Here is a 56,727-nt window from a genome sequence, read left to right on the forward strand (position 1 = left end):
CCCCGCGGCCGCGCCCGCCACGCCCTGAGGCGCACGTCATGAGTCAGGCGGTCCTCGACGCTCCCCTGCAGCCCCGCGACCGCGCCACGCGCGGGGTCGTCGCGTTCCTGCTCATCTCGCTCGCGCTGCATGGCGTGGGCTTCTGGTGGCTCGGGCACGTGGCGGACCGGCCTCGGCCCGAGGTCGTGCGCCCCGTGGAGCTGGTCATGGTGGAGGTGAACAAGCCTCCACCCCCGCCGCCCCCCGAGGAGAAGAAAGAGGAGCCCAAGCCGCCACCGCCCAAGGTGAAGCCGGTGAAGCCGCCGCCCGTGAAGGTGGCCGAGGCCCCCAAGCCCCCGCCCCCGTCGCAGGCTCCGCCGCCGCCCAACGACACGCCGCCGCCACCGCAGGCCAAGCCTCCGCCGTTGGTGGTGGGCATGACGATGTCGTCCACCACCAGCGCGGGCTCGTTCGCCGCGCCCGTGGGCAACACCGCCTACGGCAAGGTGGACGCGAAGGCGAAGAACCCCCAGGACGTGAAGGCGTACTCCGCCCCGAAGTACACGCCCATCTACCAGGTGGACTCCGAGCCCACGGTCGCCTCCGAGGTGAAGATTCCCTATCCGCCCGAGGCGCGCAGCGCGGGCATCGAGGGGACGGTGACGCTGTCCATCACCATCGACACCGAGGGCAAGGTCGTGGATGCGAAGATTGTCTCCGGCCCCGGCTACGGCCTCAACGAGGCGGCGCGCGACGCCGTCCGCCGCTTCCGCTTCAAGCCCGCCATCAAGAACGGCGAGGCCGTCTCCACCGAGATGAAGTACTCGTACACGTTCCTGCTGGACTGAGCGCGCCCCTCGCGACCGGGGCGCGGGGGCCTAGCGCTCGCGCGCCCGGCGCATGATGTCGCGCAGGGACTTCAGGTCCGCTTCCGGCATGTTCGCGATGACGGCGGGAGGCTCCGCCAGCCGCTCGAGCAGCCGCTCCCGCAGCGCCGCGCCCGCCTCCGTCAGCACCAGCATCTTCACGCGACGGTCGTGCTCGCTGCTGCGGCGCTCCACCAGCCCGCGGACCTCCATCCGGTCCACCAGCCCCGTCACGTTCGAGGCGTCACACGACAGGTAGCTCGCCAGGGTGCTCATGGCCAGCGGGCCTTCCCCCAACTGCCGCACCACGTGCGCTTGCACCGGCGAGAGGTCGAACTCCGCCGCCAGCGCCGGGAAGTTCCGCATGTGCGCGTGCATCACCTCGAAGAGCAGCGCCCACGCCTCATGCGCCAGTTCCTGCCCCGAAGCATCCACCGAAGGACCCACGCCCGAGCGGCGTCGCGCCTCCGCCGGCTTCCCCCCTCGCTCCATCTGTCCCTCACTCGTCCCGCTCATGATTTCCCTATGGTAATTCACTCGAATTACCTAAACAATTGACAACATCAACCTTTGATGGCAACTACATTCCGGAAATTCCACCATTGAACGGCCGGCTCCGCTAAATGGGGGACCGGACCACTCAGAGGGGACCTCGCAGGCGGTGCCGCCTGGAAGCGTCCTGCTGCGAGGGTCCGCCGGTTCGTGTCGTCTTCCGCCTGCTTTTCTGGTGCTCGCCAGGACGCTGGTGGCTAGAGGTTCCCCAGGATTTGTCCACCGTGACGAGTCCGGCCCGCGATCGAGCGGGCCTGTCGAGGAGGTAGGAGCGGTATGAGTTCCCTTCTGGCGCTGACCCTGTCGGCCACCCTGGCCGCGGCGCCCGTACTGACGCTGGACGAGGCCTTGGAATCGGCCCGCCAGCAGAACCTGGATTTGAAGATCGCGCAGGCCCGCCTGGACCAGGCGGAGACCGCGACGCGCAAGGCCTGGGCGGGGTATCTGCCCACGTTGACGGCCGGCGCGGCCCTCACGCGCAACTCGGACTCGGCACAGATTCCCCCGGGGCTCCTGGCCCCGGTGCCCATCACGCTCCAGCCGCTGTGGCTGCGCAGCGCCCGCGTGGAAGCGAAGCAGGCCGTCATCGCGCCGCAGCTCTTCGCGGTCATCTCGGCCTCGTACAAGGCGGTGAAGCTGGCGGAGCTGAACACGGAGACGGCGCGCCGCGAGATTCTCTTCGGCGTGGCGCAGGCGTACTACGGCGCGGCCGCGCAGCAGGAGGCCCTCAAGGCCCAGGAGCGGCTGCTGGAGCTGAACCAGGCGCGTGAGAAGGACACCCAGGCGCGCTTCGACGCCGGCACCGTGACGCGCGTGGCGCTGCTGCGCGCCCAGCTGGACCGCACCCGCGCCGAGCAGGACCTGGTGCGCGCGCGCAACGCGCTGGCCAGCCTGAAGCTGGCGCTGGGCACGCTCATCCAGCGCGAGCCGGACTTCGAACTCGCCGCCCCGCCCGAGCCGCAGGTCGCCGCCAAGCAGTCCTCCGACGCGCTGGTGAACGAGGCCCTCCAGAACCGCACCGAGGTCGCCGCCGCGGCCACGGGCGTCAGCCTCGCGCGCACCAACAAGACGGGCGTCATCCTCAGCTACCTGCCCAACCTGGGCCTGAGCGGCACCTACAACATCAGCAACGCGGCGGCCTTCACGGGCAAGAACGACTCGTGGGCCATCACCCTGGGCCTGAGCTGGACGCTGTTCGACGGCGGTCTGCGCGAGGCCAACCTCACCGAGGCCTCCGCCAAGGTCGTCGAGGCCACCCAGTCCCAGCGCCTGGCCGAGTCCCGCGTGCGCGAGGAAGTGCGCCGCTCGCAGCTCGACCTGGAGAACGCCCTGGCCAACCGCGCCAAGGCCGAGGAGTCGCTGTCCCTGGCGCGTGAGTCGTCTCGCCTGACGGACGTCAGCTTCAAGGCCGGCGTCGCCACGTACCTGGAGGTCGCGGACTCCAACACCGCGCTCACCGGCGCGGAGGTCGGCTTCGTGTCCGAGCGCCTCCAGGCCTCGCTGGCCGCGCTGCGCCTGCTCAAGGCCGTGGGCTCGTTCGAGTCCGGGACCACGCGCAAGGACGCCGCCACCCTCGACCAGCCGCAGGCGCCCGCCGCTCAGCCGCAGGCGCCCGCTGGGCAGCCCGCTCCGACGCCCGCGCCGCAGCCGTAGTCCCAGGCACGCCCGGCGCCGCCATCTGGGCGCCGGGTTCCCTGCCCGCCTGCAAGAGAGGAGCCCCGGGCTTGTAGCCGCCCCGGGGCGACCCCACCCTCGTGAGGAACTCCGCTTCCACGAGGAGGTCGTCATGGCGGATGCACAGTGGGGCAACTGCAAGGGCTGCCGGTTCTTCGCCAGCAAGAACGCGAGTCCGGAGGACCGTGAGGTCCACAACTGCAACCACCCGAAGCTGCGCCCCTTCGAGCTGGAGGTATCCGGGGCCAGTGGCTGCAACGTCTACGAGGCCCGAACCAGCCCCAAGGACGCCTACGAGGAGCCCGCTCCGTCCGTGCAGTAGGCCACGGGAGGATGGCGTGCTCCCTCACGCCCCAGAGGCCTCGCGCGCCAACGACAGCGGCGCGGCCTCTGGCTGAACCCCGTAGTAGATGCGCTCCATCAACCGGCGCTGGTGGACCAGCGGCTTGTCGAAGCGGTCCAGCCGCATGCCTTTGTGGCTGTAGGGCGTGTCCGCCACCATGGGGATGAAGCGCGCGTCATCGCGAACCTCCCACCAGGTGAGCCCCAGGGCGGCCTTGGCCGCGATCGGCAGGAATGGCCGCATCGCCCGGACGTCCGTGCGCAGGAACGAGAAGACGTGCAGGCGCGTGGTCATCGCCGTCTCCGGCACGAAGAAGATGTGCGCCTGCGTGACGAAGGGACGCGGCCGGCCCGCGGCGGTCACCCAGCGGATGGTGTACACGCTGCGCACCGGGTCGAACCGCGTCACCCAGTCATTGTGGAACGTGTCCCCCGGCGCCACGCCCAACAGCCGGATGATGGGCGCGGGCCGCTGCGGCGCGCGGTAGTGCACCTCGGTGCGGTCGTCGAAGTTGTGCGCCTCGAACTCCACCGCGTTCGTGTGCGGACCGTCCCAGCCCAGCCGCGTGTGCACGAACGGCGTGTGCTCGTCCTCGCTGAAGTTGTCGAGCGACACGTGCAGCGGCGCGCGGAACAGCGTGGAGAACGAGCCGCCGAACACGTAGTCCTCGGACTGCAGCTCCGGCAGCGCGGACAGCGGCGTGTCCTGCTGGGCCAGCCACAGATAGCCCCACCGCTCCACCACCTGGAAGCCGCGCGTGTCGCAGTGGCGCAGGTCCGGCTGGCTGGGATTGACGCCGTTGCCGTGCGAGTCGAAGCGCCAGCCGTGGTACGGGCACTCAAGCCGCCCGTCCTTCGTCACCCGCCCCCGCGACAACGGAGCGAAGCGGTGCGGACACGCGTCCAGCAGCGCCGCGGGGCGCCCGGCCGCATCGCGGAACAGCGCATAGGCCCGGCCCGCCAGCTCCACGCGAACGGGCTTGCGGCCCAGCGCGCTCGCCGGCAGCACGGGGTGGAAGTGGCGAACGACGTCGGGGGTAGGCTCCATGTCTCACGCAGTATAGCGGCGAGGCGCTCATACCCCGCCCTCTCGGATTCCTCCTGGAGCTTCGAGAAGTTGAGGCCGACATGAATTCTCTGGATTCCATGTCGGATGGCCGAACCGTCCGTCGGGGAGTCCACGCACCCTGGGCAGGTCGCGGGGGGAGCGCGCGCCGTGAATCCGCGTGGATGCGTGCGGGGGACAGGTCGCGCGGTGCATCCGGCCACGCATAGACTGCGCCCCCGTGGATGCCCCCACCCCCACCCAACGCCGACTCCGCCCGCGCGCGGTGTTGCTCCTGGTCCTCGCCCTGCTCGTGGGGCTCGGGGGGATGCTCCACGTCCGGGGGCTCATGCCCGCCGCGGTGCCCACCCTGTCGTCGCCGTTCAGCGTCCAGAGCTACTCGCGGGCGCTGACGCACGTGCGGTCGGATGGGCAGGTGGACTTCCCAGGGCTGGGGCATGACCGGGCCTCGCTGGATGGCTTCGTGGCGCAGCTCGCGTCGTGCTCGCCGCACAACCGGCCGGATGTCTTCGACACGCCCGAGGACGCGCTGGCCTACTGGCTCAACGCGTACAACGCGCTGGTGCTCCAGCAGGTGGTGGACGGCTATCCCTATCTGGAGAGCGTGCGGCAGCCCTGGCTGGGCCGCTTCTATTGGGGCCGCGCGTGGCCCGTGGGCGGCGAGCGGCTGACGCTGTGGGCCCTGGAGAACCGCATCCTCCGAGGCGAGTTCGAGGACCCGCGCATCCACTTCGCCCTCTTCCGTGGCACGCGCGGCGGGCCCCTCTTGGACGGCGCGCCATTCCAGGGCGAGTTCCTGGACGCGCAGCTCAACGACGCCAGCCGCCGCTACATGGCGGACCCTCGGCACGTGCGCCTGGAGGGCCACACGGTGCACCTCGCCGGGCTCTTCGACACGTACCGCGACGACTTCCTCGCCGCGCTGCCCGAGGGACGGCGCGGCACCGTGCTCCAGTTCGTCTGGGCCTTCCTCCCGGATGCGTGCGAGGAGCGGCCCGGCTGCGACACACGCTCGGACCTGGACCGGGCCTGTGGCACGAAGCTGGACAAGTGTCAGGTCGTCTTCGAGCCGGATGACGTGTCGCTCCCCGACGCCACCGCCCGCGCCGAGCGTCCCTGAGCGCGCGTCCGCAGCCACTTCTCCAGCCCCACCGTGGGCAGCACCACCGCGCCCACCAGCACGGACAGGCCCAGCTCCTTCGCGGACAGGCCCACGGTGCCGAACACGCGCTGCATGAAGGGCAGGTACATGAAGCCCGCTTGCAGCACGCACAGCGCGCCGATGCCCACGAAGACGAGCGGGTTGGAGAACACGCCCACCTCTCGCATCGAGCCCGTCAGCGTGCGGCACAGCAGCAGGTAGAACATCTGGAAGCAGATGACGGTGTTGACCGCGCTCGTCTGCGCCGCCGCCAGCGCCACCGCCTCGCCGTCCGCGCGCGCGTCGCGGGTGAACTCCCAGAGGAACAGGCCCACCGCGCCCACGGACATGAGCAGCGCCACCAGCCCGGTGCGCATCACCACGAAGTGGCTGAGCACCGGCGCGTTCGGGGCACGGGGCGGACGCCGCATGACGTCCCGCTCGCGCGCCTCGAAGGCCAGCGGGAGCGCCAGCGTCACCGTCGCCACCAGGTTGATCCACAAGAGCTGCGTGGGGAGCATGGCCATCAGCGGCTGGCGCACGCCGTCCACCTCGCGGATGGGGAAGAAGGCCACGCCGAACATCAGGATGAGCGCGAGCCCCAGGTTGGTGGGCAGCACGAACGCGAGCGACTTGATGAGGTTGTCGTAGACGCGCCGCCCCTCCTCCACCGCCGCGGCGATGGAGGCGAAGTTGTCGTCCGTCAGCACGATGTCCGCGGACTCGCGAGACACGGCCGTGCCGGTGATGCCCATGGCCACCCCGATGTTGGCCTGCTTCAGGGACGGCGCGTCGTTGACGCCATCGCCCGTCATCGCCACCACCTGCCCTCGGGCCTGGAGCGCGCGCACCACGCGCAGCTTGTGCTCGGGCGCCACGCGGGCGAAGACGTTCGACTCGCGCACCACCTCGGCGAGCCGCGCGTCATCCATTCCGGACAGCTCCGCGCCCGTCACGCCCCGCGTGCCTTGCGGCATCAACCCGAGCCGCGCGCCGATGGCCTCCGCCGTCGCCGGGTGGTCGCCCGTCATCATCTTCACGGTGATGCCCGCGCCGTGGCACACGCGCACCGCCTCGATGGCCTCCTCGCGCGGAGGGTCCATCATCCCCGCCAGGCCCAACAGCAGGAAGCCCTCGGCCATGTCCTCCGGGCGCAAGGTGGCCTGGGACTCGGGCACCTCCTTCCACGCCACCGCGAGCACGCGCATGCCCTCGCGCGCCAGCGCCTCCACCGCGTCCAGCACGCCCTCGGTCCCCAGTCCCTCCACCGGCGCGCAGCGGGACAGCACCACCTCGGGCGCGCCCTTGAAGAAGACGCCTCGCGCCCCGCGTCCCGTCTCGTGGAGCGTGGCCATGTACTGGTGCTCCGACTCGAAGGGGATGGTATCCACGCGGGGCTCTCTCGCGCGCAGGTCCTCCACGCGCAGGCCCACCTTCTCCGCGGCCACCACGAGCGCGCCCTCGGTGGGGTCGCCGGTCATCTCCCACAGCCCGCGATGGAGCTGGAGCGTGGACTCGTTGCAGAGCGCGCCCGCCACGAGCAGCGCGCGCACCTCGGCGGGCACGCCCACCACGGGCTGGCCCTCGCGCTGGAGCTGCCCTCGCGGCGCATAGCCCACGCCCGTGAGGGAATACCGTCCCTCCGGAGTCCACAGCGCCTGCACCGTCATCTCGTTGCGCGTGAGCGTGCCCGTCTTGTCCGAGCAGATGACCGTGGTGCTGCCCAGCGTCTCCACCGCGGGCAGCTTGCGCACCACCGCGCGGCGGGCCGCCATGCGTTGCACGCCGATGGCCAGCGCGATGGTGACGATGGCGGGAAGTCCCTCGGGGATGGCCGCGACCGCCAGGGTGATGGCCACCAGCACGGCCTCGTTGAGCGGATAGCCGCGCCCGATTCCCACGGCCATCAGCAGCACGGACACGATGACGATGGCCACCGTGATGGTGCGCCCCAGCACGGCCAACGCGCGCGTCAGCGGCGTCTGGAGGTCCGTGGCCTGCTCCAACAGAGAGGAGATGCGTCCCAGCTCGGTGGCGCCGCCCGTTGCCACCACCACCGCCGTCGTCGTCCCCGACGTGACGAGCGTGCCGCCGTGCACCAGGCTCGCGCGGTCCCCCAGCTCCGCGTCCGCGGGCACCTCGGGCACGGCCTTGCGCGCGGGGACGGACTCCCCGGTGAGCGCGGCCTCCTCCACCTGGAGGTTGCGCGAGGACAACAGCCGCATGTCCGCGGGCACCCGGTCTCCGGACGCCAGGCTCACCACGTCCCCAGGCACCAGGTCCGCGGCGGGGACCGACAGCCGCCGCCCGCCGCGCGTCACCGTGGCGTTCTCCGGCACCATGTGGCGCAGCGCCTCGATGGCCTTGCCCGCGCGGTACTCCTGCACGAAGCCGATGAAGGTGTTGAGCACCACCACCGCGGCCACCACCAACCCATCCGTCACCTTGCCCAGGAACATCGCCAGCCCGGCCGAGGCGACGAGCACCCAGATGAGCGGGTTGTTCACCTGCCGCCAGAGCAGGGCCAGCGGGCCATCCGTGCGCTCGCGCTTCAGCTCGTTGGGCCCGTGTCGCGCCAGCCGCTCGCGAGCCTCTGAATCGGAGAGGCCCGCCTCGGAGCTGTCCAACCGGGCCAGCGCCACCTCGGCGGGCAGCGCGTGCCATGCGGGCCGCGCACCGGACCGCTCGTCGAAACGGGGCGTGACTCCCATGGGCACCTTCCTCCTCGCGCAGGGAAAGGTGGTGATGCCCTCGCCTTCAGTCCGCCCGAGTGCTCGCGTGGCCCATCCACCAGTCGAAAGAGGATCGCCCTCGGAGGCGATGGTCCCCTCGACCCGAGCCCCCAGATTGAGCCCCGCCCGGGTCTACGCGTCGCAAGATAGACGGGCACACGAGCCCGCATGGAAAAGCTGCGCCGAGGCTTCGAGCATGTGCTGTGGGGCAGCCGCTTCATCATGCTGGCGGGCGTCCTGTTCAGCCTGTTGATGACGATGAGCGCCTTCTTCATGGCCACCGTGGACTCGCTCCAGCTCCCCGGCTACCTGGATGACTACGCGCGCTCGGACCTGCCCACGGATGAGCGCTCGGACCTGCGCGCCCAGCTGCTCACGCTCATCGTCAAGGCGGTGGACGGCTACATCGTCACCGCCATCCTCCTCATCTTCTCCCTGGGCCTCTACGAACTCTTCATGGGCCGGCTGGAGGTGGCGCGCGACTCACAGGTGACGCCGCAGTTGCTTCAGTCCTCCAGCCTCGAGGACCTCAAGGAGCGCATCGCCAAGCTGCTCGTGCTGGTGCTCGTCATCGAGTTCTTCCAGCGCGCCGTGCGCCTGGACGTCAACACCGCCAAGGACCTGCTCCTCATGGCGACGGGCATCCTGCTCATCGGCGCGACGCTCTGGATTGGCCGGCTCAACCTGCACGAGAAGCACTGAGGCCCAAGAGCCCCGCGCCAATGAGGCCGCTGTCGTCGCCCAGCTCGGCGTCCACGATGAGCAGCCCCTCGCGCGACACCTGCGAGGCCCAGGCTTGCACGCCCTCCACCAGGCGGCGCCGGATGCCCGGGCAGTTCATCAGCACACCGCCGCCCAGCACCAGCCGCGCCGGGTTGAGCACCGTCACCTGATTGGCCACCGCCAGCGCCAGGAACTGCGCCGCGCGGTCATGAATCTCCTGGGCCTCTTCGTCGCCGGCCTCCGCGGCCTGCTCCAGCAGCACCGGCGTGACGAGCGCGGGGTCTCCGCCCGTCAGCTTCGCGAGCATGGGAGAGCGCCCCGCCGCGAGCAGCTCCCGCGTCAGCGCGATGAGGTTGTGCCCGCCCGCGTAGGCCTCCAGGCACCCCAGCTCGCCGCAGCCGCAGCGCCGTCCGCCCGGCACGACCTTGATGTGGCCCAGCTCGCCCGCGACCCCGCCCGCGCCGCCCACCAGTCGACCATCCGCGATGATGGCGCTGCCCACGCCCGAGCCCACGAAGGCCACCAGCATGTCCTGCGAGCCGCGCCCCGCGCCGGCGTGCAGCTCGCCCCAGGCCGCGGCGGACAAGTCGTTCACGAGCTGCACGGCGCAGCCGAGCTTCGCGCCCAACATCTCGGCCAGGGGAACGTTGCGCCAGCCGAGGTTGGGCGCCACGGCGAGCACGCCGGTGTCCTTGTGGATCTGCCCCGCGGCACCCACCACCGCGCAGCCGTCCACCTTCACGCCCGCCCCCGCCCCCGCCACCGCCTCGCGGGCGACCTGGGCCAGCGTCTCCACCACCGCGGTCGGGCTGCGCTCGGCGAGCGGCCGCTTGGCCACCGAGAGCAGCGCTCCCGAGGCATCCACCACCGCGGCCCGGGCGAAGGTCCCGCCCAGGTCGATTCCCAGCGTCGGCATGGCGTGCAGTCTCCTCCTCGCGCCCCCAAGAATCCGGCGAGCGCCCGTCAGCCCTTCAGCCGCGCCACCAGCGAGGCCATGAGCGCGGCGAGCTCCTTCTGCTTCGCCTCGTCCTTCAGCGCGCCCTCGGGAGTGAAGGCCTCCATCGCGCGCGGGATGTGCACCTGCGTGGGCAGCACGTGCGCGCCCATGAAGGCCAACACCTGCCGCAGGTGCGGCTGCATGCGCGACGTGCCGAACACGCCCGGCGTGGCGCCCATCATCGCGGCCCACTTCTCCTTGAAGCGCTGCCCAGGCGCACGCGAAGCCCAGTCGATCGCGTTCTTCAGTCCGCCGGGGATGGACGAGTTGTACTCGGGGCTGGCGATGATGAAGCCCTGCGCCTTGTCCATCCGCTCCCGCAGCTCCACCGCGGAGGCGGGCAGGCCCGCGGCCTCGACGTCGCCGTCGTAGATGGGCAGGTTCAGCGCGCGGAGGTCCACCACGTCCACCTCGGCCCCCAAGGCGCGCGCCTGGGCCGCCGCCGCGTCGCGCAGCATGGAGTTGAACCCGTTGGCGCGCAGGCTGCCGCTGAGGGCCGCGATCCGCGGCGCCCCGCTCAAGCGCCCACCTCACGCTGGGCCTGGGCCACCGTGTTGTCGATGAGGGCTTGGATCTCCTTGAGCCGCGCCTCGGTGCTCGCCTCGAAGCGCAGCACGAGGATGGGCTGCGTGTTGGAGGCGCGGATGAGGCCCCAGCCGTCCGGGAACGTCACGCGCACGCCGTCCACGTCGATGATGCTGTGACCCGCGGCGCGCAGAATCTCCGTGGCGCGCTTCACCATCGCGAACTTCTTCTCCTCCTTCGTGTCGAAGCGCAGCTCGGGGCTGGCGTACGTCTTCGGCACGTCCGCGAGCAGCTCGGACAGCTTCTGCTTCTCGTGGGTGAGGATCTCCAGCAGGCGCGCGGACGAGTACACCGCGTCGTCGAAGCCGAAGTAGCGGTGCTTGAAGAAGATGTGGCCGCTCATCTCGCCGGCCAGCTCCGCGTGCTCCTCCTTCATCTTCGCCTTGATGAGCGAGTGGCCCGCCTTCCACATCACCGGCTTGCCGCCGCGCTTCGCGATGTCGTCGTACAGCGTGTAGCTGCACTTCACCTCGCCCACGATGGCCGCGCCCGGGGCCTCCTTCAGCACGTAGCGGCTGAAGAGGACCATGAGCTGATCGCCCCAGAGGATGTTGCCCTGGTCGTCGATGACGCCGATGCGGTCGCTGTCGCCGTCATAGGCGATGCCCACCTCGGCCTTCTCGCGCTTCACCGCCGCGATGAGGTCCTGGAGGTTCTCCACCACCGTGGGGTCCGGGTGGTGGTTGGGGAAGGTGGCGTCCATCTCGCAGAACAGGGGCACCACGTCGAAGCCCATGCTCTGGAACAGCGGCACCGCGATGGCGCCGCCCGTGCCGTTGCCGGCGTCGATGACGATGCGCATGCCCTTGCGCCCCACCTTCACCGTCTGCCGGACGAAGTGGTTGTAGGGCGTGATGATGTCGAAGGACTCCACCGTGCCGGGCTTGGCCGAGGTGGCGAAGTCGCGCGCCTCGATGAGCCGGCGCAGCTCTTGAATCTCCGGGCCGTGGAAGGTCGTCTTGCCCGCGCCAATCTTGAAGCCGTTGTACTCGGGCGGGTTGTGGCTGCCGGTAATCATCGCCAGCCCGTCCACGGGCAGCGTGTTGGCCGCGAAGTACGTCAGCGGCGTGGGCACCACGCCCACGTCGAGCACGTTCAACCCGGTGGACGTCAGGCCCCGCGCCAGCGCGTCGCGGAAGCGCGTGGAGGACTCGCGGCAGTCGCGCCCCACCACGATGGAGGTCCCGCCCTTGCGGCGGATGATGGTGCCCAGGCCCTTACCCAGCAGCTCCACCACCTCGATGGTGAGGTCCTTGTCCACCAGACCCCGGATGTCGTACTCGCGAAAGATATGGGTGTTCATGAAGGTGTCCCCGCGCCTCCTCACGGCCGGAGGGCGTAGCAGAGGGCGGCGGACAATACACGAGCCCTGCGCCCGGCGTGCACGCACCTGAGGGGTCAGGCTGACTGCTGGACGCCCGGGCCGCCCAGGAGGGCCCGGGTGCGCTCGGACGCCTCCCCCCACGGCGGACAGACGCCGCGCGTCAGCGGGCCGCGCTCGCCACGCGCACGGGCTGCGCGGCTGACAGCTTGCGAACAGAAGGCCGCGCCTGGGTCCGCCGGCGCAGGGCCTCGTAGTGCCGCAGCCACGGCAGGTTGAGCGGGTCCACGGCCAGCGCCTGGGCGTAGTGGGCCAAGGCGGCCCTGGGCGACCGCCCCGACTCCAGCGCGTGGCCCTGCGCGAAGAGGGCCTGGGCCTGGGCGCTGGCCTCCGGGCGGGCGGCGAGGAAGGCGCGCCGCAGCGGCTCCACCTGCGCCTCCGTCAGCCCCGCCGCGAGGCACTGGCTGATGCCTTCCAGGTTGCCCCGGAGCGCATCGAAGCCCGCGCGCGACTGGGGCTCCCCCAGCGTCCGGCGAGCGGCCTCCACCCGGGCGCGAAGGGACTCCAGCGCCAGGCGCTGACGCGTGGGCAGGGGCCGGTCCTGGAAGGAACCCAGCCGGCTCAGCGCGGAGTCCCCCCGTCGGCGAATCTCCGCGAAGTCCGCGTTGGGCGCGGCCCCCAGCAGGCGATACGGGTTGCGCGCCACGGCGCTCGCGCGCGCCAGGAGCTGCTCCAGCTCCGCGTCCGGAACGGGCTCACGCGCCGCAGTGGCATCGCTCGCGAGGAGCTGACGCCAGGGCTCGCTCACGTCCACCAGGTGGACGAAGACGCCCGCGGTGACGCCCCACGTCCGAGCCTCGTCGGCGGTGACGTGCCGCACGACGTCGCACTCGCACGTCAGCGCCCGGCCTCCCGAGGACAGCTCCACGGAGAGCCGCGCGGCCAAGGGCGGCAGCTCCCCCGGACACGCCACGAAGAAGCCGCCGGGCGCCACATCGCTGACGGACACGGCCTGGAAGCCCACGCCGGGGAGCGCCATCCGCACGCACAAGTCCGCGGGCGTCGCCGTGCCCGGCGCGGTGGCCTCCATGAGCACCACGGGCGACGTGCCCGCCTCGTCCGCGACCACCACCACCGACCCGCGCGACGGCACCGGCAACAGCACGGAGGAGGCGCTGAAGGCGGCGGCCTCGCGTCGCAGGGTCTCGGCGTCCCGAGCCCCGTCCACGACGAAGGGGCGCAGCGGGCCGGTGGTGGCGATCGCGGGCCGCAGGCAGCCCTCGAGCGCGTCCCGGAAGGCACGTGCATCCGAGAAACGGTCCTCGGGGCGCTGGGCCAGGGCGCGCAGCAGCACGTGGGAGAAGCCCACCGGGACACGGGCGTTGAAGACATGGGGCGCGGTCGGAGGCGCGTCGCCCACGCGGCCGAAGCCGAAGGGCAGTCGGCCACACGCGAGCAGGTAGCCCGCCACGCCCAGCGCATAGAGGTCCGCGCGCCCGTCCGCGGACGCGCCCGTCCACTGCTCAGGGGCGAGGAACGCGGGCGAGCCCGCCACCATGCCCGCGCGCCGCTCCGCCTCGGTGAGGCTCGCGTTGAGCACCGCGCTCGCGCCGAAGTCGAGCAGCTTCACGCAGCGCGCTCCCCGCGCGTCGCGGGTGAGCACCAGGTTGTCCAGCGTGAGGCCCCGGTGCACCACGCCGCTCGCGTGCGCGGCCTCGAGCCCCGCCAGCGACTGCCGGAGCACGTCCATCACCTCGGGCATTGTCAGCGGCAGGGCGCGACGGGACAGCGGCTCCCCCTCCACCAGCTCCATCAACACCGAGGGCAATCCCCCCGGGCCCGGCCGCACGTCCATCACGCGCGCGATGTTCGGGTGCCGCAGCTTCCGCGTGGCGAGCGCCTCCGTGACGAAGCGCGAGCGCACGACGGGCTGATCCGCCAGATGCGGATGCAGCACCTTCACCGCGAAGCAGTGGCCCGTGGGCGCGTGCTCCGCCACGTACACCACGCCCAGGGACCCCGCGCCCAACCACCGCCGCAAGAGCAGCGGCCCATGTCGCTTGCCCTCGAGCGAATCCCTTCGTCCCCGGGGAGCCCCGGACTCACACGGCTCGCTCTCCGGATGCTTCTGCGCGCAAAGCTGGCAGCCCATCGCAGTCCTCCCACGAACCGCCCGTCGCGGACGGAATCGCGGTCCGGGGCTGCAACCTCCGTGCAGCGCGCGCGTGCATCACCCGACAGCCCAAGCATCCGAAGGACCAAGGCCCCCCTTGGGAGCGCCCCCGCCTGCTCGGTAAAAGCTTCCAATCACCCCGGAAAAAACTGCTCTCACTGTCATTCTCTCGCACACCGAGAAGCCGGTTGACACTGCGATTCCCGTCATTTCCCGGACGCTTCGAACGTCAGCCTCGCTTGGGATTCTGTCCCGCCCACGGAGGTGCCTCATGGTTGTTTCTCTCGCGGGTCTCGGAGCTCCTCGCGCCACGCGACCCTTCCTTTTCACCCTCGCCGCGCTCACCACGAGCGCGCTGCTGTCCGGCTGCGCCAGCACCTGGACGGCCTCCGGCGAGGCCGTTCCCGCGCCGTCCATCCGCTACCGCTCGGCGTCCCCGCCGTCGTTCCAGCGCGGCCGTCACCTGCCGCCGGTGGGCTCGGAGCCGGAGCCCTCGGCTGAGTCTCCGCGCGCGACCGTCAGCGCGGCGTCCGCGGGCGCCGCCATCGCGGAGGCGCCCGCGCGCGAGGAGGCGGACCTCTTCGAGGCGGTGCTCCTGCGCGCGGGCTTCGACGCCACCTCGGAGCTGCCTCCACGCGCGCAGGCCCTGTCGTCGGGTGACGCGGCGGCGCTGTACGGCGCGCTGCTGGGCAAGCCCGTCACGCTGGGGACGTTCGCTCCCCGGCGCGCCGTGGCGCACCTGCTGCGCGAGGTCTTCGAGGAGGGACGGGACGTGTCCCGCACGGAGCTGCTCGCGCGGGTGCGCCGCTACGAGAAGCTCACGGTCCTGCGTCCGGATGGAAATCTGGCGTGGGTGCTCACGGGCGTGGCCGTGCAGCGCGTGGGCGAGGTGCAGTGGACGGCGGGCGCCTTGCGCGCCTACCAGTTCGAGGTGGGCCCGTTCTACTCGACGGAGAGCGGCGCGTTCCGCCGCGTGGACGCGAACCTTCGGCAGGGCTGGGACGCGGCCGCGCTCGCGGAGGTGTACGGCGCCGGCGCGAGCACTCCAGCGCCCGAGCAGGATGGTCCGGTAGAGCCCTTCGTGGAGCGCGCGCTCGCGCTGGAGGCCGCGTTCGCGCGCCCGGGTGACAGCCTCGCCGCGCTCCAGCGCCTGCCGCAGGGGCTGGCGGATCTCCTGGAGTCCTCGCCCACCTTCCTCGCGCGCTTCCGGCTCATGACTCGCGCGGAGCAGGCCCGAGCGGTGCGCCAGCTCGCCACCCAGGTGCTCGCCACCTGCGGCGGTGCCTCGGGCGTGGACTGCCTGCCGGCGGCGCCGCGGCCTTCGTGGGAGGCGCGGCGCATCCCCGGCATGAAGCTCAGCGACGCGGGCGCCCTCGTCCTGGAGCGCCTGGACGCCGCGTCCAGCACGGCGTCCGTGCTCCCGCCCGTCGCGCCGTGACTCCGGCGCGGCGGGCCGTGCGTCACAGGTAGCGCGTCATCTTGCGCGCCTTGAGCGCCTCCACCACCTTGCGCACGTCCTGGCTCTTGTCCTTGGGCACCACGAGGACGGCGTCTCCCGAGTCCACCACCACGACATCGGTGAGGCCCACCACCGCGAGCGGGCGCTTGTCCGCGAGCACCACGCAGCCCTGGCAGTCCACCACCACCGCCGAGGCGCCGGAGATGACGTTGCCCTTCTCATCCGCGGGCCGCACCTCGGGGATGGCCGCGAACGAGCCCACGTCCGACCAGCCGAAGTCCCCGGGCAGCACGGCGATGTTGGAGGCCTTCTCCATCACCCCGTAGTCGATGGAGATGGAGGGCAGCTTCGGGAACACGCGCTTGAGCACCGCGCCGAAGGTCCGCTTGCCCACCGCCTTCGCCAGCGCGTCCAGCCCCTTCTGCATCTGGGGCATGTGCTTGGCGAAGGCCTCCAGGATGACGTCCGCGCGGAAGACGAAGATGCCGCCGTTCCACGCGTACTCGCCGGAGGACACGTACGCGCGCGCGGTCTCCAGGTCCGGCTTCTCCTTGAACGCCTTCACGGCGCGGCCCCCGCCCTCCAGGGGCGCGCCCACCTGGATGTAGCCGTAGCCCGTCTCGGGATGGCGCGGGGTGATGCCCAGCGTGACGATGTGGCCGGCCTCCGCGATGCGCGCCGCGTCCGACAGCGTGCGCTGGAAGCCCGCCACGTCCGCCACGTGGTGATCCGACGGCAGCACCACCAGGACGCCCTTCGGGTCCCTCGCGGCCACCTGGAGCGCGGCCAGCGCGATGGCCGGCGCCGTGTTGCGCGCCACCGGCTCCACCAGGAGGTTCTGCTTGGGCAGGCCCTTCACCAACTTCGCCGCGTTCTTCGCGTGCAGCGGGCCGCAGACGATGAAGGTGTTCTTCACCGGGGCCAACCCCTTGAGGCGTGCGGCCGTGTCGGTGATGAGGGGCTGCTTGGAGGCCAGCGGCAGGAACTGCTTGGGGCGCGCCTGACGGGACAGGGGCCAGAAGCGGGTGCCGGAGCCACCAGCCATGATGACGGGATAGAGGGCCATGCGGGAATCGGACTCCTGAGGGCGCCGGAGACCAATCCGCCCGGCGCGGGATGGCGGCGCACCATAGCGCTTCGCGCCGCCCACGGAAGGGGGCCTGCCCGCCTGCCGAGCCAGCGGCGGAACGCTTCAGTGTGGGCAGAGTTTTGACCGCTCCCCAAAAAGCCAGTCTCATGCCGCCCGTTGGACCTCAAGCCCACATCCACCGGGTGGACGCTCGCCCTCACCGTGCTGCTCGCGTTGGGGTTGTCGCTCGCGCCACTGCCGGTCCAGTTCCGCCCCATTCCCAGCCTCCGTCAGGACGAAGGCGCGCTGGGGCCCAAGCTGGTGGCGCTCGTGCTGCCCGCGTCCCTGCGCGGGCAGAAGGCACGGCCGCCTCCGGACGCGCTCGCGCCAGACTCGGCGCCCGCGGCCCATCCGGAGTCCGAGTCCTCGGCCGTGGCGGAGAACGCCGCGCTGGAGGGCCCCGACGCGGGGGTGGCCCCAGCGGCCGTGCCCGGCATCGGACTGGAGGACCTGAGCGCCCCCACCCTGGCGAACGCGCTGGAGCTGGAGGCCCTGCGCGAGCGCATGGGCGCCCGGCACGTGGACATCGAACTCAACTGCCGCAAGGCCCGCGAGGACGGCACCTGCGAGGAGGACGGGCTCGCGCCCTTCACCCGAGCGCTGGGTGAGCTGCGCGCCGACACGCGCCGCACGCCGGTGCGCGTGGTGCACCTGGGCGACTCGCTGGTGGCCTCGGACTACATCACGGACGTGGTGCGCGAGCGGCTCCAGGAGCGCTTCGGCTCGGGCGGACGGGGCTTCCTCTACATCCACCGGCTGGCCCAGGCGGGCCGCGCCACGCGCGCGGGCACCGCCAGCACCGAGGGCTGGAAGATGGAGCGGCTGGTGGACACCAACTGGCCCAAGGACCGCGTGGGCTGGACGGGCGTGGCCTTCTCCACCAGCGGCCCGGCGCAGGGCACGCGCTACGCGCTGGATGGCTCGCGCGTGGCGGAGCTGTACTTCCTCACCCAGCCGGCCAACGGCGCCGTGCAGTTCGCCGTGGACGGCAAGCCCGCGCAGCGCATCCAGACGCGCGCCATCGCCTCCAAGCCCGAGGCCGCCTTCGCGCGTCTCACCCTGCCCGAGGGCGCCAAGACGCTCTCGCTCCAGGCGTCCGGCAAGACGGAGCTGCACGGCGTGACGCTGGAGACGGGCACACCGGGCATCGTCTACGACACGGTGGGCCTGTTGGGCGGCATGGCGGAGGTGTACCTGCGCGCGCAGCCCGCGGCCTTCCGCGCGCAGCTGCGGCACCGCAAGCCCTCGCTGGTGGTGTTGATGGTGGGCGGCAACGAGGCGTTCTTCCTCTCGCGCGAGCGCACCACGCTGGACGAGGTGCGCACGCAGATGAAGGCGCTGGTGGCGCGCGTGCGGGAAGCCACGCCCGAGGCCGCGTGCCTCGTGCTCTCGCCCATCGACGCGGGCGTACGCACCATGAGCGGTGAGCTGGTGACGCGCCGCCACTCCGCCGAGGTGGGGCAGATCTTCCGCGAGGTCGCGCGCGACGGTGGCTGCGCCTTCTACGACACGCTCGCGGCCATGGGCGGCGAGGGCAGCGCGCTGCGGTGGCTGGAGGCCGGTCTCCTCCTCGAAGACCTCGTGCACCCGCGCGTGCGCGGCTCGAACCTGCTTGGCCACCTGCTGGACCTGGCCCTGCAGCGCGCCTTCGCTCGCAGCCACGCGCCGCTCGTGAACGTGGAGGATGATCCGGGGCTCCAGAACGCGGACCCCGCGCTCGCGGGAACGTTCGCGAAGCTGCACCGTCGCGAGTCCGGCGAGCCCTTGCGCGTGGGCATCGCGCAGCTCGGCGCCTCGCACACGGCCGCGCACATCTTCACGGACGCGGTGCGCGAGGCGCTGGCGAAGCGCTTCGGCGACGCGGGCCGCGGCTTCATCTCCGCGGGCAAGGCCTCGCCTCGGCTGGACGCCGCGCACGTGGTCCGCGCCATGACGGGCCCCTGGACGGTGGAGGACGCGAAGGAGTCGCCTCCGGGCGGCATCTGGGGCTTGAGCGGCACGCGCGCGGTGGGTGCTCCCGGCGCATCGCTGTCCATCCAGTTCTGCAAGGACTGCGCGGCGGGAGACGCCACGGCCGGACGGCTCGACCTGTACGCGGTGGATCAACCCGGCGCGAGCGCGCTCGATGTCACGGTGGACGGCGAGCCCGTCCCCGCCGAGGCACCGCCGCCCGAGCCGCTCACCGCGCCCACGGTGCGCATCCGCTCGTTCCCGGTCACCGGCTTGGGGCACACGGTGCGCGTGTCCGTGCGCGAAGGCGGAGGCTCGGCCACGGTGCTGGGCGCCGCGCTGGAGTACGAGCGCCCCGGCATCGTCTACGACGCGATGGGCCTGCCGGGCGCCACGGCCTTCACCGCGAAGGCCATGGACGCCACCGCGCTGGACACGCAGCTCTCCGCGCGCCGGCCGGACCTGCTCGTGTACTGGTACGGCACCAACGAGGCGGGAGAAGAGGGCCTCGACGCGACCGCGCTGCACCAGGACTACGCCGCGCTCGTGTCGCGCATGCGCCGGGCCACCGGCGCCGAGTGCCTCATCATCGGCCCCACGGACCGACTGCGGCAGGACGCCACGGGCCGCTGGCTGGAGGCGCCGTCGCTGTCCAAGGTGCTGGCCACGCTGCCCCAGGTGGCCAAGGACGCGGGCTGCGCCTACTGGTCCGCGCGCGCGGCCATGGGCGGTGAGCGCGCCATGCAGCGCTGGCAGCGACAGGAGCCACCGCTGGGGCTCTCGGACGGCGTGCACCTCACGCAGCCGGGCTATGAGCGGCTGGCCGCCGCGTTCGTGAAGGACCTGATGCACGCGTACGACGCGACGAACAAGAAGGCCGAGCCCACGGCCCGCGCGGGAGGGCCCTGACCGTGCTGTCCCACAGCCTCCAGTACCTCGCGTTCGTCATCGTCGTCTTCGCCGCCTACTGGGCGGTGCACCGCCACTACGCCGCGCGGATGTTCGTGCTGCTCGCAGCGAGCGTGTACTTCTACGCGGTCTTCACGCCCTTCCCGCTGCTCATCTTCCTGGCCGGCGTGACGGTGGACCACCTGCTCGTGAAGGGCATGGCGCGCACCGACTCGCCGGGCACGCGCAAGCTGCTCGTCGTCCTGTCCATCGTCTCCAACCTGGGCCTGCTCGCGGGCTTCAAGTACCTGGAGCTGCTGCGCAAGACGGCGGTGTCGCTGCTCGCGCCGTGGCACATCGACGTGCGCGCCGAGCCCTTCCACCTGCTGCTGCCGGTGGGCCTGTCCTTCTACGTCTTCCAGGCCATCAGCTACACGGTGGACGTGTACCGAGGGAAGGCGAGCGCGGAGCACTCGTTCTTCGAGCACCTGCTGTACATGCTCTTCTTCCCCCGCGTGGTGAGCGGGCCCATCGTCCGCGCGTCCGAGCTGATGGCGCACTTCCGCGAGGAGCCCTCGCTCGCGCCCGATGACGGTGCGCGCGCGCTGTTCCGCGTCGCGGTGGGACTGGTGAAGAAGCTCATCATCGCGGACGTGCTGGGCAGCGGCATCGTGGATCCGGTGTTCGGCAGTCCGCACGCGTACTCTTCCGCCGAGTGCGCGGTGGCCGCGGTCGCGTACACGCTGGAGCTCTACTACGACTTCTCCGGGTACTCAGACATCGCCATCGGCGTGGCGGCGCTGTTCGGGTTCCGCTTCCCGGAGAACTTCGCGCGGCCGTACCTGGCGAAGAACCTGTTCGAGTTCTGGAACCGCTGGCACATGAGCCTGTCCTCGTGGCTGCGGGACTACCTGTACATCCCGCTGGGCGGCAACCGTCGCTCGAAGCCCCGCGTGTGCTTCAACCTGATGATGGTGATGGTGCTGGGCGGCCTGTGGCACGGGGCGGACTGGCGCTTCGCCGTGTGGGGCGGCGTGCACGGCGTGGCGCTGTGCGCGGTGCGCTGCTGGTGGTGGTTCCGCGGCAAGACGGGCGAGCCGGGGCCCGTGCGCGTGGCGTTCGGCATGCTCGCGACCTTCACGCTGGTGGTGCTGACGCGCGTGGTGTTCCGCGCGCCGGACATGACGCACGCGGCGGAGTTCTACGCGCGCATGCTCGCCGGCGTACCGGGCTTGGCCAACGTGGCGCCGCTGGTGTGGGGGATGATTGCCGTGGCGGTGGCGGCCCATGCCCTGCCCCTCAAGGTCTACGACCTGTCCGCCGAGCTGTTCGTGCGCATGCCCGTGCCCGTGCGAGCCATGGCGCTCGTGCTGCTGGGCCTGGGCATCCGCCACCTCTCCACCATGGAGACGCGGCCGTACGTGTACCTGCAGTTCTGAGCGGGGGCCGGCCCGCTACGGCCGCCCGAACAGCGCCGCGACATCCGGCACGCGCGCGACCAGATGCAGCAGCTCGCGCACGATGCGCGCGGTGGCGCCCCAGATGACGTGCGAGTCGTACGTATAGAAGTACAGGTCGTGCTCCACGCCCTGCCAGATGCCGCGCTCGGTGCGCAGCAGCGCGGGGTCCATCAAGCGCGCGAGCGGCACCTCCAGGACGAGGTCCACCTCGGCGGCGCTGGGGCGGTACTGGCCGTTCCCCGGGATGACGCCCACGAACGGGCGGATGCGATACGCGGAGGTGGTGGGCGTCTCGTTGAGCATGCCGAGCACGCGCACGTCGCTCCGAGCGATGCCCAGCTCCTCCTCCGTCTCGCGCAGCGCCGTGTGCAGTGGGGTAGCGTCCTCCGCGTCCCGTCCACCTCCGGGGAACGCGTACTGGCCCGCGTGCGTGCGCAGGTTCGCGGGCCGCCGCGTGAAGAGCATGTGCGCCACGCCCTCCCGCTCGAACAGCGGCACGAGCACGGCCGCCTCGCGCAACGCCACCCCGGGCAGCTCGAAGGACCGCGCTGGACGCGTCGACAGCGTCGACTCCAGCGCATCGAACAGCGCTTGCACACCCACGGCCACGCCCTCTCTCAGTCCGTGACTTGCTTCTCGACGGGGGGCTTCAGGGGCGACTTCGCCGTGTCCACGTTCTCCACGCCCGACATCGGCTGGAGCACGCTCATCTTCAGCAGCACCAGGAGCACCACGCCCAGCACCACGCGGTACACGATGAACACCATCGTGGTGCGCGTGCGCAGGAACTTCAGCAGCCACGCGATGGCGGCCATGCCGGAGACGAACGCCACCAGCGTGCCCGTCCACAGCGCCACCGCGGAGGGGCGCTCGGTGGCCTGAAGCAGGTGCTTCAACTCGAAGAGGCCCGCGAGCCCCGTGGCCGGAATGGAGAGGAGGAACGAGTAGCGCGCCGCGTCCTCGCGCTTCAGCCCGCGCGACAGGCCGCCCGTCAGCGTGGTGCCCGAGCGCGACGAGCCGGGAATCAGCGCGAGCGCCTGCCACAACCCGACGGCGATACCGTCCGCCCACGTCATGTCCGCCACGGTGCGCCGGTGCGACGCGCGCCGCTCCACATAGAGCAGCACCAGCGCCAACAGGATGAGGCTGCACGCGATGACGTAGAGCGAGCGGAACTGCGTCTCGATGAGCTTCTTCAGCCCCAGCCCCAACAGGCCGATGGGCAGCGTGCCCACGAGCACGTACCACGCGAGGCGGGACTCCTGCGTGCCGAAGGGCTCGCGGCGCCACAGGCCGCGGAAGAACGCCGCGCCCAGCTCGACGATGTCCTTGCGGAAGTAGATGAGGACCGCGGCCACCGTGCCCAACTGGATGACGGCGGAGTACGCCGCGCCCGGGTCGGGCCAGCCGAACAGCTCCGGGGCGATGCGCAGGTGCGCGGTGGAACTGATGGGAAGGAACTCGGTGAGGCCCTGGACCAGGCCCAGGACGATGGCTTCGAGGAGGCTCATAGGGGCGCGGGCGCCAGGGATATGCCCAGGCCTGCTCGCCAGCAAGGGCGAAGCATCACCCCGGAGACGAGGTCCGGTACTCAACGCCCCGGCGAGAGGACAGGGCGGGTAGGCTCCCGGCACCCATGCCTCCCGCGCCCCTGTGTCCCTGCTCCTCCGGCCTCCGCTATCGCCAGTGCTGCGCGCCCTACCACCGGGGCGAGGCCGAGGCACCCGACGCCGAGCACCTCATGCGCAGCCGCTACAGCGCCTTCGCGCTCCGGGAGGTGGCCTATCTCTGGAAGACCCTGCACCCGGACCACCCGGACCGCGCGCGCCCGGAGGCCGAGGCACTCCGCGAGCTGCGCGCCTCCGCCGCGGCGCATCAGTACCCCGGGCTGGTGGTCATGGACCGACAGGCACCGGACGCCTCGGGCGTGGCCCGCGTGCTGTTCTTCGCGAAGGTGTTCGAGAAGGGCAAGGACCGCTCCTTCGTGGAGCGCTCCGACTTCCGCCATGACGGCACCGGGTGGCGCTACGTGTCGGGCGTGGGGAAGCTCCCGCGCGAGCTGCCCGTGCCCCCCGAATCGCTCACCCTGGCGACCTTCCCCGCGTAGCGGAAGGCCGCCGTCAGGATTTTCCCGCCGGTTCGTGAAGGAGCGAGCTGCCCGGCCGAAGAGGCCCTACACGCCCTGGTAATCGCCCTCAAAAGCGAGCACGGTTCGAGTCCGTCCTGACCTGGAAAGGTCACCCTAAAAAGGTGGCTTCTTCACTCGGGCAGCACCCTTTTCTCCCTCATTGGTCCGCGCGGACGCTCACCGTGTTGAGCGCCTTGGCAGCGCCCCAGGCCAGCTCCTGGAAGGCCGCCCGCTGACGACCGTTCCACCAGCCATTCGGGTTGTCGGGATCCTTCGGCGGCTCATCGCCAATCTCGCAGTGCGTTCCCGGCGCCACGCACGTTCCACCCGTTCCTGACGTGCCCGCGTCCACCCCGCCCGGAGCGGTCAGCTTCGCGTTCGCCGCGCCTGGCACATCCTGGAGCAGGGCCTGGGCACACGGGTCGAAGAGCACCGGCGGCGTCAGCGTCATGGACGGCCGGGGCTTGACCGTGAGGATCCGCGTGTACGTCACGAGCGGCACCCCGGAGGCGTGGACCTGCGAGGTGAACGCGTTGCGCGTCGAGCTGCCCCCGCCCACGTAGAACGTGAACGCGCGGTGGTTCGCGTCGACGCCCAGCGCGATGTACGCCCCCGTCGTGGGGCAGTACCCCATCACGACCTGGGTCGTGGACTCGAGCGGCAGCGACGGCACCTCACGCAGGCCCCGCAGGACAGGAGGGCTCGGAGCCCGGCCTGGATCCGCGCACGTGTTCTCGGGAGGGCGCGAGGTCTCGGTGCCCTCGGGCCGGTTCTCGAACAGCGCGCACCCGCTCCCCATCCATGCGCACAACACCACTCCCCACAGCAGCTTCCTCATGATGTCTCCCCTCCCGTCACGAAACCGCCAACGACAACTCAATCAAAGACAAGCACCGACCGGGCCCAGGTCGACGGCGCGCGCGCCATCCACTCCAGGCGGGTGTCACGCAGGGCGATGGCAGCAGGCTGCCCCTTCGCGATGCGACCGCGGACCGCGTCGAAGAACGGCGCCGCCTCCGCGTCCGGCACATCCACCGTCGCGGCGAGCACGGTGCGCGCACCGGCCTCGATGAACGCCGTGGGCAAGCTGAAGCGCTCGTACATCCACGGCGCCGAGCGCGCCGCGCGACACGCCCCGAGAATGACCAACGGCTGCCCATGCAGCCGCGCCGCGCGCACCTCTCCCGCCGTGAGCGCATAGCGCCCGCCCGACTCCGGGGACAGCACCAGCAGCGACGCCTCCGACAAGCTCGGGTTCACCAAGCCATGTGCGTGAATCTCAATCTCCGTCGCGTCCGCCATGGACTCCAGCACGCGACCGGGCGTCGCCTCCGCGCCGGACAGCAGCGTCACGTCCTGCGCCGAGGACCGCCAGATGCCCAAGGGAGGCAGTCCCAGCTCGGGGGGCGCATCCACGTTCGCCACCACCAACCGCCGCGAGCCACCAACCGATGTCTCGCTCACGGCGGGATGCGCGCCGTAGTAGGCCCACGCGACGTCCTCGGGCAGCAGGCCCGCGCGGCCGTGCAGCGGGGGGCGCGCCACCACCTCCACGCGCTCGCATGAGCGCAGCGCACCCACCCAAGCGGCTGGTATCAGTCCCCGCACGTCCTCGCCCAACGGCGCCGTGCGCGATGCATCGAACGCTCCGCGCAAGCTCCCATCGGGCCCGCGCATGACCACGAGCGTACGCTCCAGGTCCGCGCTCACAGCCAGCGTGCAGCGCCCTGGGAGCGCGGTGCCCAGCTCCTCGCCAAAGAGGGCCTCGGCCCGCGCGAAGTCGCCCGCGCGCCCCGCCGCGTAGAGGAGCGCCGCCTGGCTGTAGGCGCGAGCCTTGCGCGCATCCACGTTGTACTCGGGCAACTGGCGCGCCTCGTCCACCGCGCGCCGAAGGAGTGCCTCGCCCTGGGCACGGTCCTTCCCGACCAGGTAGTTCCCCTGGATGTAGCGCGCGAGCACCCGCTGCCCCGGCTGGAGCTTCCCGTCCTGGAGTCGCGCCTCCAGTCCCGCCACGAGCCGCGCGTCCTGATCCGCATCCGGACTCAGCCGAGCCAGGTCCGCCAGCGTGTCCGCGCCCACGAGCGACAGCGGCCCCGGGCAGGACAGCGCCTCACGCATGCTCGCGCGGGCGCCCTTCACGTCCAGCTCGCGCAGCAGCGCGTACGCATCATTGGCTCGCACGAACTGGCGCGTGGCGCAGTCGTCCGGTCGGCGCAGCAGCACCTCGTCCAGGTACGCCACGGCCAGCGCGGCGTTCTTCTGGAACCGCGCGAGCTGACCAAGCTGCATGAGGTAGCGCACCTCGCTCCACGAGCCATCGCCCCGGTACGCCGCCCGCGCGGACTCCACCGCCTGGATGGCCTCGGGCACGCGGTGGAACTGGCGATACAGCTCACCGAGCGCGGAGTAGATGGGGCCGCAGCGATAGCCCAGCGGTTGGACCTCGCATCGCGCCGCCGCGCCGCGCAGCACCTGCTCGGCTTGGAGCAACTGTCCCTGGTCCGCGATGGACGCCGCGCGCTCCTGCTCCGCGAGCAACACGAACCACGGGTCGCCCACCTGTCGCGCGAGCGACGCGTACTCCTCCAGGTTCGCCGCGACCTCGCCATTCGTGACGAGCGCCCCCATGAGCAGGTCTCGCTCTCCCGCGCGGCGCAGCTCCGTCAGGAACGCGGGCATTCCTCCCGGCACGGGGCGCTTGAGAGACAGCTCCCGGTAGCGCTCGGCCAGCGGCGCGCGCACGCGGAAGTCCCGCGCCTGCGCCCAGCGAAGAGCATCGCGCAGCGCCGTGCCACCAAAGCGCGCATCCAGGGCCTCCGCCATCGGCCCGAGAGTCCTCAGCCGCTCGACCGAACCGGCCGCGCGGATCGCCTCGTAGAGATACATGCGCATGAACCCGGGATGAGCGCGCAGCGCGTCCGAGGGCACCGTCGCCGTGCCCTCCACCAACGCCTTGCCCATCGCCATCGCCTGACTCCAGCCCTGTCGCTCGGACGCCAGCCGGTCGCGCAGCGCCTGGGCGCGCGCACTGGCTTCCTGCGCCCAGCCCGTCTCGCCCAGGGCCGCCACGGCCTCGAAGCTCCGAGCAGCCAGGGCCCACAGCTCCAGCTCACGCAGCACGAGCCCGCGGTTCCACAGCGCCTGCGCGTGGCGCGGCCGGGTCCGCAGCACACCGTCCAGCAGCGTGAGCGCCTGGGCCGGGTCCCGTCGGTCCAACGCGATCAACGCCCGGTCACACGCCACATCCGGCGAGTTCTCCGCCTTCTCCAGATATGGGGCCGCCAGCGCCGCCTCGCCGCGCACGAGATAGGCCACGGCCAGTCCGTGCACGTCGCCTTGCGATTCCAGCCGGGCCAGCGCTTGGAGCGGAGGCGGCGGCACCGGGGTGTTGCCCGCCCGCATCGGTCCATAGGGACGGTAGACATCCGCCGCCGCGAGGCTCACGCGCGCCTCGATGACCCGCGAGGCCGCATCCGCGCGCCACAGCGCGGGGTCCGCGGGCGCCCCATGGCCCCTCGCCGAGAACACCCACCAGAAGGTGCCCGCGCCCGCCGCGAGCACCAGGACGAGCCCCACCGACGCCCAACGCCACCCTGCCTTGCGAGCCTTGTTCGCCGACACGTCAGTCCCCTGGCCGATGCCGCAGTCCCTGCCTCCTCAACGGAGGGGCTGAGCAATCTTCCCGGAGACGCTACGAAGGTTCTCCCGTGGTGGCGATATGCGCGAGGAATCTCAGCGCGAACACGCCGCCGTCGGCCGCAGGTGGAAGCGCGCCTCGAAGCCGTTGAAGAGGTCCAGGTACTGCTCCAGGTAGCGGGTGAGCAGGAAGCGCTCGCGCACCGTCTCGCGCGCCCGCTGGCCCAGGGTGTGGCGCAGCGCGGGGTCTCTCAGCAACTGCACGATGCGCTCGGCGCACTGCTCCACCGAGTCCACCAGGAAGCCGTTATGGCCATCCTGAATCTGGTGGCGGATGCCGCCCACGTTGCCGCCGATGACGGGCGTGCCCTTCCACATGGCCTCGGTCACCGTGAGGCCAAAGCCCTCGCGCAGGGACTTCTGCACCACGACGGCCGCGCGCCGCTGGAGCGCGTTCACCAGCGCGGTGTCCTCGCGGCTGAGCAGGAGGATGCGGTCCGAGCGGTGCCGGTGCAGGTGGCCGTAGACCTCCTGACCCTCGGGGTCGTCCGCGGCCATGTTGCCCAGGAGCACCAGCGTGCAAGGCACCTGCTCACACGCGAGCCGATACGCGGCCACCACGCCCTCGGGATCCTTCCAGCGGTCGAAGCGCGACACCTGCACCACCAGGGGCAGGTCCGTGGGGATGCAGTGGTACGCGAGGCGCTCGTCGATCTCCTTCTCCGTCAGCTCGCGGTTCTTGATGGAGAACGGATCAATGGCGGGCAGGAAGAAGCGCTGGGGGATGGGGAGGTCCTGCTCGTACTCGGGGATGGTGAGCACGGCGGCGTCGTACGCATCCAGGAACGGCTTGAGATAGGCCCACAGTGTGGGGTCGGGCCGCGTCAGGTCCACGTGACAGCGCCACACCCAAGGGCCCCGCTTGCGGCTGTGCTGCACGATGGGCAGCGGCTGCGGGTCATGAATCACGACGCGGTCATGGTCCAGCCGGTTGCGCACGGCGTTCTCGTAGACGACCTCTTCGTAGATGCGGCGCTTGCGCGACGTCAGGTCGATGCACCCACCTTGCAGCGCGTTGTGCATCTTCTTCGTGATGTTGAAGAAGTCCGGCGGGCCTTGGATGACACGCCACTCGGTGACGAGCCCCACGCTGTTCATCAGCAGCGTGAGCGGAGAGAGCAGCTCCGCCACCCCGCCGCCGTAGTACGTGGAGTTGACGTGCGCCACGCGCAGGTCCTGCAGCGGGCGCGCCTTGCTCAGGATGCGCTCCACGGCCTCGGCGCCGATGTAACGCTCATAGTCAGCCACCTGGACCAGCCGATGCACGGTGGAGGTCGTCATGGGCCCATCACTGCGTTCGGAGATGGGACACCGCCACCGCGCCCTTTGGGAAACGCCGCCTCGCGCACAGATGGGCCGAGCAGGACCTGCGAGGTGTGGCCCGCAGACCACTCCATCGTGTCGCACCAGCCACGCTTCCCCCCGGAAACTGGCCGCCCACGGCTGGCGCATCCCTTGCTTCGCGAGCCGCGCCTCACGTTCTCCAATCCGGGAGTCCCTCGCATGGCGCAGCGCCCGCTTCAGCTCGTTCGATGCATCGTCCTCATTGCCCTCGCGAGCACCGCATGCGCCACCGGCCGGCCCACACCCATGCGACTCGCCACGAACCATCCCGGCTGCTTCGGGCTGATGGACCTCGAAACGGGCGAGGTGGCCTTCAACGATGCGGCTCGCTGCCGTGAGCGCCTGACACCGGCATCCACCTTCAAGGTCCCGCACGCGCTCATCGCCCTGGAGGCGGGCGTCGCCACGCCCGACGAAGTGTTTCCGTGGGACGGCGCCCACCGCTCTCTCGAGGCGTGGAACCAGGACCAGACCCTCGACACGGCCATGCGCCGCTCTGCGCTGTGGGTCTTCCAGCGTCTGGCCACCCGGCTCGGCCGCGAGCGCGAGGAGGCGTGGCTGAAGCGCTTCGACTACGGCAACCAGGACGCCTCGGGCGACATCACGAAGTTCTGGCTCAACGGCCCGCTGCGCATCTCCGCGGAGGAGCAGCTCGCCTTCATGGCGCGCATGTACCGAGGCCAGCTCCCGGTCAGCGCCCAGACCTTGAAGACAGTGCAAGGCATGCTCGTGCAGCGCGCGGACAGCGTGGCCCACGTTCGGGACGGCATTGACCTCGCGGGCCCTTGGAAGGACGGCGCGGTGCTCAGCACCAAGACTGGATCCGCGCTGAGCCCCGAAGGCAACGTGACGTGGCTGGTAGGCCACGTGGCCACGCGGCATGGCGCCTTCGTCTTCGTCAGCGAGGTCCAGACGCCCACGGGGCCCCTCCCCTCACCCCATCCCGCGCTGGCCGCCGCCATCGCGTCCCTGCGCGCCCAGGGACTGCTGTGACATCCTGGCTGCGCTCTCGTGGCACGACCTCCGGGAGATGCTGTAGCCCTCACCCATTGCCTGGGTCCCTCATGCGCTCTGGACTCTTGTTCGCCGTCCTCGTCCTGCTCGCCTCGCCCGCTGGTGCCACCCCGCCGACCTTCCTGCAGCAGGTGGAGACCTACGCGCACGACCGAGCCTTCACGGTGCAGTGGCTCAATGACTACCAGCTCGATGAAGACCCCGCGCTGGAGCACGTCGCGTGGCTCTGCCAAACGACCGCCAATGGTGGCCATGACGCCCTCTTCGTCGTCGAACAGGACCCCGGCATCTTCTGGAGCCTGCACCCGAACCTCGAGGGGTCCGAGGATCCGTGCCCGGAACCCAAGCCCGTGCCCCCGGGCCCGCCCGCCACCCAGCTCCAGCTCGTCGTGAACCTGCCCAATGACGCGGGCTCCGCGATAGGAGGCGTCGCGTTTCGTGAAGGAAAGCTCGTCACGATCTCCCGCGGGCAAACCCAGGATGTCCGCAACGCCCTCGCTCAGTGCGGCGACAGCCAGTCCTGGGCCTCACATGGCGAGAACTGGGCAGAGATGTTCTTCACGCAATCGAGCTGGTACCAATGCCTGAATCGGGACCATACAAACCTCGCATTGCCGTCGACCATTCGGGATCGCAGGGGCGGACTGATTCCGGTGCTCGCCACGCCCCCACGCACGCCCGTCCCCACGTACAACCGGCTCATCCGCGTCCCCAAGAACCAGCGTGAAGGGGAGCACCCCCATGTGCAGGTGGGCGCGCTGTTCATGGAGGCACCGGACCGCGTGCGTCTGCGCATCCACGTCACCGACGACGTGACGATCTTCGCCAGTGCCAAGATGGGGGACAAAGCGCTGCTCGGCACGGATCATCTGGAAATCTGGTGGTCGCCGATGAACCCCGCGCCCGCGACGGGAACGACGCGTCAGCTCGCCGTGGCTCGCACCGCGAACGGCGCGCCCGTGGTCCGCTGGCTCTTCCCGAAGCGCTTCACCGAGCCATTGCCTCACGTGGAGATGGACGGCGATGACTTCCTCGTCGACCTGACCACCGGGCACCTCGGGCTCGTTCCCGGACTGAAGGACAACTGGTCCCTGCCCTTCACGGTCGTGTTCTCGGACTCGGATGCCGTGGGCGCGGGGCAGCAGATCCTGATGGGCACCAGCATGCTGAAGTGGAACGACGCCACCACCTTCGGGAGGCTCATCGCCCTGAAGGGGCTCACCCGCTATCCCATCATGCCGAACGACGACGAGCCGGAGTGGAGTGACGTCCCCATCCCTGCCTTGGAGCCCATCCCGCTCACCGAGGCGGGGCTCCCCGCACCGCCCTCGCCGCCCAAGCCCTGAGCCTCATCTCGCGTGGTGCCTCGCTCACGGGTCGCTGAAAGCACAACGCGCCCGCCCCCCTTCAGGAGCGAGCGCGTGGGCTTCAGCGAAGCGAGGCGCGCGAGCCCAAGGCCCGCGCCCCTGCGTGTCTCAGACCGCCTTCAGCCGGGAGGACGCCGCGCCACCGGCCGCGTCACGCAGCGCATCCTTCTTGTCGGTGCGCTCCCAGGTGAACTCCTTGTCGGTCCGGCCAAAGTGACCGTACGCGGCGGTCTTCTGGTAGATGGGCCGCAGCAGGTCCAGGTGCTCGGTGATCTCACGCGGCTTCAGGCCGAAGACCTGACGCACGGCCTTCGCGATGCGCTCCTCCGGAACGGTGGACGTACCGAACGTCTCCACCATCACGCTGACCGGCTCCGCCACGCCGATGGCGTAGGAGACCTGCACCTCGCAGCGGCGCGCCAGGCCGGCGGCCACCACGTTCTTGGCGATGTAGCGGCCCATGTACGCGGCCGAGCGGTCCACCTTGGACGGGTCCTTGCCGCTGAACGCGCCGCCACCGTGACGGCCCATGCCGCCGTAGGTGTCGACGATGATCTTCCGACCCGTCACGCCCGAGTCGCCCATGGGACCGCCGATGACGAACCGGCCCGTCGGGTTGATGAAGAACTTCGTCTTGTTGTCGATCAGCTTCTTGGGGAGCGCCTTGATGATGACGTCCTCGCGGATGGCCTCCTGGATCTTCTTGTTGGAGACGTCATCCGAGTGCTGCGTGGAGACGACCACCGCGTCGATGCGCACCGGGCGACCGTTGCGGTACTCCACCGTCACCTGGCTCTTGCCGTCCGGACGGATCCAGTCGTGGTTCTTGCGGCGCACATCCGCCAGCCGGCGCGTCAGCGCGTGGGCGTAGTGGATGGGGGCGGGCATCAGCTCCGGCGTCTCGTCGCACGCGAAGCCAAACATCATTCCCTGGTCGCCGGCGCCCTGCTCCTTCTTGTTGTCCACGCCCCGAGCGATGTCCTGGCTCTGCCCCTCGATGGCCACCATGACGCCGCAGGTGTTGCCGTCGTAGCCCATCGAGCTGTCCGTGTAGCCGATGCGCGTGATGGTCGCGCGGACGATCTTCGGGATGTCCACGTAACAGTTCGTCGTCACCTCACCCGCGACGATGGCGAGGCCCGTCTTCACGAGCGTCTCCACGGCGACTCGGCCCTGGGGGTCCTTGGCGAGAATGGCGTCGAGCACCCCGTCGGAGATCTGGTCGGCGATCTTGTCCGGGTGGCCCTCGGTGACGGATTCAGACGTGAACAGGAAGTCGGTAGGCATGTCTTCTCGGAGCTTGCGCTTTTCTACGACTGTGCGCGGGTCGGACAGTAAACGTGCGGTCCTAGCAGAGTCAAACCCGCAAGTGGGGCGCTACATTCGGGGGCTGCGCCCTGCGAGCAGGCGAACATCTGGCGACACTACACGCGGGGTCTGACGCTGAATTTTGTCCTGCGCCAGCCGTTCCCCTGGGCTAACAGGAACCCGCCGCTATCCCGAGGAAAACGAATCGTATGAACGCACGCTTCCGCACCTTCTCCCTGTTGGCCGCCCTCACCTTCGCCTTGCCTGCGCTCGCCGCGCCGGCCGCCAACGAGGCGGTGGTCAAGCCCGTGAAGACGGTGGTGCAGTCGGTCCGCTATGAGAAGGACCTGAAGGCGCTGGAGAACTTCGGAGGCGAGCAGCAGGGCCGCTATCTGCTCGGCGAGGACTGGGACAAGGCGACCAAGGCCCAGCGCACCGAGTTCCTGCAGCTCTTCCACACCCTCTTCGCGAAGATGGCCTTCCCCAAGGTCCGCGAGAACTTCAAGAACCTGGCCTCCATCACCTACGACGCGCCCGACGTGAACGGCGCCGAGGCGAAGCTGGGCTCCACCATCTTCATCAACCACCCGCTGAAGAAGCAGGAGATGAAGCTGAAGTACACCATGGCCAAGGACGGGACGACCTGGAAGGTCGTGGACGTGGAAGTGCTCGGCGACTCCATGCTCAAGGGCATCCGGGATGATCAGGTCCGCCCGCTCATGAAGGAGGGCGGCTGGGATGCGCTCCTGGGCGCCATGCGCAAGAAGAACCAGGAGCTCGCTTCGGTGCAGGTGAAGTAATCCAGCGAGCGTCGTGCCGAGGTGACCGGGCAGCCAGGCTCCCGGTCATCATCGAGGTTCCGAGGGATGCGCGAGGCGGGTACTCTCCGCCTCTCCCCTCACACCGAGCGCCTGGCGAATGACCGTCCTCACTCCCGCCCAGAAGCCGCCGGCCCGCAGCGCGCCCTCCGAGCGCGAGGTGGATGCCTTCGCCGTTCAATACGCGCCTCGCGCGCCTGGTCACCCCGCGGTGCGCGACCTGTTCCGTCTGCTGGAGGACATTCCGGCCGAGGGCCTGGAGGCTCGGCTCGCGTGGGTGGAGCGCTGGGTGCTCTGGCTTCGCGACCGCATCCCCGCGCACGGGCTGGTGGACGCCGATGAGCCTGGGACTTCCGCGGCGAACTCGCGGCTGGCCCTGCTGGTGCGCGTGCTGGAGGGCGAGAGCGCGATGCGCGCGACCCTCACCCGGCTGGTGTCTGGCGTGTGCGCCGGCAGTCGAGGGCTGAAGCTCTTCGCGCAGGTGGGCCTGCCCGCGGGCGATGGGTTCTTCTCCGAGGTCAGCGATCGCGTCGCGCGGCGCTTGCTGCCCGCGCCGCCCGCGCCCGGTCAGTTGTCGGAGCTGCTGCTGCGCGTCTTCCCGGTGCCGGAGGACTCGAAGTGGCTGGCGGCGTTGTCCCCCCCGCTGCTCGCGCGCTTGTCCGCCTTGGTGGGCGAGCCCGTGCCGCCCGACGTGGTGCCGGGCGCCCGCGTGCGCGCGGACCTGATGGACGCGCTGCTGTTCCTCGCGGTGCAGACCGCGGCGCAGGGGCTGGCGGAGGACGTGCGGGACCGCAGCCTGGAGGTGGCCTTCCGCGCGTCGCCCTTCCTGCGGCTGCGGCTGGTCTGCGACGCGGTGCTCGCGCGCGACGGCGCGCCGGACACGCTGCGCGAGGTGACCACGAGCGTGGCGGACTGCCGTCAGGTGGTGGCCACCGTGTCCCGGCACCTGGAGGACGCGGGCGTCAGCGTGGACCTGGTGTACCGCCTGGAGCGCATCCGCCGCGGCCTGGACCGGATGGAGGCCATCGCGCGGGTGCTGGGCGCGCCCCGAGGCGAGGCCCGCTGGCGCGAGGGCTTGGCGCTCTTGTCCAACCTGCTCGGCCATGCGCACGCGGACCGCTCGGTGCGCGCGCTGGTGCGGCGCAACGTGCGCCTCCTGGCGCGGAAGATCATCGAGCGCGCCGGGCACTCGGGTGAGCACTACATCACCGGCACGCGCGCCGAGTTCCACGGCATGGTGCACTCGGCCGCGGGCGGAGGCCTGCTGACCGCGGGCACCGCGGCGATGAAGTTCTTCCTGGGCAGCCTGTCCCTGGCGCCCTTCTTCGCGGGCTTCTTCGCGGCGCTCAACTACGCCGGCAGCTTCGTGGTGATGCAGTTCCTGGGCTTCACCCTGGCCACCAAGCAGCCCTCCATGACGGCGGCCACGCTGGCCGGCGCGGTGGGCGAGAACACCGACGAACACGGCCGCCTGGAGCGCCTGGCCGAGCTGGTCCCGCGCATCACCCGCTCCCAGCTCGCGGCGGCCCTGGGCAACCTGGGCTGCGTGCTGCCCGTGGCCGTGGCCGTGGCGCTGATATTTCAGCGCGTGATGGGCCACCCCTTGCTGTCCGCGGACAAGGCCCAGCACGTGGTGGAGTCACTGCACCCCTGGCACAGCGCCGCGCTGCTCTGGGCGGCCTTCACCGGCGTGCTCTTGTGGGTGTCCAGCGTGGCCGCGGGCTGGCTGGAGAACTTCGTCGTCTATCGCCAGATTCCAGAGGCGCTCGCGCATCACCGCGTCCTGCGGGCGGTCCTGGGCGAGTCGGGCGCGCGCAAGGTGGCGGACGGGCTGATGCACCACGCGGCGGGCGTGGGCGGCAGCGTGACGCTCGGCGTGCTGCTCGCCGTGGCGCCCGGGGTGGCGGGCTTCTTCGGGGTACCGCTGGACGTACGGCACGTGACGCTGTCGTTCGGCTCCCTGGCCTTCGCGGGGTGCTCGCTGGGGCCCGAGGCCGTGCTCGAGCCGGACTTCCTCGCCGCGGTGCTGGGCATTGGCATCATCGGACTGCTCAACTTCGGCGTGTCCTTCGCCCTGGCGCTGGCCGTGGCGCTGCGCGCCCGCGACGTGCCCCTCCGGGAGGCCCTGCGGTTCGTCCGGGTGGTCATCATCCACTTCCTCCTGGACCCTCGGGCCTTCCTCCTGCCGCCCCGGGACGAGCCGGCGGCCTCGGCGGGGGCATCCGGAATCCAAGCCTCGGAGCCCGGCGGTCACTGAGGCGTGTATTCCCGGTGACAGGCCGGCGGGCCCCTCCTTCCGGGCCCGCGCCCAGGGGGCAGACAGGCACTGGGGCTTCGGCTTCCGGGCGGCGGCGTTTGCCGCTAGGGTCGCGCGGCCATGAGCAGCGCTCCTTCCTCGCATCCCCCGCCCCGACTGGCCGTCGCTTACGCCGAGCTGCTGGTCAAACGTCCCGGAACCGTGATGACCGTGCTGCTGTTGCTGCTCGGTCTGGCGCTCTGGGGCACATCCAAGCTCACCATCAACTCGAACCAGCTCGACCTCATCTCCCAGGACCTCCAGGAGGTGAAGGACGTCAAGCGCGTCATCGACATGGTGGGCGGCAGCGGCTTCTTCATGGTCGCCCTGCGCGGCGATGACGAGGTCGCGCTCAAGCGCGTCGCGGACGACCTGGCCGCGAAGATCGCCGCGGACAAGCAGAACGCGCGCTCGGTCACGTACAAGATTCCCGTCGAGTTCGTGCAGCAGAACATGGTCCTCTTCGTGAAGACCGAGGACCTGGCCGAGGGCAAGCGCCGCATCATGGCCTTCCTCAAGGATCAGATCCGCCGCAACAACCCGTTCTACATCGAGATCAAGAAGACGGAGCCGGTGAAGCTCGACCTGGCGGACCTCATCGCCAAGTACTCCAGCGTCGGCAACAAGAGCATCGCGGACGACTACTACATCTCGCCGGACCGCAAGCTGTTGCTGCTCCTCATCAAGCCGATGTGGGACACCAACCAGATTGGCCAGACGAAGACGTACGTGGAGAAGCTGCGCAAGGACCTGGCCGAGTACTCGAACACGAACCCGGCCGGCACGCAGCTCGTGGAGGACTACTACAAGATGGGCGACTCGAAGACGGTCGCCTATGGCTTCACGGGTTCCTACAAGACGGCGGTGGATGACTCGTACGCCATCGAGGAGTCGCTGGAGCCGGTGACCATCATCGCGCTCCTGGCCATCTTCGCCATCACCATCGTGTTCTTCCGCAAGTGGGCGCCCACGCTCATCGTCGTCACCGGCACGGTGGCGGGCACGCTCTACACGCTGGGCTTCACGTACCTGGTGGTGGGCGAGCTGAACATGATCACCTCCATCCTGGGCGGCATCCTGATGGGGTTCGGCATCGACTACGGCATCCACTTCATCTTCCGCACGCGCTTGGAGTTGGGCGCGGGCAAGACATACGACGTGGCCATCCGCGACGCGGTCATCAACGCGGGGCGCCCGGCGCTGGTGTCCGCGGTGGTGGTGGCCGGCTCGTTCTTCGTGCTGATGGTCAGCGAGTTCCGCGGCTTCAGCCAGTTCGGCTTCCTGGCCGGCTGCGGCACCCTGTTCCTGGGCTTCACGCTCTTCTCGTGGTGCCCGGCGCTGCTCGCGATGGCGGGCCGCCGCAACCCGGAGCTGCCCAAGAAGCTCATCGGCGTGATGGCGCCGCCGCCGGTCAACAGCAAGTCCGGCGCCGAGCTGCGCATCCCGCGCCCCGGGCTGGTGCTGGCCGTGGGCTGCGTCATCGTCGCCGTCGTGTGCGCGTGCGCCTTCCCGTGGAAGGCGGGCGAGGTGAAGGACGGGATGTCCTTCTGGGAGCGCCTGCCGCACGGCGTGGGCTTCAACTACAACACCCGCGCGCTGATGCCGGCGAACCAGCCGTCCGTGGTGCTGCAGGATGAAATCAACCTGCGCTTCAAGATCGCCAGCGATCCGCTCGCCATCTACACGAAGGACCTGGCGGAGACCGAGGCGCTGTACCAGGAGCTGACGAAGGACCCGAAGAAGCGCCCGGCCATCTCCCAGGTGATGAGCCTCTTCACCTTCGTGCCCCCGGCGGAGATCGCCCAGGCCAACGCGAAGATTCTCCAGGAGTGGCAGGACGAGCTGAAGGACATCGACGTCGCCTCGCTGCCTCCGGAGACGCAGGACAAGGCCGCGACGTTCATGAAGATGCTCCAGGCGCGCCCGTTCGACGTGAACGGCGTGCCGGAAATCTACGCCACGCAGTTCCGTCACCTGCCCAGCACGAAGGTGGAGAACCACGGCTACCTCACGTTCATCTACCCGAGCGTGGACCTGTGGGACGGCAAGCAGATGCTCCAGTTCGCGGACCAGACGCGCTCCATCAAGGCGATGGTGACGCCGGGCAAGTACACGAACGGCCCGGTGGGCGCGCCGGTGGAGAAGGAGTTCCGCGCCGCGGGTGCCACGCAGCTCTACGCCAGCCTGGCGCGCATGGTGCTCAAGGACGCGAAGCTCACGGTCATCCTCACCGCGCTGTGGATCCTCGTGATGCACTTCGCCGACTTCCGCAACGCGAAGCTGGCGCTGGCGTCCGTCATCCCGCTGACGGTGGGCCTGGGCATGATGATGGGCTTCATGGCGCTCGTGGACCTGCGCCTGAACTTCATGAACATCATCATCCTCCCCATCCTGCTGGGCTTCGGCGTGAGCCACGGCCTCTACCTGCTGCACCGCTTCCTGGAGGGCACCTCGCCCCTGGTGGCGCTGCGCAGCGTGGGCGCGGCGGTGGCCTCGTCCACGCTCACCGCGGTGGCGGGCTTCGCGGCGCTGCTGGTGGCCAGCCACCACGGCCTGCGCTCCATGGGCATGGTGGCCTGCATTGGCCTCATCACCACGCTGCTGGTGTCCTTCACGGTGCTCGCGGCGGTGATGCAGCTCATGCATGACAAGCGGCAGCGTGACGAGGCGCGCGCGAAGGACTCCGGGTCCGTCGCGGGCGGTGACGCCTCCGAGACCCGCGCGGCCTAGGCCGGCCCCGACACGGATTCGGATACGACCCGCGCGCTCGCCAACCGGGCGCGCGGGGACGCAGGGAGAGGGAAACATCATGATGATGAAGCGACTGGGGCCCGTGCTGGGCCTGCTGGTGCTGGCGGGCTGTGCCTCCACGGTGAAGAGCCAGCGGCTGCGCGACGACTACGCGCAGGTGGACCGGCTCCAGGTGAAGCGGCTGGCGGTGGTGACGCAGCCCCTGCCCGACGACAAGGCCGAGGTGGGCGAGCTGTGGAGCCTCATCGCGCGCCAGTGGGTGAACCAGAACCGCGACTTCCTCGTGAAGAGCAACGTGGCGCTGCCGGGCCAGCCCGCGGACGCGGCCTTCCGTGAGCAATGCGTCGAGGGCATCGAGGGCGTGCTGTGGCTGTCCCCGCAGGTGAAGCGCGTGGGAGACGGCGTGGAGGCGGCGGTGAAGGCGCAGCTGTTGCGCTGCCGGGATGGCCAGGAGGTATGGGCCGTCGAGTCCGCGGGGAGCTGGGGCTCGAAGGACGCGAAGTACGTGGAGCGCACCGAGCAGTACGTGCAGCAGTTCGGGCCGAGCGTGGAGCCGTACGTCGTCCCCTCGTACAAGCTCTTGGTGGCCACGCTGGAGACGTTGCCCAATCCCGAACTGACGGACGCGGACAAGGACGAGAAGATCGACCTGGGGGAGTAGCCTTCCCCTTCGTGGACACGCGCACCATCGTCTTCCGGCTGGCTCTGGCCTCCGTGCTCGGGGGCGTCCTGGGCTTCGAGCGCGAGGTGAGCGGCCAGAACGCCGGGCTGCGCACGCACATGATTGTCGCGCTCGGCTCGTGCTGCTTCACCCTGGCCAGCATCTTCACCGAGGTGAGCCTGGGTGAAGGCGTGCTGCCCCAGGGCACGCGGGCGGACATCAGCCGCATCGCCAGCCAGGTGGTGGTGGGCATCGGCTTCCTGGGCGCGGGCGTCATCCTGCGCCAGGGCGGCACGGTGACGGGGCTCACCACCGCGGCGAACCTGTGGCTCACGGCCTCGGTGGGGATGACCTCGGGCATGGGCTTCTACGCCGCGGCGGGCGGCACCGTGGGACTCGCCCTGCTGTCCCTCGTCGCGCTGCGCCCGGTGGAGCGCGCCATCCTCCGCTATCGCGTGAAACAGGGGCGCACGCCCGTGCCGCCCTTGGACGACTGATTCCACCAGCAGTGCGCCTGCCACCTGCTAGCTTCCAGCCCCTTCACGGGGTTCACGGAGCAGGAGCCAGATGCGCGGGTTGCGACTGGGGGGACTGGCGATACTCGGGTGGATGCGCGACGGCTGGCGCTGGCTGGCATTGGGAGCAGGCGCGTTCGCGCTCTCAGCCGTGGTGCGCTGGAACTGGCTGCATGCCCACTTCGGCGCGCTCGTGACGGGCGTGCTGCCGGACGACGCGTTCTACTACTTCGAGATTGCCCACCGCGTCTGGGCGGGCCAGGGCGTGACGTTCGACGGGACGGCGCCGGCCACGGGGCTGCACCTGCTGTGGCTGGGCCTCCTGCTTCCGCTCTTCGCCTTCCACCCCGCGGGCAGCACCGAGCCCGTGGTGGCCTCGCTGTGGCTGGCCACGGCGCTGATGGCCGTGGCCTCCACGCTGGTGGCGCGCATCGCGTGGAAGTGGGCGAAGCGCTGGGACCTGGCCGTGGCCGTGGGCGCGTGCCTGACGGTGAACCCCTGGGTGGTGCGCGAGACACTCAACGGCCTGGAGACAGCGCTCGCGCTGGCCTTGCTGGCCGCCAGCGTGCTGGGCCTGATTCGCTACACCGAGGCCCCCTCGCGAGCGCGCGCCGTGGCGCTGGCGGGACTGCTGGTGCTCACGCTGCTGGCGCGCTCGGATGCGCTGGTCATCCTGGCGCCCGCGTGCGCGGTGCTGCTCATGCGCCGCGCGTGGTGGCGCGACGCGGCGGTGGTGGCGGGGGGAGCGGGGGCCGGCGTTGCGGCGCTGAGCCTGCTCAACTGGGTGCGCACCGGCGCCTTCCTCCAGAGCAGCGCCACCGCCGTCCCGTGGCTCTTCCACGCCAACTGGAGCCGCGTCCATCCCGAGGCGGGCGCGGCCCAGGCACGAGCGCACGGCTGGGAAGTCTTCCTCCACGCGCTGGACTCCACCGAGGTGTTCCTGGGCGAGCCCCTCGTCCACCTCCTGTTGCTCTGCACCGCCGGGCTCGTCGCGACCGCGCTGGGCCACGCGGTGCTGCGGCGCGCGCTGTCGCTGGAGACGGCGCTGCCCGCCACGGTGCTCGTGGGGCTGGGCGCGGGCCTGCTGGCGCTGCACTTCATCCACGGCTACGTGCGGTGGCTGCCGCGCCCCTGGTACTTCGTCCCGAGCGCGCTGCTGGTGTGTCTGGCCCCCGCGGCGCTCGCGCGGCTGTGGCAGGACGGGGGCGCGGCGCGGGCCTCGCTGGCGGGGGTGCTGCTCCTGGGCGCGACGACCCTGACGATGGGCCGCGACCTGGAGCGCCTGCGCGTGCAGCGCGATGTCCCCAGCTATCCCTGGCAGGCGGAGATGCTGACCACGGGCCTCGCCATCGTTGAACGGCTGCCCGAGGGCGCCGTGGTGGGCGCGTTCAACGCGGGCATCATCGCCTACGTCACGCCGCAGACGGTGGTGAACCTGGACGGCGTGGTGAACGAGGACGCGGCACGCGCGCTGAAGCGGCACGCGCTCTGGGCCTACATGCGCGAGCGCCACCTGGAGTACCTCGCGGACTACCCCGCCATGTGGCGCCCCAGCGAGTTCATCCACTGCAGTTGGCCCTACTGGGGAGGCACGCCGCCCCTGCCCCAAGAGCTGTTCCGCGTGGACTTTCCCGGGCTGGGCTGGCCCTCGCCCAACGACGCCATCGTCGTGGCGAAGCTGCCCGAGTCCTGAAGCGCCTCACGTGTCCGAGCGCGGCGACGGCGAGCCCGTGGCGCGCTTGAAGGCGCCCGTCAGCTCATGGACGAAGCGCCGAGGCCGCCCCCAGCCCAGCCAGTGGAGGCGGCCCGCCCAGCGGCTCTTGAGGTCGCCGGGCAGCGAGGGAGGCAGGCTCGCCAGGTCCTTGCCCAGGTACACGTCGTCGCCGTCGACGGCCGTCACCTCGGACCACGGCAGGGGGTGGTCTCGACCGCACGGGGCCCCTTCCTCCAAGGTCATCCCGCGCGCGTCCACGGAGACGATGTCTCCCAGCCGCTCGCCATCCCGGTCCCGCACCGTCATGCCCGTCCGGATGTCCGCTGGCTTGGTCATGCCTCGCTCCCCCATCTCGGGAAGCTTGGCCATCCCGCGCGGTGGCGCGCAGGCGGTCCCCAAGGGCCGCCGAGGCAGCAAGGGTCCGCCTCCTCGGCGTCAGGACACCGGCTCGGACTCGGGTTCCGGCCTGGGCGCGTGGGCCGGCGAGGACAGCACCAGCTCCTCTCCGCCCGAGAACCGGCGCTCCATCTCCGCGCGGACGAAGCGCTCGATCTCCTCGGCGGTGGTCAGCTCCATGGCGCCCTCGAGCAGCTTGAGGGCCTCGGAGCGGTCCGCCCGGCGCAACAGTCGCTTCACCACCGGAATCTGCCCGGACGTCATGGACAGCTCGTCGAAGCCGAGCGCCAACAGCACCAGCGCGTAGAGCGGGTCGCCCGCCATCTCGCCGCACATGGACACGGGGATGTTGGCGGCCTTCGCCGCGCCCACGATGTCGCGCAGCATGCGAAGCACGGACAGGTGCAGCGGCCGGTAGAGGTACGCCACCTCGCGGTTCTGCCGGTCGATGGCCATCGAGTACTGGATGAGGTCGTTGGTCCCCACCGAGAAGAAGTCCGCCTCCTGCGCCAGACGGTCGGCGATGACCGCGGCGCTCGGCGTCTCCACCATGATGCCCACCGGGAAGCGCTTGCCCACGGGCACGCCCGCGCGGCCCAGCGCCGTGCGACACGCCTCCAGCTCACTGCGCGCCTCGCGCAGCTCGCTGACGCCGCAGATGAGCGGGAACATGAGCCGCAGGTTCCCATGCACGCTGGCGCGCAGCAGCGCGCGGAGCTGCACGCGGAACAGCTCGCGGTTGGCCAGGCAGTAGCGGATGGCCCGCAGGCCCATGGCCGGGTTGGGTTCCTTCTCGTGCTTCGTCTTGCCGGGGACCTTGTCGCCGCCCAGGTCCAGCGTGCGGATGGTGACGGGACGGCCGCCCATCGCCTCCAGCACCTGCTTGTAGGCGCGGTAGTGCTCCTCTTCCGTGGGCGCGGTCTTCCGGTCCAGGAACATGAACTCGGTGCGGTACAGGCCAATGCCCTCCGCGCCGTGCGCCAGGAGCGACGGGATCTCCTCCAGGAACTCCATGTTGCCGTTGAGACGGATCCGGAAGTGGTCCGTGCTCACCGCCGGCAGGTCCTTGGTGGCCAGCGCGAGCTGCTCGCTCTCGTGGTAGCGCCGCTGCTCCTCGCGGAACAGGGCGAGCTGATCCTCCGTGGGGTTCACCAGCAGCAGGCCCCGGATGCCATCCAGCGCTACCAGGTCGCCGGGAGAAATCTGCTCGCTGGCACGGCCCGCGCCCACCACGGCGGGCGTCTCGCGGGCTCGCGCGACGATGGCGGTGTGGCTCGTCTGGCCGCCCAGGTCGGTGACGAAGCCCGCCACCCGTCCGCTGCGCGCCATGAGGGACGCGTCCGCGGGGGACAGGTCATGCGCCACGACGATGGCCTCGGCGGGGACCTCCACCTCCTCGTCCACCACCTGGCCCATCAGGTTGCGGATGATGCGGTCCGCGACGTAGTCCACGTCCGAGCGGCGCTCCCGGAAGTACTCGTCCGGGATGTTGTCGAACAGGTGTTTGATCTTCCGCGCCGTGCGCCGCACCGCCCACTCGGCGTTGATGCGGTCCTCGACGATGAGCCGGTTGACCTCGTCCACGAGCATGGGGTCGTGGAGCATCAGCCGGTGCGCCTCCAGGATGAGCGCGTGGTCGCTGCCCTCCGTGCGCGTGATTTGTTCCTTCAACTCGGCGAGCTGACGGTCCGACAGGTCGATGGCCGTCTTCATCCGCATCCGCTCGGGCTCCACCTCCGCCTCGGCGAGGCGGAGCTTGGGCGTGCGGATGCGCTTGCGATCCAGGATGAAGGCGTGCCCCACCGCGATGCCGGGGGAGGCACCGATGCCCGTCAACTTCAGCGTGGGGGTGGCCTGGCTGCTCACGAATCCTTCTTCACCGGGGGTTGAACCGCATTCTCTCCTGTTATTTCGACTCTCCAAAACGATCGGCGATGAGCTTCGCCAACTCCTGGAGACACGGGTCAGCGTCGTCGCCCTTACAGGTGAGCTTCACCTGGGTGCCCTGGGCGGCCGCCAGCATCAGGACGCCCATGATGGACTTGGCGTTGGCCCGCTGCCCCTGGGCCTCGATGGTGACGTCGCTCTTGAAGCGGTTGGCCACCTTGACCATCTGCGCCGCCGCCCGGGCGTGCAGCCCCAGGGCATTGATGATCTCGTAGGTGCCTTCGGCCACGGTAGACATCGAGACTCCCACCTCTCTTCTGCTTTCTAGAGAAATGCGCCCGCCGCGCACGCGAGTCCCGCGGCGAGATAGAGCACCACGTAGTTGGGCACCCGTCGGGTGACGAGCACATAGGATGCGATGCCGAGCGCCAGGCACCCGGCCGCGAGGAAGGGCGCGTTCTCGCCTCCCGCCGCGGCGCCGAAGCTGACCGCCAGCCACGCCGCCAGTCCACCGGCACTGGCGGCGGCCACCGCGCGCAGCCGAGCGCCCTTGGTGGGCAGGTTCACCCGGGCCACCGCCTCCACCAGCCGGTCTCCCAGGAACAGCCCCAGCCAGTACAGCCGCACGCGCAGCAGCACGTGCACCAGGTTGTAGAGCACCAGGAAGAGGGCCACCGCCCACACGCCCAACAGCGGCACCAGCGTGGCGCACACCGCGCCCACCGCCGGCTTGAGCGACAGCCAGAAGAAGCCGTCTCCCAGCGCGGCCAGCGGCCCCATCAGCGCGGCCTTGAAGGCCACCACCCGGTCCGGCGACTCCTCGCCTCGGGCGATGCGCTGCTCGTGGTTCACCACGCCGCCCACGATGGCCGCCGCCACATAGGGGTGCGTGTTGAAGAAGACGAGGTGGCGGCGCACGGCCTCCTCGCGCGCGGGCCCGGCGGGATACAGCCGCTCCAGCGCGGGATAGACGGCGTAGGCCAGCCCCAGGTTCTGCATGCCCTTGGGGTTCCACGAGGCCTGGAGGAAGAGCGAGCGCAGGAACACCCGCAGCAGCACGTGCGCCGGCAGCGAGGCGTCTCGCACGGTGGCCGCGGAGGTGCTCACTGCAGCCCCTGCCGGTTGAGCAGCACCAGGACCGCCGTCACCACCGCCGCCGCGAGCCCGGCGTACAGCGGCGCGCGCTTGGCGTGGCTCCCTTGCGCCGCGATGGCCGCCGCCACGGAGGCCATGGCCGGATAGGCCCACGCCAGCCCGCGCACCAGCCGGTTGGGCAGCGCCACCATGACCGGCTCCAGGAAGAAGCCCGCCAGGGCGCACGCGGCGGTCACCGAGCCGTAGAGGAAGAAGTGCGGCCAGATGCCCCACAGGTTCTGCCGCATCGCGCGCTGGAGGTTGCCCTTCTCCGCCGAGGACAGCGCCACCCGCGCGAGCCGCGCCGAGTAGCCCTCCATCAGCCGATCCATCCGCCGCCCCACCCGCCCCAGCCCGATGAACACCAGCACCGAGAGCGACCAGATGGCGGGCGTGGAGCCCGCGCCCGTGGCCAGCGTCAACGTGGCCGCCGCGGCCGAGGTGCCCGTGGCCACCAGCGTGTCGTTGTCCGGGAGCGCGGCGCCCAGGTTGGCGGTGCCCAGGTAGAACAGCTCGAGGAGCATGCCCACCGCGAGGCCGCTCGCCACGTCGCCCAGGAGTCCGCCCATGAAGGTGGCGGCCACCAGCGGGCGCGCGAGCATGGCTTGGAGGAAGGCCTTGCGCTCGACGGCCACCACGCCGCCCCACAGCCCCGCGAGCGCGACCTGGGTCCACCCCACGCTCACGGGCTCACCCCGCCTTCGCCCAGCGCTCGGTCAGGTCCGGCAGCGCCACCGGCTTCTCCACCGGCACGGCGCGGGCCTCCACGCGCACCCCGCGCTCGGAGAGCTGCTGGAGCGTCTGAAGTTCCGCCTCCGCGAGGAACACCGAGGGCGACACCTGCCGCCGCCCGGTGCCGAAGTGCACGTTGCCCAGGTTCAGCTCCTCCAGGGCCAGGCCGTGCGCGTACGCCAGGGGCACGCTCGCCACGTCCCGCAGCAGCACCAGCGTCTTCACGCCGTCTCGGGAGAGCGCCGCGAAGTCCACTTGCGACAAGGGGAGGATCTGCACCTCGATGGCGCTTTGCACCGCCAGCGCCATGGCCGCGCGGATCAGAGGACTGGAGGCCGCCTCATCGTCCGCCACCACCACGCGGGACACCTTGAGGTAGGGCAGCCAGGCCTCGACGACCTGACCGTGGATGAGGCGGTTGTCGACGCGGACCAGGGTGATCACAGCGGACTCGAATCGCCCACGTGCGTGGGTCCGTCAAGTTCGCGGCTGCTGTTGGGCCTCGCGAAGCAGGGCGGATGCACAGGTGATGTTGCGCTGGCCGTAGGAAGCCAGCTGGTTGGCCATTTCCGGGAGGGAGAGCTGCTCGGAGCGAAGGGAGTTGGCCTTGAGGAGCATGGGGAGGTTGACGCCCGCCAGCACCTCCAGGTTCATCCGCTGACACATCATCAGCGACTCCTTACAGGGCGTACCTCCGAAGAGGTCGGCCATCAGGATGACGCCGTCCCCCTCGTCCACGCGGCGCACCGCGTCCTTCATCTTCACCCGCAGGTCCTCGACGGACGTGCCCGGCTCGATGTTGCAGGTTGCCACCGCGGGCAACTTGCCCACGATCTGTTCGGCGGTGGCCACCAGCTCCTCCGCGAGACGCCCGTGCGATGCGATGACGAGGCCGACCATGTTCGACTCCTGACCAACCCCCCGGAGGCTGCGTCCTACGCCTGAACGCCGCATTGCGCAACCCCGGCGAAAGTTTCCGCCTTCAGCCTTGTGCCTGAGTCAGACCCTTGGTCCCAAGGTAAGGCGGCCCTGCCCACCATGCCTGGATTTTCAGGCCCGGGAAAGCGACGGGATGTCGCCTGCCAGACGGGGAGCGGGGCGTGTCTCTCCCCATCCTGTCTGATGCCCGTGCGACTTGCGAGATGCTTGCGGATCGCGCCCGCCCGCCGTCCGGTTCCCCACCTGGGAAGCAGGCGCGGGTCCTCTCCGCCGCACGGATCGCGGGTCAGCCGGGCCCCATGCCGGACGCGTCCGAACCGACCTCAAGCCGCCACCAGCCGCGCGCACGCGTCCGAGGGACGGATGCGAGCGGTGGCGCCCGCGCCGAAGGCGAGGAAGTCGTCCTCCATGCCGTCGCCGAAGATGACGCCCCCTTGCGGCATGCGCGACTCGAGCACCAGCTCCTGCTGGGTCGTGACGATGCCGCCCACGATGTCCGCGCTGGAGTGGCGGCTGATGAAGGGCTCGCGCACCACGAACGCCAGCCGGGGCGCCTCCCACGTCAACTTCCACGGCGTCCCCGGCACGCCCCCTGTTTGAGCGGTGAGGCTCCGCGCCAACGTGAAGACCGAGGACAGCCAGCCGCTCGCGCCCGCGCCCGTGGACACGAGCACGCCGCTGGAGGACTGGGACTCGCGCTTCCCTGCGTGCTGGAGCTGGTAGCGCGCCGATACGTGCGTCCGCGCGCCGATGAACAAGTCGTTGAACGCGCGCAGCCGCTGCCCGTCTCCCAGCACCGCTTCCGCCAACCGCACCCGACGGTAGCTCGCCGTGTCCTCGAGCACGCGAGCCACCGCGCCGCGCGCCTTGTTCGGGAGGAAGGGCAACAGCACGCCGTCGAAGCGCTCGGGATCCGGGTTCACGCCCACGAGCGGCTGCTCCCCCACGTACTTCGCCACGTTCGCCACCAGCCCGTCCTGCCCCAGCGTCACCACCACTTCCTTGCCCGTGAAGAGGAAGGTGGGCACCAGCGCGCGGTCCACCTGCTGCACGGGCAAGCCCAGCTCCAGCGCGCCGCGCAGCGCCTCCACCGCGCGGCGGTAGGCGGCGTCCTCCGCCTCGAAGTCCGCGAAGTCCTGCCCCGCGCGCTCCACGTAGAACTTCGCCTGCTTGCGCGTGTTGAAGCGCACCACCAGGTCCGCCAGCCGCGTCTTGCGCGTGACGAGCACCACCTTCTCGAACATGACGCCCTCCCCTCTAGCGTTCGCGGCCCGCCGGAGCGCCTTCCGTGCGCCGGCCCTTCCCCGCCGTGCCCGGCGTCAGCAGCGCCTGGAGCAAGTCGGGCGACACGTTGAGTTCGCCGATGCGCTGCGCGTTCTCCGCCATCTCGCGGAAGGCCAGCGCGATGTTCGTCCCCGGGTCGCTGCCGCTGGCCGACGTGGCCATCAGCGTCTTCCAGTCCATGCCGCGCACCGGCGCCAGGCGCTTCTCCAGCGCGTAGGCCTGGGCGTCCGCCGCCTGCCGCTCGTTCTGGCTCCAGCGCTCCATCAGCGCCGAGCGCTGCTCCTCCACCGCGATGTCCGCCGACATGCGCGCCTCGCGAATCTGCCGCTGGCGCTCCTCCACCGCCAAATCCGTGGCCAGCTCGCTCTCGCGGATGCGGCGCTCCTGCTCCACCGCCGCGTTGCGCCGCGCATAGATGGCCTCATCCGCCTGTCGCTGCAGGCCCTCGCGCGCGTCGGCCTCCAGCGCTCGCGCCATCTCCGGCGTCGGCTGCGCGGACAGGAGCGAGAACCCCATCACCTCCACGCCCAACGCTCGCACGGACTCGGACTCCGCCAGCGCCGCGAGCACCTGCGCCTCGATGGACGCCGAGCGCACCAGCACCTCTCGCAGCAGCAGCGACTGCACCACCGTGCGCGCCCGCACCTGGGCCACCTGCACCAGCCGCTCCGGCAGCTTCTCCGGGTCCTCCGAGCGATGACGCCCCGTGGGCCCCAGTGAGTAGTCCAGCAGCGCCGCCAGCTTGCGCGGCTCCGCCACCCGGTACGTGAGCTGCCCCTGCAACGTCACCGCCTGGAAGTCCCGCGTCACTTCGTTGAACGCGAACGGCACGTCCGCGCTCGCCAACGGCACCGTCACCAACGTGGCCGACGGCTTCCAGTACAGGAACGACAGGCCCGCCCCCTCCCGCCGCACCTTCCCCGCCTGGAAGTGCATCACGTACGTCGTCGGCGCCGCCTTCATGTAGCCCAGGACCATCGTCTTCCCCCTTGCCCTTCATGTTCGTGTCTTGATGACACAATGTTAGTGTCAAATGAACACAAACGCAACACTTCGAGGCCCCGGTGATGCTGGAGTCCGGAGGATGGGAGGGGGGCGGCGGTCCCAGGGGACTGACGGCAGGCATCGGTCGGCTGGTCGGTCCCTGTCGATTGGCCTCCTGGGGCACGTGCCGCACTGTTGGGAGGACGGGAGGTGACGCGAGTGGAGCCGCGCCGGCACGAACGCCGGGCTGCCCTCAGGGGGAGGGACCGCGCGCTCGGGTGGATGGGAGTGTCACGTCACCGGGCGGCCGGTCGAGCCGCGCGGCACATCCTGGGACGTGGGAACCGGGCCGCTCGGGTCACGGTTGTTCCGCCCATGCCCGGACAGGAGGAGTCGTCATGCGCATCGCGGTGATCTCGGACCTCCATCTCGGCCGCCACGACACGGTGGACCCCTTCGGGCACGACGACTCCGTGTTCCTCCGCTTCCTGCGCTTCTTGGAGAGCAACTTCGAGCGCATCGTGCTGTTGGGGGACATCTACGAGACGCTGACCGCTCGGGCCCCGCGCCGGCAGGAGGCAGAGCTGGCGGCCGCGCGGGCGGCGCACCCCGAGCTGGTGCGGCGCTTCGCGGGCCCGCAGTACCACTACATCCACGGCAACCACGACCTGGTGGCGGGCCGCGTGCTCGGCGCTCCGGAGGAGCTGCTCCTCGAAGCGAACGGCGTGCGGATGCTGTTCACCCACGGGCACCGCCACGACTGGGTCATCCGCAAGGCGCGGTGGATCTCCGAGGCCTCGGTGTGGGCGGGGGCGTGGCTGAAACGGCTGCAACTGCGCGCCATGTTCCGCGCGCTCCAAGCGGTGGACCTGCGCCTGAGCGGCGCGCTGCCGGACCCAACGCGCTGCACGTTTCAGCGCTGGGCCATCGAGCGCGCGCACCAGCGCGAGGCGGACATCGTCGTCACCGGGCACACGCACCTGGGCCTGCGCGTGGAGCATGGAGACCGCCTCTTCCTCAACAGCGGCACCTGCTCGGAGGGACAGTTCTCGTTCCTCAGCCTCGACACGCGCGATGGCCAGTACGGCCTCCACACGTCGTGGGCGTGGTAGCGCGCAAGCGTCCGCCGGCGAGGTGCGATGAAGCGCGCCAGGAGCCGGGGCTCGGGGTAACCTCGGTGAGATGTTCAGGCGGCTTACCCATGCGCTTCGAAAGCTGTGGCGACCTCCGGACTCGGCTCCGAGCGCGCCGACTCCGACGACGGCGAGCACGCCGCAGCTCCGGACGAAAAAGAAGGCGAAGGGCCTCACGCGGCGACAGCGGCGCGCCAGCAAGGCCCCCCCAGAGCAGGCCCCGAGGACCCGCACGGCGACCCGGGCCCGCTTCTACGACCTCCATGACGACTTCCAGGTGCCCAGCCGCTGGGAGCTGGGCGATCCGCGCGACGCGAACGACCGCGAGGTGGGCGACGTGGGGATGTTCACCGCGGGCCGCGCCGTGGTGCCCCCAGGTCCGCTGAGCATCCCCACGGATCCGTTCGCGCGGCCGCTCGACTTCTCCCTCGCGGGCGCGGGCCTCACACCCGTGCTGCACGCGCGCGTGGCCGAAATCTTCCGAACGCTGGCCCCCGCGGACATCCAGCTCCTGCCCACGCGCGTGGAAGGCCAGCGCGACACGTACTTCATCCTCGTGGCCACCCGCCTCATCCGCTGCATCGACGAAGCGGCCTGCCAGGAGGCGCGGCGCTACACGGAGGAGGACGGGCTGCCCGAGAAGGTGGGCCAGTACCGGACCGTGCGCGGGCTGCGCATCGACCCGAGCCAGGTGGGCGACGCGCAGGTGTTCCGCCCGTGGGGCTACCCCGTCACGCTCATCGTTTCCGAGCGCCTGAAGCGCGCCCTGGAGAAAGCCGGCGTGAGCGGCCCGCGCTTCACCTGGGTGACGGGCGCGCGGACCTGAGGTTCTCGCCCTACTCCTTCTCGATGTCGCGGTCCCAGAGCTGCACGCGACCGTGCTCGTCCGCGAGCCGCCGCACCAACTCCTGCGCGATGGCCACCGAGCGGTGCTTGCCGCCCGTGCACCCCAGCGCCACCGTCAGGTACGACTTGCCTTCCTTCTGGTAGCGCGGGAACAGGAAGCGGCAGAGGTCGACGATCTTCTCCAGGAACTGCTGGGTCTCGTCGCGGTCGAGCACGTACGAGGCCACCTTCGCGTTCTTCCCGGTGAGGCCCTTCAGCTCGGCGACGAAGTACGGGTTGGGCAGGAAGCGCACGTCGAACACGAGGTCCGCCTGGGGCGGCACGCCGTACCGGTAGCCGAACGACATGATGGACAGGCTCGGGCCCGAAGCCGGCTCCGGGCTGAAGCGCGCCTGCACCATGCGCTTGAGGTCGTGCACGTTCAGCGCGGACGAGTCGATGACCTGATCCGCCAGCTCGCGCAGGTCGCGCAGCGCGTCCCGCTCGGCCTTGATGCCCTCGGCGACGGTGCCCTCGGGCGCCAGCGGGTGACGGCGGCGCGTCTCGCTGAAGCGCCGCAAGAGGCTGTCGTCGCTCGAGTCCAGGAAGAGGACATCCACCTGGTGCCCCGCCCGCCGGACGTCCGCCAAAACCCGGGGCGCGTCCTTGAGGAACACGCCCTCGCGCACGTCCACCACCAGCGCCATGCGCTCGAACTGGCCCGCGCCCGCGAGCTCCGTCAGCTTGGGCAACAACAGCACCGGCAGGTTGTCGATGCAGAAGAAGCCCGCGTCCTCCAGCGCTCGGATGGCGGTGGTCTTCCCCGAGCCGGACATGCCGGTGATGACGATGATCTGCTTGCTGGAGGCGGTCACTCGACCTCTTCTCCCAAGGTGCGGCGCATCGCCCCCTGGGCGATGGCACGGTTGAGGCGCTCGGCGAACTCTCGCGCCGAGTGGTGTCCCTGAAGCTTGAGCAATTGGTTGCGGGCCGCCACTTCGATGATGGTGGCCATGTTGCGTCCGGGACGGACCGGTACCACGGACAGCGGGATGTCCACTCCCACAATCTGGAGGTGCTTGTCCTCCACTCCCAGTCGGTCGTACTCCTGCTGGGGGTCCCACTCCTGGAGCTCAATCACCAGTTCGATCTTCTTCTGCTCGCGCACCGCCGCGACGCCGAAGAGGTCCTTGATGTTGATGATGCCCAGGCCGCGAATCTCCATGTGGTGCTTGATGACCGGGTTGCCCGCGCCATAGACGGCGCCCTTGCGCCGCGTGACGTCCACGATGTCATCCGCCACCAGCCGGTGGGCGCGCATCACCAGGTCGAGGGCAATCTCGCTCTTGCCGATGCCGCTCTTGCCGAGCAGCAGGATGCCCACGCCGAACACGTCCATCAGCACGCCGTGCAGGCTGCTGGACTCGGTGAGCGACTCCTCCAGGAACGCCTGCACGCGCTGGATGAACTCGCTGGAGAGCATGGGCGTCTTCATCAGCGCCAGCCCGCTCTCCTCGCACGCGGTGATGAGCGCCTGCGGGATGTCGAGCGCCTTGGTCACCACCACGCACGACAGGCCCTCTTCCTCGGCGAAGAGCTTGGCGAGCGCCTCGCGCTGCTGCGCCTCCGTCAGCGTGGCCAGGTAGGAGATCTCCGTGTTGCCGAACACCTGCACGCGATGCGGATGGAGATGCTCCGTGAAGCCCGCGAGCGCCAGGCCCGGCTTCTGGATGCGCGATGAGTTGACCACGCGCTGGAGCCCCTGACGCCCGGCGACCAGCGTGAGCTGGAGGTCGTAGTCGTGGTCGTCGAGGAGCTGGGAGATCCGAATGGATTTCATCGTCAGGACCTGGATATCACCCGCGAGCCCCTTTGAGGTGCTCCCCACCGTGCCAACTGTTCCTCCTACACCCGACGACCTCCGCGAGCAGCGCGTGGGGGTCTGGCTCCTGACGGGCGTCCTCACGGTGGGGGCGCTGCTGCGGCTGTACTGGGCCACCCACGACGACGGGATGTACTGGCCGGACGAGGTCTACCAGAGCCTCGAGCCCGCCCACCGGCTCGTCTACGGCTACGGGCTGGTGGCCTGGGAGTTCGTCGAGGGGGCCCGGAACTGGGCCCTCCCCGGGCTGGTGGCGGGGGTGATGGGGCTTGCCCGACTGCTCGGCATCACCGACCCGGCGGGTTATCTGCCCGTGACCAAGAGCGTCTTCGCGCTGATGGGGGTCGCGTGCGCCTGGGGGAGCTGGCGGCTCGCACGCGCGAGTGGCGCCTCCCCGCTGGCGGCCTCGGGCGGGGCGGCGCTCCTGGCGCTGTCGGCGGTGCCCCTCTATTTCTCGCCGCGCGCCATGAGCGAGAACGCCTCCGCCCTGCCCGCGGTGGTGGGGCTGGCCCTGGCGCTGGCGCCGGGTGCGTCGCGGCGGGCCCTGGTGACGGGCGCGTCCCTGTTGGGGCTGGCCGTGCTGCTGCGCCTGCAGAACGGCGTCTTCTGCGTGGGGCTTTTGGGAGTGCTCGCCGCACGGCGGGAGTGGCGGCGCGCGGGCGAGGCGCTGGGCGTGCTCGTGCTGTGGGCCTTCCTCTTCGGCCTCTTGGACCGGCTCACCTGGGGGCGGTGGTTCCACTCGGCCATCGTCTACCTGGACTTCAACCTGGTGCAGGGCAGGGCCGCCGACTGGGGCACCGCGCCCTTCGGCTACTACGGGCGGGTGCTGCTCCGGAGCATGCCGGAGGTCGCCGCGCTCACGGGTGGGCTCGTGCTGCTGGCGCTGCCGCGCGCCCCGGGCTTGAGCTTCATCGCGGGGGCCTTCTTCGTCCTCCACGCGCTCCAGCCCCACAAGGAGCTGCGCTTCCTCGTCCCCCTCTTCCCCCTGCTGGCGGCGCTCGCGGGCGTGGGCCTGGACAGCCTGTTCCACCTGGCGCGGGGCCCGCTCGCGCGGGTGGCGACCGTGGGGGTCGTGGTGGTGTTGGCGCTCGTCTCGGGCGCCCGCGCGGGTTCCCTCACCTTCGGCCGGGTGGGGCAGTACGAGAACTCCCGCTCACGGGCCAGCGCGTGGGACGACATGGGTCCCGTCACCCGCCTCATGGAAGTGGCGGGGCGCCGCGAGGATGTCTGCGGCCTGAAGGTGGAGGCGGTCCACCTGGCGTGGACGGGCGGCTACAGCGCCTTCCATCGGAGGGTGCCGCTGTACCCTCACTTCGGGCCAGGTCGCGAGTCCGGCCTGTTCAGCCACGTCATCACCGTCCCCGGCGCGGTGCGGCCCGACGACGTGGTGGCCCGAGACGGTCCGCTGGTGCTCGCGCGGGTGACCGAGGGCGGGTGCATTCCCGACCCAGGCTACTCGTGGCGACTGCCGTGAGCGGACGGTCCAGCGCGGAGGCGGTTCCCTCGGGCGCCGCGCATTGCTAAGCCACGCGGCATGTCCGACTGCCTCTTTTGCAAGATTCGCGACGGCCTCATTCCCGCCCGCGTGGTGTACCGCGATGAGGTCTGCCTGGGTTTCGAGGACATCAACCCACAGGCGCCCACGCACGTCCTCTTCATCCCGCTGAAGCACATCGCCACGGTGAATGACCTGACGGTGGAGGACCGGGAGGCGGTGGGCCACCTGTTCATGGCGGCGGCCAAGGTGGCGAAGGAGCGAGGCCACGCGGACAACGGCTACCGCGTGGTGATGAACACCCACCGCGACGCGGGGCAGACCGTCTTCCACATCCACCTGCACATGCTCGCGGGCCGTCCGCTCCTCTGGCCGCCGGGCTAGGTGCCCCGCGAGGCACGGTGCGCGTGGCGCGCGGGTGTTAGCATCCTCTCGCCACCCGGCATCCGCCCATGCCCTTCAGTACTGAATCGACCCCGAGCAGCCGTCGCGCCTACAGCATCCTGTCTCTCTTGCTGGCGAGCGTCGCGGGCTCGGTCAACGCGACGGGCTTCGTCGCGCTCGGCATGCACACCTCGCACATGACGGGCAACACCGCCGGCCTGGGCGAGGCGCTGGCCAGCGGGCAGTGGAGCGCCGCGCGGCTGACGGCGCAGCTGCTGGGCGCGTTCGTCCTGGGCGCCATCTGCGCCTCGGTGTTGCTGGATGCGTCGCGCCACCGCACGCGGGGCCGGCACTCCGCCGCGCTCGTGCTGGAGACCAGCACGCTGGGAGGCATCGCCGTGTGGCTGGGCTTCCATCCCGGCGCGCACGCGGTGCTGCCCCTGTGGAGCCTGGCGTTCGCCATGGGGCAGCAGAACGCGCTCGTCACGCGGGTGTCGGGCGCCGTCGTCCGCACCACGCACATGACGGGCATCCTCACGGACATCGGCATCCAGCTCGTCCAGATGGGCGCGTGGGTGCGGGATGGCGCCCGAGGCCGGGGACCGCGCGGCCTGCTGCACCGCCTGCGCGAGCTGCCCTCCGCCATCCAGTTCGAGCGCACCCGCCTGCACCTGGGCTTGCTCGCCGCGTTCCTGGCGGGGAGCACGCTGGGGCCGCTGCTCTTCCTGCACTACGGGGCCGCGACGCTGGCGCTGCCGTGCGCGGTGCTGGGGTTGCTGGTGGTGCTCGACTTCAGCTCCGCCGCCATGCCCCACGCGCACGCGGCGCCCCATCACTAAAGGCTCGATGCGGGACCTCAGGGCACGGCGGGCTCGGCGCGCGCGGGAGGAGACTCGGGCTCTTCCAGGCGCTCCCAGACAGCGGAACGCAGCGCGAGCAGCACGCTGCTGCGCTCGTCCGTCCACGTGAAGTCCGGAGGCCCGCGCAGCGACAACCGGCGCACGCTCGACAAGGTCCGCGTGAAGGTGGGCCCCCAGGAGAACTCGCGGTCAGGACTCAGCACCACCCAGGTGCTGCGCAGCGCGTCCGCTCGGGACTCCTGGTAGACGAGCGTGGCGAACAGCCCCGAGGCCCGCGCATGCGCCAGCGTGACGGGGAGCAGGTCGAGGTACTGGTTGCTGATGTGCAGCGCCAGCACGCCGTGCGGCGCGAGGTGCCGCAGGTAGAGCGCCACCGCCTCCTCCGTGAGCAGGTGCACGGGGATGGCGTCCGAGCTGAACACGTCCAACGCCAGCACATCGAAGCCGCGAGGCTGGCCGCGCTCCAGCTCGCGCTCCAGGGAGATGCGCGCGTCGCCCTCCACCACCTCCACGGCGCCGCGTGAGTCCGACAGGTAGCTGAAGAAGCCCTGCTGTCCTCTCGCCAGCGCGATGATGGTGGGGTTGATTTCGTAGAAGCAGATGGAGTCCTCGGGCTCCAGGAGCGCCGCGCTCGTCCCCACGCCCAGCCCGAGCACCCCCACGCGCAGGCCCGCGGGGAGCCCCACCGCCTGACGCAGTCGCCGCTGCTCCGCGATGGCGAGCCCCAGCCCGCTGGCCTCCGTGAAGTAGGACGTGGCCATCTTGCGCTTCGAGGGCTCCACGAACTGCCAGCCGTGGGTGGTGATGCCGTGGCGCAAGGTGAACTGGTGTTGGGAAGGGACGCTCGGGACCTGCTCCAGCACCTGCACCACGCCGAAGAAGTCGCGCGCGGAGTAGCGCACGCGGGACTGCTCTCCCGCAGTGATGAGCGCCATGTTGAGCGACACCGTCACCAGCATCGCGCCTCGCAGCACGCGCTGCAGGCGGGCCAGCAGTGCCTCCTCGCTCGGCCGACGCAGCATGCCGGACAGCGTGATGGCGCAGCAGGCCGCCAGCGCCAGCGGGTACTCCCAGTAGACGCGGAAGAGGGCCGGCGCCAGCAGGTTCACGAACACGCCCCCGAGGACGCCACCCGTGGACACCCACAAGTAGAAGGCGCCCAGGTGCCGAGGCGCGGGTCGCAGCCGATACAGCGCGCCGTGGCACACCATCGCGCCCGCGTAGAGCGCCGCCGCGTAGAACAGCACCTGCCACAGCAACCCGATGTTCGGCCCCTGCTTGTGCGCATAGGCCACCAGCGCCACCGAGCCGATGAGCAACAGCGCGGTGCGCGGACGCTCGGCGCTGGACTCACGGGCGAAGGCCAGGATGAACGTGAGCAGGTACACCGCGAGCGGCAGCACCCAGAGGAACGGCCCCGCCGCCACGTCCTGCGAGAGCTGGTTCGTCGTGGCCAACAACAACACGGACGCGCAGCCGCTCAGCCCCAACCACTTCAGCGTGAGGGTCAACGTTGGGCGGCGCTCCTCCTCGGGGGGCGCACCCGTGTCGACTGGAGCCGCGGACTCACCGGCGCGCGCCAAGACGTCCCTGGCGCACGCGACGCACGCGAACCCGAAGCACAGGAAGCCCGCGCTCCAGGCCCAGGTCTGCGCGCCTCGGGACACCCAGGGCTCGATGAGGAAGGGATAGCCCAAGAGCGCCAGGAGCGAGCCCGCGTTGGACAGCGCGTAGAGCACATACGGCGAGCGCCCCGGCCGCGCGGACGCGAACCAGGACTGGAGCAGCGGCCCCGTGGCCCCCAGCACGACGAAGGGCAGCCCCACCATCCAGGTCAGCATGCCCAGCAGGCGCAGCACCGGCGCGTGCTCGTCGAGCGGGCGCCACTCCGGGCCGGGCGCCAGCGTGGAGCCCGTGAGGAGCGCGCGCACCGCCAGCGCCGTCATGGCGATCGCCAGCACGCTCAGGTGGAGGCGTACCTGGGCGCGCGGACGCAAGCGCGAGGAGACGACGTGCGCATAGCCGTAGCCCGCGAGGAGCGCGGTCTGGAAGAACAGCATGCACGTGGTCCACACGCCTGACGTGCCGCCATACCAAGGCAGCGCATAGCGCCCCACCAGCGGCTGAACGCCGAACAGGAGGA

48 protein-coding genes (1 of these 48 only partly in view) are annotated in these 56,727 nt (G+C 70.7%); 22 read left to right on the forward strand and 26 right to left on the reverse strand.

All coding sequences use genetic code 11. The features are described from left to right. The first annotated feature begins 38 nt into the window (after positions 1-38). On the forward strand, positions 39-827 hold the full coding sequence (locus tag JGU66_04435) for a TonB family protein (protein MBJ6759999.1): 789 nt from the start codon (positions 39-41) through the stop codon (positions 825-827). Between the two features lie 30 nt (positions 828-857). Here JGU66_04435 and JGU66_04440 read toward each other — a convergent pair whose 3' ends face one another. Continuing rightward, complete coding sequence (locus JGU66_04440) at positions 858-1,361, reverse strand: MarR family transcriptional regulator (protein ID MBJ6760000.1); 504 nt, start codon at positions 1,359-1,361, stop codon at positions 858-860. Positions 1,362-1,673: 312 nt separating this feature from the next. Between JGU66_04440 and JGU66_04445 the strand changes: the two genes are divergently transcribed. Next, the gene (locus tag JGU66_04445; protein MBJ6760001.1) at positions 1,674-3,050 is read left to right on the forward strand and encodes a TolC family protein; all 1,377 of its coding nucleotides are present in this window, start codon (positions 1,674-1,676) and stop codon (positions 3,048-3,050) included. 133 nt (positions 3,051-3,183) lie between these two features. Next, complete coding sequence (locus tag JGU66_04450) at positions 3,184-3,393, forward strand: hypothetical protein (GenBank protein MBJ6760002.1); 210 nt, start codon at positions 3,184-3,186, stop codon at positions 3,391-3,393. 24 nt (positions 3,394-3,417) lie between these two features. Here JGU66_04450 and JGU66_04455 read toward each other — a convergent pair whose 3' ends face one another. Next, the gene (locus JGU66_04455) at positions 3,418-4,461 is read right to left on the reverse strand and encodes a Rieske 2Fe-2S domain-containing protein (GenBank protein MBJ6760003.1); all 1,044 of its coding nucleotides are present in this window, start codon (positions 4,459-4,461) and stop codon (positions 3,418-3,420) included. Between the two features lie 325 nt (positions 4,462-4,786). Here JGU66_04455 and JGU66_04460 point away from each other — a divergent pair, with 325 nt between their 5' ends. After that, complete coding sequence (locus JGU66_04460) at positions 4,787-5,599, forward strand: DUF547 domain-containing protein (protein ID MBJ6760004.1); 813 nt, start codon at positions 4,787-4,789, stop codon at positions 5,597-5,599. Here JGU66_04460 and JGU66_04465 read toward each other — a convergent pair. Beyond that, positions 5,533-8,331 carry an HAD-IC family P-type ATPase gene (locus JGU66_04465; protein MBJ6760005.1) on the reverse strand — a complete coding sequence of 933 codons (2,799 nt, stop codon included), beginning with the start codon at positions 8,329-8,331 and terminating at the stop codon, positions 5,533-5,535. The genes JGU66_04460 and JGU66_04465 overlap by 67 nt on opposite strands. Before the next feature lie 189 nt (positions 8,332-8,520). Here JGU66_04465 and JGU66_04470 point away from each other — a divergent pair, with 189 nt between their 5' ends. After that, entirely contained in the window at positions 8,521-9,054 is a 534-nt protein-coding gene (locus tag JGU66_04470; GenBank protein ID MBJ6760006.1) for a YqhA family protein, read from the forward strand. On the opposite strand, the gene JGU66_04475 is transcribed toward JGU66_04470, so the two are convergent. From JGU66_04475 to JGU66_04490, 4 genes are all read right to left on the reverse strand, one after another. Next, positions 9,032-9,991 carry an ROK family protein gene (locus tag JGU66_04475; protein ID MBJ6760007.1) on the reverse strand — a complete coding sequence of 320 codons (960 nt, stop codon included), beginning with the start codon at positions 9,989-9,991 and terminating at the stop codon, positions 9,032-9,034. The two genes, JGU66_04470 and JGU66_04475, sit on opposite strands and share 23 nt — an antisense overlap. Positions 9,992-10,038: 47 nt before the next feature. Continuing rightward, entirely contained in the window at positions 10,039-10,593 is a 555-nt protein-coding gene (locus JGU66_04480; protein ID MBJ6760008.1) for an NAD(P)H-dependent oxidoreductase, read from the reverse strand. Continuing rightward, entirely contained in the window at positions 10,590-11,960 is a 1,371-nt protein-coding gene (locus JGU66_04485) for a phosphomannomutase/phosphoglucomutase (protein ID MBJ6760009.1), read from the reverse strand. The genes JGU66_04480 and JGU66_04485 overlap by 4 nt, the downstream gene beginning before the upstream one ends. A gap of 181 nt (positions 11,961-12,141) precedes the next feature. Continuing rightward, the gene (locus JGU66_04490) at positions 12,142-14,130 is read right to left on the reverse strand and encodes a protein kinase (protein MBJ6760010.1); all 1,989 of its coding nucleotides are present in this window, start codon (positions 14,128-14,130) and stop codon (positions 12,142-12,144) included. A gap of 292 nt (positions 14,131-14,422) precedes the next feature. Here JGU66_04490 and JGU66_04495 point away from each other — a divergent pair, with 292 nt between their 5' ends. Continuing rightward, positions 14,423-15,589 carry a hypothetical protein gene (locus tag JGU66_04495; protein ID MBJ6760011.1) on the forward strand — a complete coding sequence of 389 codons (1,167 nt, stop codon included), beginning with the start codon at positions 14,423-14,425 and terminating at the stop codon, positions 15,587-15,589. Positions 15,590-15,611: 22 nt separating this feature from the next. Here JGU66_04495 and JGU66_04500 read toward each other — a convergent pair whose 3' ends face one another. Continuing rightward, positions 15,612-16,676 (reverse strand): NTP transferase domain-containing protein, encoded by a 1,065-nt coding sequence (locus tag JGU66_04500; GenBank protein MBJ6760012.1) that lies wholly within the window; start codon positions 16,674-16,676, stop codon positions 15,612-15,614. Between the two features lie 180 nt (positions 16,677-16,856). On the opposite strand from JGU66_04500, the gene JGU66_04505 reads away from it, so the two are divergent. Together JGU66_04505 and JGU66_04510 are read left to right on the forward strand one after the other, a co-directional pair. Then, positions 16,857-19,598 (forward strand): hypothetical protein, encoded by a 2,742-nt coding sequence (locus JGU66_04505; GenBank protein ID MBJ6760013.1) that lies wholly within the window; start codon positions 16,857-16,859, stop codon positions 19,596-19,598. A gap of 2 nt (positions 19,599-19,600) precedes the next feature. Beyond that, positions 19,601-21,016 carry an MBOAT family protein gene (locus JGU66_04510; protein MBJ6760014.1) on the forward strand — a complete coding sequence of 472 codons (1,416 nt, stop codon included), beginning with the start codon at positions 19,601-19,603 and terminating at the stop codon, positions 21,014-21,016. A 15-nt stretch (positions 21,017-21,031) separates the two neighbouring features. Here JGU66_04510 and JGU66_04515 read toward each other — a convergent pair whose 3' ends face one another. Together JGU66_04515 and JGU66_04520 are read right to left on the reverse strand one after the other, a co-directional pair. Next, positions 21,032-21,640, reverse strand: coding sequence for a CoA pyrophosphatase (locus JGU66_04515; protein MBJ6760015.1), 609 nt, complete (start codon positions 21,638-21,640; stop codon positions 21,032-21,034). A 14-nt stretch (positions 21,641-21,654) separates the two neighbouring features. Next, on the reverse strand, positions 21,655-22,548 hold the full coding sequence (locus JGU66_04520; GenBank protein MBJ6760016.1) for an undecaprenyl-diphosphate phosphatase: 894 nt from the start codon (positions 22,546-22,548) through the stop codon (positions 21,655-21,657). A 125-nt stretch (positions 22,549-22,673) separates the two neighbouring features. Between JGU66_04520 and JGU66_04525 the strand changes: the two genes are divergently transcribed. Beyond that, the gene (locus tag JGU66_04525; protein MBJ6760017.1) at positions 22,674-23,144 is read left to right on the forward strand and encodes a hypothetical protein; all 471 of its coding nucleotides are present in this window, start codon (positions 22,674-22,676) and stop codon (positions 23,142-23,144) included. A gap of 178 nt (positions 23,145-23,322) precedes the next feature. On the opposite strand, the gene JGU66_04530 is transcribed toward JGU66_04525, so the two are convergent. The 3 genes from JGU66_04530 to JGU66_04540 all read right to left on the reverse strand — a co-directional run bounded on the left by JGU66_04530 (position 23,323) and on the right by JGU66_04540 (position 28,142). Continuing rightward, complete coding sequence (locus JGU66_04530; GenBank protein ID MBJ6760018.1) at positions 23,323-24,003, reverse strand: hypothetical protein; 681 nt, start codon at positions 24,001-24,003, stop codon at positions 23,323-23,325. 38 nt (positions 24,004-24,041) lie between these two features. Then, entirely contained in the window at positions 24,042-26,786 is a 2,745-nt protein-coding gene (locus JGU66_04535; protein ID MBJ6760019.1) for a CHAT domain-containing protein, read from the reverse strand. Between the two features lie 111 nt (positions 26,787-26,897). Continuing rightward, positions 26,898-28,142, reverse strand: coding sequence for a glycosyltransferase (locus JGU66_04540; protein ID MBJ6760020.1), 1,245 nt, complete (start codon positions 28,140-28,142; stop codon positions 26,898-26,900). 222 nt (positions 28,143-28,364) lie between these two features. Between JGU66_04540 and JGU66_04545 the strand changes: the two genes are divergently transcribed. Together JGU66_04545 and JGU66_04550 are read left to right on the forward strand one after the other, a co-directional pair. Then, positions 28,365-29,198: a class D beta-lactamase gene (locus JGU66_04545; protein ID MBJ6760021.1), complete on the forward strand. Its 834-nt coding sequence runs from the start codon at positions 28,365-28,367 to the stop codon at positions 29,196-29,198. A gap of 71 nt (positions 29,199-29,269) precedes the next feature. Next, positions 29,270-30,565, forward strand: coding sequence for a hypothetical protein (locus JGU66_04550; protein MBJ6760022.1), 1,296 nt, complete (start codon positions 29,270-29,272; stop codon positions 30,563-30,565). A gap of 129 nt (positions 30,566-30,694) precedes the next feature. Here JGU66_04550 and JGU66_04555 read toward each other — a convergent pair whose 3' ends face one another. Beyond that, on the reverse strand, positions 30,695-31,873 hold the full coding sequence (locus JGU66_04555) for a methionine adenosyltransferase (GenBank protein ID MBJ6760023.1): 1,179 nt from the start codon (positions 31,871-31,873) through the stop codon (positions 30,695-30,697). A 230-nt stretch (positions 31,874-32,103) separates the two neighbouring features. On the opposite strand from JGU66_04555, the gene JGU66_04560 reads away from it, so the two are divergent. From JGU66_04560 to JGU66_04585, 6 genes are all read left to right on the forward strand, one after another. Continuing rightward, positions 32,104-32,694 (forward strand): ABC transporter substrate-binding protein, encoded by a 591-nt coding sequence (locus JGU66_04560; GenBank protein MBJ6760024.1) that lies wholly within the window; start codon positions 32,104-32,106, stop codon positions 32,692-32,694. A gap of 118 nt (positions 32,695-32,812) precedes the next feature. Then, on the forward strand, positions 32,813-34,969 hold the full coding sequence (locus tag JGU66_04565; protein ID MBJ6760025.1) for a site-specific recombinase: 2,157 nt from the start codon (positions 32,813-32,815) through the stop codon (positions 34,967-34,969). Positions 34,970-35,089: 120 nt separating this feature from the next. Beyond that, positions 35,090-37,738, forward strand: a complete 2,649-nt coding sequence (locus JGU66_04570; protein ID MBJ6760026.1) for an MMPL family transporter — start codon at positions 35,090-35,092, stop codon at positions 37,736-37,738. Positions 37,739-37,820: 82 nt separating this feature from the next. Beyond that, the gene (locus tag JGU66_04575; GenBank protein ID MBJ6760027.1) at positions 37,821-38,420 is read left to right on the forward strand and encodes an MXAN_6521/LA_1396 family lipoprotein; all 600 of its coding nucleotides are present in this window, start codon (positions 37,821-37,823) and stop codon (positions 38,418-38,420) included. A gap of 11 nt (positions 38,421-38,431) precedes the next feature. Further along, entirely contained in the window at positions 38,432-38,917 is a 486-nt protein-coding gene (locus JGU66_04580; protein MBJ6760028.1) for an MgtC/SapB family protein, read from the forward strand. 403 nt (positions 38,918-39,320) lie between these two features. Continuing rightward, entirely contained in the window at positions 39,321-40,628 is a 1,308-nt protein-coding gene (locus tag JGU66_04585; protein MBJ6760029.1) for a hypothetical protein, read from the forward strand. Positions 40,629-40,634: 6 nt separating this feature from the next. Here JGU66_04585 and JGU66_04590 read toward each other — a convergent pair whose 3' ends face one another. The 9 genes from JGU66_04590 to JGU66_04630 all read right to left on the reverse strand — a co-directional run bounded on the left by JGU66_04590 (position 40,635) and on the right by JGU66_04630 (position 47,999). Next, positions 40,635-40,985, reverse strand: a complete 351-nt coding sequence (locus tag JGU66_04590) for a DUF2171 domain-containing protein (GenBank protein ID MBJ6760030.1) — start codon at positions 40,983-40,985, stop codon at positions 40,635-40,637. 99 nt (positions 40,986-41,084) lie between these two features. Further along, positions 41,085-42,911, reverse strand: coding sequence for a phosphoenolpyruvate--protein phosphotransferase (gene ptsP / locus JGU66_04595; protein MBJ6760031.1), 1,827 nt, complete (start codon positions 42,909-42,911; stop codon positions 41,085-41,087). A 40-nt stretch (positions 42,912-42,951) separates the two neighbouring features. After that, entirely contained in the window at positions 42,952-43,230 is a 279-nt protein-coding gene (locus JGU66_04600) for an HPr family phosphocarrier protein (protein ID MBJ6760032.1), read from the reverse strand. Positions 43,231-43,256: 26 nt separating this feature from the next. Beyond that, on the reverse strand, positions 43,257-44,018 hold the full coding sequence (locus tag JGU66_04605; GenBank protein MBJ6760033.1) for a PTS system mannose/fructose/sorbose family transporter subunit IID: 762 nt from the start codon (positions 44,016-44,018) through the stop codon (positions 43,257-43,259). A gap of 17 nt (positions 44,019-44,035) precedes the next feature. After that, complete coding sequence (locus tag JGU66_04610) at positions 44,036-44,752, reverse strand: PTS sugar transporter subunit IIC (protein MBJ6760034.1); 717 nt, start codon at positions 44,750-44,752, stop codon at positions 44,036-44,038. A gap of 4 nt (positions 44,753-44,756) precedes the next feature. Further along, the gene (locus JGU66_04615) at positions 44,757-45,242 is read right to left on the reverse strand and encodes a PTS sugar transporter subunit IIB (protein ID MBJ6760035.1); all 486 of its coding nucleotides are present in this window, start codon (positions 45,240-45,242) and stop codon (positions 44,757-44,759) included. Between the two features lie 33 nt (positions 45,243-45,275). Further along, on the reverse strand, positions 45,276-45,698 hold the full coding sequence (locus JGU66_04620) for a PTS sugar transporter subunit IIA (GenBank protein MBJ6760036.1): 423 nt from the start codon (positions 45,696-45,698) through the stop codon (positions 45,276-45,278). A gap of 362 nt (positions 45,699-46,060) precedes the next feature. Continuing rightward, positions 46,061-46,981, reverse strand: coding sequence for an NAD+ kinase (locus JGU66_04625; protein MBJ6760037.1), 921 nt, complete (start codon positions 46,979-46,981; stop codon positions 46,061-46,063). Positions 46,982-46,994: 13 nt separating this feature from the next. Next, positions 46,995-47,999 carry an SPFH domain-containing protein gene (locus tag JGU66_04630; GenBank protein MBJ6760038.1) on the reverse strand — a complete coding sequence of 335 codons (1,005 nt, stop codon included), beginning with the start codon at positions 47,997-47,999 and terminating at the stop codon, positions 46,995-46,997. Between the two features lie 404 nt (positions 48,000-48,403). Between JGU66_04630 and JGU66_04635 the strand changes: the two genes are divergently transcribed. Then, complete coding sequence (locus tag JGU66_04635) at positions 48,404-49,117, forward strand: metallophosphoesterase family protein (GenBank protein MBJ6760039.1); 714 nt, start codon at positions 48,404-48,406, stop codon at positions 49,115-49,117. A gap of 70 nt (positions 49,118-49,187) precedes the next feature. Next, complete coding sequence (locus JGU66_04640; GenBank protein ID MBJ6760040.1) at positions 49,188-49,964, forward strand: hypothetical protein; 777 nt, start codon at positions 49,188-49,190, stop codon at positions 49,962-49,964. A gap of 10 nt (positions 49,965-49,974) precedes the next feature. On the opposite strand, the gene rapZ is transcribed toward JGU66_04640, so the two are convergent. Together rapZ and JGU66_04650 are read right to left on the reverse strand one after the other, a co-directional pair. Beyond that, entirely contained in the window at positions 49,975-50,838 is an 864-nt protein-coding gene (gene rapZ / locus JGU66_04645) for an RNase adapter RapZ (GenBank protein ID MBJ6760041.1), read from the reverse strand. After that, complete coding sequence (locus tag JGU66_04650) at positions 50,835-51,803, reverse strand: HPr kinase/phosphorylase (protein MBJ6760042.1); 969 nt, start codon at positions 51,801-51,803, stop codon at positions 50,835-50,837. Before JGU66_04650 ends, rapZ begins: the two co-directional genes overlap by 4 nt. On the opposite strand from JGU66_04650, the gene JGU66_04655 reads away from it, so the two are divergent. The 3 genes from JGU66_04655 to JGU66_04665 all read left to right on the forward strand — a co-directional run bounded on the left by JGU66_04655 (position 51,793) and on the right by JGU66_04665 (position 54,563). Further along, complete coding sequence (locus JGU66_04655; GenBank protein ID MBJ6760043.1) at positions 51,793-53,319, forward strand: hypothetical protein; 1,527 nt, start codon at positions 51,793-51,795, stop codon at positions 53,317-53,319. The genes JGU66_04650 and JGU66_04655 overlap by 11 nt on opposite strands. Before the next feature lie 60 nt (positions 53,320-53,379). After that, positions 53,380-53,724, forward strand: a complete 345-nt coding sequence (locus JGU66_04660) for a histidine triad nucleotide-binding protein (protein ID MBJ6760044.1) — start codon at positions 53,380-53,382, stop codon at positions 53,722-53,724. A 68-nt stretch (positions 53,725-53,792) separates the two neighbouring features. Next, positions 53,793-54,563: a DUF1275 domain-containing protein gene (locus JGU66_04665; GenBank protein MBJ6760045.1), complete on the forward strand. Its 771-nt coding sequence runs from the start codon at positions 53,793-53,795 to the stop codon at positions 54,561-54,563. 17 nt (positions 54,564-54,580) lie between these two features. On the opposite strand, the gene JGU66_04670 is transcribed toward JGU66_04665, so the two are convergent. Next, a protein-coding gene (locus tag JGU66_04670) for a fused MFS/spermidine synthase (GenBank protein MBJ6760046.1) crosses the window boundary here: on the reverse strand, positions 54,581-56,727 show its 3' portion. Its footprint extends 37 nt past the window's final position; 2,147 of the gene's 2,184 nt are visible here — the last part of the coding sequence; its start codon lies beyond the right edge, outside the window; it ends in the stop codon at positions 54,581-54,583.

The organism is Myxococcaceae bacterium JPH2, from assembly GCA_016458225.1.
Taxonomy (GTDB): Bacteria; Myxococcota; Myxococcia; order Myxococcales; family Myxococcaceae; genus Citreicoccus.

What these genes read in the sequence shown, in the direction of transcription:
- JGU66_04495 (MBJ6760011.1), top strand. Translation starts at nt 14,423, where the DNA reads ATGGTTGTTTCTCTCGCGGGTCTCGGAGCTCCTCGCGCCACGCGACCC.
- JGU66_04640 (MBJ6760040.1), top strand. Translation starts at nt 49,188, where the DNA reads ATGTTCAGGCGGCTTACCCATGCGCTTCGAAAGCTGTGGCGACCTCCG.
- JGU66_04475 (MBJ6760007.1), bottom strand. Translation starts at nt 9,991, where the DNA reads ATGCCGACGCTGGGAATCGACCTGGGCGGGACCTTCGCCCGGGCCGCG.
- JGU66_04635 (MBJ6760039.1), top strand. Translation starts at nt 48,404, where the DNA reads ATGCGCATCGCGGTGATCTCGGACCTCCATCTCGGCCGCCACGACACG.
- JGU66_04450 (MBJ6760002.1), top strand. Translation starts at nt 3,184, where the DNA reads ATGGCGGATGCACAGTGGGGCAACTGCAAGGGCTGCCGGTTCTTCGCC.
- JGU66_04440 (MBJ6760000.1), bottom strand. Translation starts at nt 1,361, where the DNA reads ATGAGCGGGACGAGTGAGGGACAGATGGAGCGAGGGGGGAAGCCGGCG.
- JGU66_04525 (MBJ6760017.1), top strand. Translation starts at nt 22,674, where the DNA reads ATGCCTCCCGCGCCCCTGTGTCCCTGCTCCTCCGGCCTCCGCTATCGC.
- JGU66_04530 (MBJ6760018.1), bottom strand. Translation starts at nt 24,003, where the DNA reads ATGAGGAAGCTGCTGTGGGGAGTGGTGTTGTGCGCATGGATGGGGAGC.
- JGU66_04465 (MBJ6760005.1), bottom strand. Translation starts at nt 8,331, where the DNA reads ATGGGAGTCACGCCCCGTTTCGACGAGCGGTCCGGTGCGCGGCCCGCA.
- JGU66_04625 (MBJ6760037.1), bottom strand. Translation starts at nt 46,981, where the DNA reads ATGTTCGAGAAGGTGGTGCTCGTCACGCGCAAGACGCGGCTGGCGGAC.
- JGU66_04650 (MBJ6760042.1), bottom strand. Translation starts at nt 51,803, where the DNA reads ATGAAATCCATTCGGATCTCCCAGCTCCTCGACGACCACGACTACGAC.
- JGU66_04655 (MBJ6760043.1), top strand. Translation starts at nt 51,793, where the DNA reads ATGGATTTCATCGTCAGGACCTGGATATCACCCGCGAGCCCCTTTGAG.
- JGU66_04620 (MBJ6760036.1), bottom strand. Translation starts at nt 45,698, where the DNA reads ATGGTCGGCCTCGTCATCGCATCGCACGGGCGTCTCGCGGAGGAGCTG.
- JGU66_04600 (MBJ6760032.1), bottom strand. Translation starts at nt 43,230, where the DNA reads ATGTCTACCGTGGCCGAAGGCACCTACGAGATCATCAATGCCCTGGGG.
- JGU66_04490 (MBJ6760010.1), bottom strand. Translation starts at nt 14,130, where the DNA reads ATGGGCTGCCAGCTTTGCGCGCAGAAGCATCCGGAGAGCGAGCCGTGT.
- JGU66_04500 (MBJ6760012.1), bottom strand. Translation starts at nt 16,676, where the DNA reads ATGGCCCTCTATCCCGTCATCATGGCTGGTGGCTCCGGCACCCGCTTC.
- JGU66_04660 (MBJ6760044.1), top strand. Translation starts at nt 53,380, where the DNA reads ATGTCCGACTGCCTCTTTTGCAAGATTCGCGACGGCCTCATTCCCGCC.
- JGU66_04590 (MBJ6760030.1), bottom strand. Translation starts at nt 40,985, where the DNA reads ATGACCAAGCCAGCGGACATCCGGACGGGCATGACGGTGCGGGACCGG.
- JGU66_04460 (MBJ6760004.1), top strand. Translation starts at nt 4,787, where the DNA reads ATGCTCCACGTCCGGGGGCTCATGCCCGCCGCGGTGCCCACCCTGTCG.
- JGU66_04445 (MBJ6760001.1), top strand. Translation starts at nt 1,674, where the DNA reads ATGAGTTCCCTTCTGGCGCTGACCCTGTCGGCCACCCTGGCCGCGGCG.
- JGU66_04570 (MBJ6760026.1), top strand. Translation starts at nt 35,090, where the DNA reads ATGAGCAGCGCTCCTTCCTCGCATCCCCCGCCCCGACTGGCCGTCGCT.
- JGU66_04545 (MBJ6760021.1), top strand. Translation starts at nt 28,365, where the DNA reads ATGGCGCAGCGCCCGCTTCAGCTCGTTCGATGCATCGTCCTCATTGCC.
- JGU66_04565 (MBJ6760025.1), top strand. Translation starts at nt 32,813, where the DNA reads ATGACCGTCCTCACTCCCGCCCAGAAGCCGCCGGCCCGCAGCGCGCCC.
- JGU66_04540 (MBJ6760020.1), bottom strand. Translation starts at nt 28,142, where the DNA reads ATGACGACCTCCACCGTGCATCGGCTGGTCCAGGTGGCTGACTATGAG.
- JGU66_04575 (MBJ6760027.1), top strand. Translation starts at nt 37,821, where the DNA reads ATGATGAAGCGACTGGGGCCCGTGCTGGGCCTGCTGGTGCTGGCGGGC.
- JGU66_04630 (MBJ6760038.1), bottom strand. Translation starts at nt 47,999, where the DNA reads ATGGTCCTGGGCTACATGAAGGCGGCGCCGACGACGTACGTGATGCAC.
- JGU66_04550 (MBJ6760022.1), top strand. Translation starts at nt 29,270, where the DNA reads ATGCGCTCTGGACTCTTGTTCGCCGTCCTCGTCCTGCTCGCCTCGCCC.
- JGU66_04435 (MBJ6759999.1), top strand. Translation starts at nt 39, where the DNA reads ATGAGTCAGGCGGTCCTCGACGCTCCCCTGCAGCCCCGCGACCGCGCC.
- JGU66_04470 (MBJ6760006.1), top strand. Translation starts at nt 8,521, where the DNA reads ATGGAAAAGCTGCGCCGAGGCTTCGAGCATGTGCTGTGGGGCAGCCGC.
- JGU66_04560 (MBJ6760024.1), top strand. Translation starts at nt 32,104, where the DNA reads ATGAACGCACGCTTCCGCACCTTCTCCCTGTTGGCCGCCCTCACCTTC.
- JGU66_04455 (MBJ6760003.1), bottom strand. Translation starts at nt 4,461, where the DNA reads ATGGAGCCTACCCCCGACGTCGTTCGCCACTTCCACCCCGTGCTGCCG.
- JGU66_04555 (MBJ6760023.1), bottom strand. Translation starts at nt 31,873, where the DNA reads ATGCCTACCGACTTCCTGTTCACGTCTGAATCCGTCACCGAGGGCCAC.
- JGU66_04665 (MBJ6760045.1), top strand. Translation starts at nt 53,793, where the DNA reads ATGCCCTTCAGTACTGAATCGACCCCGAGCAGCCGTCGCGCCTACAGC.
- JGU66_04485 (MBJ6760009.1), bottom strand. Translation starts at nt 11,960, where the DNA reads ATGAACACCCATATCTTTCGCGAGTACGACATCCGGGGTCTGGTGGAC.
- JGU66_04520 (MBJ6760016.1), bottom strand. Translation starts at nt 22,548, where the DNA reads ATGAGCCTCCTCGAAGCCATCGTCCTGGGCCTGGTCCAGGGCCTCACC.